Below are 57671 nucleotides of genomic sequence, written 5' to 3' on the forward strand. Positions count from 1 at the left end.
TATAAAATCTTCCTTTATCTCAAACATACCTCTGGCAATTGTCTACACAAGCATCGGCGGTTGGATCTCTCAGCTTTCTCCGGTATATATCGCTGCATTTATCATCGCCTTACTCCCATCCCTGTACCTGTTAAGGAGAAAAGAGATTATTATTAAATGGCAGGAGTTTTTTGCTTCGCCAACGTCGGGTACGGAGCATCGGCATCATGGATTATCAAAACCTCTTACACCAAGTAAAACAACCAGTTCTTGAGCATAAGAGCTGGTTGTTTTAAAATAAAAGTAAGAAAAAGGGGTTAATAGAGGTGATGTATGATATAGAACTCCCGTCGTGCTGGAATTGTGAGCATGAATTTAAACTTCGTGAGCTTGTCTGGAGCTGGAGAATGCGCTGTCCAAGCTGTAAAAAGAAGCAATTTTTAACAAAAGAAAGCCGGTTTAATACATTACTTTTCAGTCCGATTCTAATGATTGTTATTTTCATCATGAATGTATGGAACTTTTCTTGGGTGATTATTATTCCAGTAAGCTTTTGTTTATTCCTTATTTTTATGTTAATTATCCCTTATTTTTACCGTTTTACCGACAAAGAAGCTCCTTTTGTATAGAAAAATAACCAGTCCTGTCCGGGCTGGTTAGTCTTTTGTAATCTCCGTTATAATCAACTCATTAATCGGATGCTTCCACGTAATGGAAGCGTGCGGATAGTGAATTAATATTTCCTGCTCCAGAAAATACAAATCCTCTCTCGTCAATCCCCGAAGCTCTAATGGATTTTTAACGGTAACATGAATATCCACGACTTCAAAAGCATCTTCGGTGGTCCCTAAGTATTTTTCACCGATAAAAAGGCAGCCTTTATAAGTTAATTGGAAATTTTTCTTATTGTTATTTTGTTCATCTAATAAATAAAAACCCTGATTTTCCCGAGAAAGACGCAGCTTTCGCTCAGGATTTTTTAAGTATTGAATCCATGTATAAATTAATAGTGCAATTGCAATCACTAATAATATTCGAAAGAGAATGATGGCCATAATTATCTACTCCTTAGAACGTCCTGTTACCCCTTCATACGGATGAGATTCAAAAAAGTTTCAGAGAAATATTATTTTATTAAAAAAATGTTGAAATTTAATATTTCCTGCCTTTCCTGATTGTCATACTGGGATCTTCTCTGATTTTAAATCCTTATATTATTTTATTGACTTAAACTAATTCGATTAGTTATAATGTTAATAACATTAGTTTAGGTGATTAAATGATAATTAAACGATATCATAATTTATATCAAATTACTTTTCTGCCGTATCTTTTTCCAATTAACTGCTTTGTTGTAGAGCAGGAAGCAGATTTAATCTGTATCGATATGGGAGTGGGGAAGTTTGCTGATACGGTAAAAGAAATGGTTCATCAAACTGGAAAGCCATTGAATACATTAATTTTGACCCATGCACACGGAGATCATGTAAACGGGATACCCTATTTTAAAAAAGTCTTTCCTGAAGTACTGGTGGGAATTTCAAAAAGAGACAGTTATTTATTAAAAAAAGATTTTCGCTTGCAGGAAGACGAGCCGGATAAACCTGTAAAGGGAGGCTTTCCTAAAAACATTATCCCGATTGATTTTACTTTTGAAAGCGGAGAATTCATTGATTCTTTGGAGGTAATTTCGAGTCCGGGGCACACTCCGGGAGCTGTATCTTTTTTTGAACCGCAGCATCGAATGCTTATTGCCGGAGATGCATTCCAAACAAGGGGAGGCCTTGCTGTTTCCGGGGTCTTAAAGTGGCAGTTTCCTTTTCCTAAAATAGCAACTTGGGACAGGAAAATGGCTGTAGAGAGTGCAAAAAAATTACTGGATTTAAATCCCGAATTACTTGCAGTAGGACATGGTAATATGCTCGTCTATCCAAAGGAGCAGATGAAAAAAGCGATAAAAGTTGCAGAAAGAGGCATGGAAAAATGAGAAAAAAGATAACCCAGGAAAGAATCATTGATGCAACGCTAGAAATTGTGGAAGAGAAGGGAATAGCCGGTGTAACCATAAAAAATACAGCCATACAATTAGGCATCAAGCCGCCATCCCTATATAATCATGTGGAAAATTTAGAAGACCTATTAGATATAGCAGCTAATAGGAGTATGCGGAATTTGTATGAGAAACTACTCACAGCCAGTATTGGATTGGAAAAGAAAGAAGCGCTGTGGGCGATTGCGCAGGAGTATCGAAATTTTGCAAAAAACAATCCGGGGCAATATGAATTAGCGCAAAAAGTGAATGTTTGGAATAGCGAGGAAACGAAACAAATATCTGAGCAGATTGTAGCTATCTTTCTAAAAATACTGCAAAAATATACGTTATCCGAAGAGGAAGCGATTCATTTTATTCGGGTATTACGAAGCTATCTGCATGGGTTTACGCTGTTAGAGATAAATGAAGGATTTGGGCTTCCGCAGGAGCTGGAAAAAAGCTTTACAATCGGATTGGAACTGGTTTTGACAAATTTGGAAAGCCGTTCAAATCAAGATGGTCAATGGGAATAAAAAGATTTTCTAAAAGGTCTGTGATAAAATGGAAGAGAACATGGAAGAGGAGGCGTTACGTTGGATTGGAATCAGCTATTTGATATGCAGAAGCAACTAGATACATATATTGAAAATAATCATGATTTGTCAAATGTAAATTTATTTCGTGAAAAGCATCTTGCCTTGCTGGTAGAGCTTGGAGAGCTTGCAAATGAGACAAGATGCTTTAAATTTTGGAGTACCAAACCAAGAAATAGCGGGCAGGTTATTTTAGAAGAATACGTAGATGTTCTGCATTTTTTAATGTCCATTGGTATAGAAAAGGATCTTATTTATCAACCAGCGGATAAAACACAATTGGAAGAGGACATTACCGAATCAGAATGTTTTTATCACGTATATGAGAAGGCGATTACCTACCGGGAAAACCCGGTAAATGAAAATTATCAGCAGCTGTTCAGCTGGAGTCTGCGATTAGGAAATCAGCTTGGGTTTACGGATGAGGATATCCAGCAGGCTTATTGGGAGAAAAATAAAATTAATTATGAGCGTCAGGATCAAGGTTATTAAATCTTTTCCATACGTTGGGGAAGAGTAAGCTTATAGCAAATGATTGAAAGCGGCGAGTCCTCGTGTTGTATTTGTTGTTGATGAATGCAAAACAAAGGAAATTTGAAGCTTTATTACACCAGGCAAGCCAATTTTCTTTAAAGGAGAGATTTTGAATATGGCAAAATTAGACAACACCTTAACAATGCTTAAAGATTTAACGGACGCAAAGGGAATACCAGGAAATGAAAAAGAAGTGCGTGACGTATTTGAAAGCTATATCAAGCCCTTTGCGGATGAGCTGACAACAGACAATTTAGGCAGTGCCATCGCAGTGAAAACCGGAGATGAAAATGGACCGAAAATTATGGTTGCAGGGCATTTGGACGAAATTGGCCTGATGGTTACACGCATTGATGAAAATGGCTTTTTATATTTCCAGACAGCTGGCGGCTGGTGGAATCAGGTTATGCTGGCACAGCGCGTAACGATTATGGGTTCGGATGGAGATGTGACAGGGGTTATCGGTTCCAAGCCTCCGCATGTACTTAGTCCGGAAGCCAGAAAGAAACCATATGAAATAAAAGATATGTTTATCGACATTGGTGCTACTAGTAAAGAAGAAGCAGAATCGTTCGGTGTAAAACCTGGAGATTCGATTGTTCCTTATTTTGAATTTACCCAATTAAAAAATGAAAAATTATTGATGGCAAAAGCTTGGGACAACCGTATCGGTTTAGCAATTGCCATTGATGTATTAAGGGCATTAAAAGATGAAGCACATCCTAATACCGTCTATGGAGTCGGTACGATTCAAGAAGAGGTCGGTCTGCGCGGGGCAAAAACATCCGCCCATCTGATCCAGCCGGATATTGGTTTCGGTGTCGACGTCGGCATTGCAGGAGACACACCGGGGATTGCGAAACAAGAAGCGGACAGCAAGCTTGGCGAAGGACCGCAAATTGTGCTGTATGATGCTTCCATGATTTCACATAAAGGACTTCGTGATTTGGTTGTGGATACAGCAGAGGAGAATAATATTCCTTACCAATTTACCTCGATGTCTGGCGGAGGTACAGATTCAGGCTCCATCCACTTAACGGGCAATGGTGTTCCATCTCTGTCTGTTACAGTAGCAACCCGCTATATTCATTCCCATGCAGGGATTCTTCATCGGGATGACTATGAAAATGCGGTGAAATTGCTGACAGCTGTCATAAAGAAATTAGACCGGGAAACGGTAGATGCTTTAATTAAAGCTTAATAATGATAAAAAAATCGTGCCTTTAATCAATTTAAAAGGTACGATTTTTTATCAAAGAGGGTGCTATAAGATGCCCATTATTGACAGATAGAAAAAGCTATGGTAAATTATATTTAATTAAAAAATATTTAATTAAAAAATATTTAATTAAATATAAAAGGAGTTTTTACAATGAATCCAATCCGTGGAATGCACCACGTTACAGCAATTACAAGCAGCGCAGAAAAAAACTATGAGTTTTTCACTTATGTACTCGGTATGCGATTAGTAAAGAAAACAGTCAATCAAGACGATATCCAAACGTATCACTTATTCTTTGCGGACGATGAAGGCAGCGCCGGAACAGATATGACATTTTTTGACTTTCCAGGTATCCCGAAAGGTTCTCATGGAACAAATGAAATCTATAAAACATCTTTACGTGTTCCAAGTGATGCGGCGCTCGAATACTGGGTGAAACGTTTTGATCGCCTGGGAATTGCACATACAGGAATCAAACAGCAATTTGATGTAAAAACATTATCCTTCGCTGATTTTGATGATCAACAATATCAGCTCGTTTCAGATGAGAATAATAATGGAAGAGCATCCGGTACACCATGGAAAAATGGCCCAATACCAATAGAATTTGGAATTACTGGACTTGGCCCTGTTGTGGTACGTGTGGCAGATTTCAACTTTTTCAAGCAAGTGCTGGAAAAAGTATTTATGTACAAGGAGATTGCAGACGAGGGAGCATTCCATCTATTTGAAGTGGACGAAGGAGGAAACGGCGCCCGAATCATTGTAGAGCATAATGAAGAATTGCCTCCTGCAAGACAGGGCTATGGTACCGTGCATCACGCCGCATTATGTGTGGACGAACGGGAAGATTTAGATACATGGCAGCAAAGAATAGAGCAATTTGGTTTTAATACTTCGGGATTTGTGGAACGCTTCTATTTTGGTTCCCTATATACGCCAGTTGCGCCGCAGGTATTATTTGAAATAGCCACAGCCGGTCCTGGTTTTATGGAGGATGAGCCGTATGAAACAGTGGGAGAGAAATTAGCCTTGCCGCCATTTCTTGAGCCGCAGCGTGAACAGATTGAAAGTCAGGTAAGAGAAATCGATACGGTCCGCAGTACAAAAACCATTGAAAAAGAATATGAATAAAATAAAAAGATTCGTTTATCTATCCATTGATAAACGAATCTTTTTTTGTACAATTTAAGAAATATATCTTAAATTAACGTTAAATCTATTTTTAAGAACGGTATGTACCCATTACTTTAGATACATAAGCTGTTGTTTCCTTAAACGGCGGAATACCCTGATGTTTATCTACGTTGCCCGGTCCGGCGTTATACGCAGCCAAAGCTAATTCTATATTTCCGTTATACCGGTTAAGCATCTGACTTAAGTATTTTGTGCCGCCTTCAATATTTTGGCGGGGATCATACGAATTCGTAACACCTAAACCTGAAGCTGTTCCCGGCATTAATTGCATTAAACCTTGCGCGCCGGCATGGCTTCTGGCGTTCGGATTAAAATTAGATTCCTGCTGAATAACAGCATTGATTAATCGTTCACTTACATTATATTTGTTTGCCATTTCCTGAACGATACCTTGATAATTTGATGCCTTCCCACTGACAGGCTGACTTGCAGCTGGCTGTGCAGAAGAAGCCATTTGTGCCATAGGAGAAGAAACAACTTCAGGATTTTGAATATTCGATCCAAAATCCTGTGCTGTTCGTTCTTCTGCCTCCCGGATTCGTTCTAAAAGCAGCTGCTGAAAAGACTTTCCGCCGAAGCCTGTATTTTCTTCCACATTTCCTGCTTCTGGAGCAGAACCTAGCATGCCTAAAGGGTTTGTAAGTTGATTCGTATTGATTTCCATTCGCATTCACCGTCCGTATTTTACTGAAAAATAGATTCTTTATCCTGCGTAATCACGATATAAAATGAATAATTATTACTAAAAATTTTTAGTTTCACGCACATTAACTAATTCTATTTTATCTGTTTTACAATTTTTAAGCAATATTATATAGAAATTATTTTCATGTTTGTTTCTCGCAATAAATTTTCGTAGAATGGATCATTTCCAATACACACGACAGCGTCACAGATACTTTGAATTTCATCCATATCATGAGAGGTATACATAATCATTTTATGGTCAACCGTCGCTCTTTGTTTCAGATAACCAGCTATTTCTTTTTTGGATCGTAAATCAATACCCACGGTCGGCTCATCCAGCAGCAGCAATTCCGGATTATGGATCAGACTGATAGCCATGTTTAATTTACGTTTCATTCCGCCGGATAATGTATGAACAGGTTCATTCCATTTAAATAGCTCCATATCCTCGCAAAGCTTTTTTAATTCTTCTTTTGAGCGATGGACCCATGAAAGTTTTTCGAAAAACATCATGTTTTCCTTCACAGTCATGTCTTCCCACAAAGCAATATCTTGAGGGACAAATCCTACAATTCTGCGAAGCTGTTTTCGATTTTTTCCGTATGTCCATTCACCTAAACGTATACTGCCTGAATTTGCTTTTGAAATTGTTGCTAAAATACGGAGCAGAGAGGACTTTCCCGCGCCATTTTCTCCAACCAAACCGATGATTTCGCCGGATTCTACCTGGAAGGATACATTTTCAAGCACCTTCTTTTTTCCGAATGATTTAGATACTTTTTCAATTTCCAGCTGCATTGCCAAAAACTCCTTTCACATACCAGACGATGAGACAAATTGGTGCAATAAATGTCCAGCCGCTCCATATCTCTTCATAAACAATCTGTCTTAACGGGTTTGCATATGCAACCCAAGGGAAATGTTTATAAACCCCATCCATGGGTAATATAATTCCGCTGATGATTATCGTTACTAAAATAATCAAAACAGCAGTTATATAATAGGGGAGCAGCTTTTTAAAAGCTAATCCTGTCAAAAAAACAAGCATACAAACCGTTACACGAAAACTGACTAGATAAACTAATTGCGATATACTAAAGCCTTCGTCATATAAAATATGGAAAATGCCCCATGTCAGCATATCTAATACAAATAACCCCATACTGTAAAGAAGGAGGTTGGACAGCAAATAGGTTGGAAAAGAAAAACGATTAAATATGAAACGGATGCGGGTTGTTGCATTTTTTTCTTTTATCAGCCAATCAAATAAAAAGAAGGTAGATAAAAGTGAAAAAACGGACCATAAGCCCCATGGGTTTTGGAATAAAGAAAACCCTTCATCGGTTTCAGTGTCTTCTCCAAGCAAAGTGAAATTAGTGAAAATCAGATTCTCACTTTCTTCAATAGAATAAATTTCATTCATTATTTCATCAAAAGAGAGAATGGATGAACTGTTTAAAGCCTCCCCTAAATCCATAATGGTATATGCTGTTTTGGCTTTTCCGCTATCCTCTTGAACAAAGGAAGCAATCATTTCTACAACCGGTGTATAACCCATAGATAAATCTGTCTGGTAACTTGTAATCAGCCGGTTGCGCTGACCAGCCTGAATAGCATCTTCATATCCTTCTTCAATAATAAATGCACTATCCAGCTCATGCGTCGCTACCATTTGTCTTGCTTCTGTTTCATTCTCTATGTCTACTACACGAATGAGATCGGAGGAATCGAGCTTTTCTCTTAACTGCATTGCCATCTCTGTTTCTTCCTCCAGTATAACTCCAACTGGAATCGAGCTTTGGTTTTGAATAAGCTCTGTACCAGAAAGAAGCAGCCAGGTGAAAAGGATAGGTGAGATTGCCCAAAATAATATAGATACAAGCTGCTTTTTCAAATGCAGCCAACGTGTCGTCAGAATATCCATCATATGCTTCTGCGCTCCTTCCAGCTTAAAAGTCCCAGCAGTATAAATAACAAAACTCCAATTAGCAGAAGGCTGGAAGTATATTCGGCATAATGTCTCCCGTTAAGTACAATTTCCTGAAGCCAGTAAAGACTGTTATAAGCATAAGAGTAGGGAAGATAATCCTGAACTCCTAATGGAAAGTATAGCGTCGGAATCAGTGCGCCGCTAAATATTATCAAAATGGATGTAAATAATATCTGTGTGAGCAGTCTTAATTTTAAAGAAGAAATAAGCACTTCAAAAATGGCCAAACAGATAATAAACCCAACTTGATACAAAATAATAAGTATGAAAGAGCGAACAATATTTTCTTGATTCAGCTCTATATTTAAAAAAGAAAGTAATGCCCAAAAGGACAGACAGGCTAACATAAGGGAGAGTACGAGCGTAACCATTATCTTAGCGAGCATTTGCCTGAGCTGTGTAGCTCCATACAAACGAATACGCTGACTAATCAATGCCGGATTTTCTTTTGTGAAAAAATAATATAACGAAAAGAGCCAGAGACTGCTGATAATAAACCAGCCTCCCAAGCTAAAATAAGCAACAGGGGAGGAACTTGCCTGATTGGACAAGGTTCGTTCCCTTATGACCTGGTCTCTGCCGACAGTATACATTAAAAACTCTTGGAACTGCTCGAAAACAAAGTCATTTCTTTCTTCATCGTCCATTTCAAATTGTTTTGCATAATAATTGATTGCCAGAATATTAGCTTGCGAGGAACGAATGTGACGGACAACGCTCTGCAGCGTTTCATTCATCATGTAGCTTTCCAGCAGCTGTTTTTTATTGCCGACGATGGGAACTTCCACAGAGTATCCTTGATATAAATCCTGAATAAAGCCTTCCGGAAAAGCGATATATGTACTTAAATTGTTTAATTCAATCTGTTCAATAGCTTCTTCCTCGGATAATTGATTGACTTCTAAAAAATCAATAAAGCCTGAGGACTGTTCTAATAATTGCACCATCATTTCTGTTTCTGTTGAATTATCTAAATCAACTAAACCTAATTGGATGGCTTCATTTTCATCCTGGGAAAAAAAACTGACAACAATCACCATCATAAGCCCCGCCAACGCAAGCGGAAATATGAAAAGAAGAGGAAGTGAATACCACTTCCTCTTAAGCTGCCGTATATGATTTTTGATAAAAAGCCCAGTTTGCTTTAGAAAAATCATGATCATGCACACTCTTTTCTTTCTAATTCAGTCTTTCAAATGCTGGCTTAGAGGCCAAACTGCATTAACCATTGTTCAAGCTGACTGCTGAAGTCACCTTCGAAGTATTGCTGCAGTTCTTCGGCAGACATGGCGCCGAGGTCAACGACATTTGATGTATCAACACCTTCTACCGCATCGATAACTGCACCTTCAGAATTAATGTCCATGGAAACATTTTCAACATATCCAGGGAAATCTAATGCAATATTATTGTTTGAGCTCATTTGGTCGCCATCGTAGGTAGAGTCACCAGTCCAGCCAAGATTTATTGTTTCATTTTCTACTGTGAATTGCAGTTGACGGTCAAAATCACGAGTAGACCCATCTAACGATTCATCGCCAGTATACGTACCAGCGAATTCAACTGGCATGTAGCCATCGTCAAATGAAAAGCTAAAGTTAGCATTATCTGTTACAGAGTCTCCAGTTCCTTGGAAATCTCCATTGAACGCCATCGTTACATCTTCAGATCCATCGCCCATTGTTAATGTATGGTCAAAATAAATCTGATCATCATTAAATAATTGGCCGCCGGATAAATTGAAAGTAACAGGATCTTCGTTTTCAGGTGCTAGACTGATAGAGAAGTCGCGTTGGACAACTTTATCATCAGATACCCAAAGTGTAGATTGGACGCCATCAGGGAATTGGAAGTTTTCTACTGCTTCAATGCCTTGATCCATGGCGCTGTCAAATTCTCCTAATACTTCATCAATCTGCTGTTGGAAGACTTCGGGGTCTTCTAATGGAGTGCTTCCAGCTCTTTCAAGCTGATTGCTTAAAATTTCCTGAAACTGTTCGTCACCTTTCATTTTTTCTAAAACAGAAGTGATTAGAGATTTAAATTGATCTTCAGAAAGATTCATCGTGATTTTCTCAGCGCTGATTGAATCACCATTTACTTCTACGTCTTCATTTTCACTTTCAAATGCATCGTCTGGAAGCTCATCATAAATGAACATGACATATTCATCCTGAAGGTATTCTTTCTCTTCATCTGTTAATAGCTGACCATCATTTTCAAACATCAGCTCTTCAATTCCTAGTTGCTCATTGCCTGTGAATGTGTAAGGATCTATTTCAGCCAATACACTGCCGATATCCTCATCAGAAATCTTAAGTACTTCTTCCAGGAAAGGAAGTTCTGCATACACATCAGAGCCTTCTACATAACCTGCCAGCCCATCGAAGTTCATGCCAGCAACATTTACGGATAATTCCGTAGAAGCCTGATTGTTTTCCATATCTGTCTCTGAATGGAATGCAAGCTCAGCGTTTGAAAGCATCGCTGCAATTTGCGGGTCTATATAGCCTTGATTTTCAAGTCCTTCCAGGTTTAAACCGAGGCTCACGTTTTGGGAAACAGGATTTTCCATGGATTGTTCATACCAATTATATTCATCCTCATATCGTGTTTCCATAAAATCTTGCAGTTGTTCAATTGAATTTTTCTCAGCTTGGAAATAGGTTGCTTTAGGTGTAGATGTTGTTAGGAAAAATGCAGCTGCACCACCGCCGGCGAGGACGATTACAGCAATAATAATAGCAATAATTCCTTTTGAAATTCCTTTTTTCTTTGGTTGTTCCTCATTATTTTCTACCAAAGTTCATGCTCCTTTCTTGAAACTATATTTGCGCAATTTGCACAATTTAGAATGGTCAATAAAAGCTCAGCGTATGTAGTTTAGCCAGGCTGCTGTATCTTTTTCATACTATAAATTATATTCATCAGCTGAGAATTAGAATCAAAAATTTATACGATGAAAAATGACCCTAACCTGTTATAACATTAAAGAAATAAGTAGTCAATCGGTTTCAAGCCTTGGTTCTTAAGACTAAATATCGACTGAGCTTGATTTCCTATTCCCTAAATAGGATAAAAATAAACAGGCTGGAAGCAGTTTTTGTCAAAACATGCTGTCTTTTATTCTACTATTTTCTACGGAACGAAACAGGAAAAGGTTTCAAAGTTTGCTAAATTTGTCGAATTATATGTTTTAAAAATCAAGTGGTGTTCTTGTTTTTTCTCGAAAAAACAAGAAAGTATATAAAAAATGCTGAATATATCCGCTCCAATGGGTTTCATTGAGGGAGTAATCTTCAATGTTGTCAGGTTCATGCGACCGCTACGACGGGTTATGGTGGGGTGAATAATCGCAACCCCAGAAAAACACTACGCTTTCCATAGGCCCCGAGCTCATCTCCTTTAAAGAAGACTTGCTGATTGGCAAGCCGACAGGCGCAGACAGAAGCAAAGTCGCACTTATGCCCTGCGGGTAGAAAAAAAGAAGTACGCTTTTTTTCTGCGGTGTCTTCCCACTGGGACTGCGATTACTCGTCCCACCGAAAACCATTGCGATTACTCGCCCCATCAAAACCGTCACTAGAATTTGCGTTATTTCCTTGTAAAATAGCAAATAAAACATAATTCCACTTAGATGGGAGCGGATGTTGTCGACTCCTGCGTGAAAAGCAACAGGTAGACCTGAGCAGGAAGCGGTTTTCTTACCGTGCGGCTGAACGTTGCTCGCGGAAATCGACTTCCCACAGCGGACATCTCTTTGGCAAGAACACCGATATTTTAAAGACCAAGCGGTATTATTGGTTTTTCTTAATGGATTAAAATTTTTGAAACATCCTAAAAAGCATGCCGGCTTCTCATTCAGAGAGCGGCATGCTTTTTAGGATGACATAATAAAGATATAACTGATGTCAATTAGGATAAATCGCTTTGAATTCCATCCTCTAAGGAAGATATCATTTCCTGTTTTTTACTTTCATCTGAATGATTCCAAATCAATTCAAAAAGAACCCCGAGACCAGGAAGCATTTTTTCTTCTCCATTATTAATGGCATCCACAATGGTTGCTTCTAATTGTTCTTGATTATTATTTGATATGTTAGCGTAAATTGCTTTACGGATATTTAAATCCATTCCTGTTCACTCCTTTAATTGTGATATTAAAAGTAGTTTGACCATAAGTTGTGAATTTATGTATGATGTAGTTAGAATTTAAAATTGGATAGGATGAATAAAGTGATTACATCTGTGAAGAATGAGAAAATAAAGGGTTTAAAAAAGCTGCACCAAAGAAAATATAGAAAGCAAATGAATGCATTCTTGGTTGAAGGGGAGCATTTAATAGAAGAAGCGCTGACGAGCGATTGGGAAGTAAAGGAGCTTATTGTTTCCGAAGAGGTTGCTGTGCCGGATATGGCAAAGCATCTTCCTGTTACTGAGGTCACCAAACAGGTGTTTAAAGAACTTTCTTTTACTGCTTCGCCTCAAGGGATGATGGCTGTCGTTGAAATAAAGAAAGAAGAAGCAGTGAACGGAGAGGTAGTTGTTTTATTGGATGCAGTCCAAGACCCGGGGAATGCAGGGACAATCATACGTACTGCGGACGCTGCGGGTGCAGATGGAATTATCCTTGGCAGCGGTTGTGTCGATTTGTATAATGATAAAGTGATTCGTGCCACACAAGGGTCCATTTTCCATTTACCAATTATACATGCTGATCTGGAAGAGAAGCTGTTGCGGCTGAAAGAAGCTGATTACCGTGTTTGGGCTACAGCATTAGAAAAAGCGGAGAATTACAAAGATCTCCCAATCCCGCAAAAAACAGCGCTTATTTTTGGGAATGAAGGAGCCGGCGTAAAGGAATCCTTGTTGGAAAAAGCGGATGAACGGGTAACCATTCCCATCCTCGGAAAGGCAGAATCATTAAATGTCAGCATCGCAGCAGGCGTGTTGCTATATTATTTAAAGAATTAACCTTGCAATGCAGCGATAATTTTTCTATAATAACTGTAATACATCATAAAGTAAATGATACGTTCTTTTGTTATGAAAAGAACAAACAACTAAACGCAATGAAAGAGCAAGTAACTGCCTGTATAAATGATTTAGGGAGGAGATGCCTTGACTGGAAGCATTTCTATCATGTCGGCAATTACGTTTCACTCTGGAGCGGACACTTGGACCATATCAAAATGTAAAGGTGATTCGGACGCCATCCGTTATGAGGCAAGAGTTGGATTGGATAGGTTTATCCAGTCAACAAGGGTGGTACCGCGACCATATAGCTTCGTCCCTTTTTTGGGAGACGGGGCTTTTTTATGTTTAAAAAAGTCCATCAAACACAGGAAATGATTAAAAGGAGGTATTTCGGACGATGAAAGAAGAATTGCAGGCGATAGAGCAGGAGGCTCTCGCAGCTATTGAAAAGGCAGAAAACAGCCAGGCTGTACAGGAGATGAAAGTGAAATACTTAGGGAAAAAAGGTTCTCTGACGACCGTTCTTCGCGGTATGGGAAAGTTATCGAAGGAAGAACGTCCGGTTATCGGCGAGCTTGCTAATAATGTTCGGGAATCCATTACAGAGGCATTGGATGCTAAAACAGAAAAATTAGAAAGAGAAGCTTTAAATGAGCAGCTGGAAACAGAAACCATCGATGTGACACTGCCTGGAAATCCGGTTCATGTCGGCGGCAGACATTTATTAACAAGCATTATGGAAGAAATTGAGGATTTGTTTATCGGCATGGGCTATGAAGTGAAAGAAGGGCCCGAGGTAGAAACAGATTATTACAATTTTGAGAAATTAAATTTACCGAAAAACCATCCGGCGCGGGATATGCAGGACACCTTCTTTATTACAAATGAATTGCTTTTGCGTACACAGACCTCACCTGTGCAGGCACGTACGATGGAAGCATATCAAGGAAAGCGCCCAATCAAGATGATTTGCCCGGGCAAGGTGTATCGCCGGGATACTGATGATGCGACACATTCTCATCAATTCAGACAAATCGAAGGGTTAGTAGTAGATAAAAATATTACCTTGAGTGATTTAAAAGGTACATTAGATGTGTTTGCGAAAAAAATGTTCGGGAAAGACCGCGAAATCCGTTTGCGTCCATCTTTCTTCCCATTTACAGAGCCCTCTGTTGAAATGGATGTATCCTGTAAGGTTTGTAATGGAAAAGGGTGCTCGGTTTGTAAGCATACCGGCTGGATTGAAATCCTGGGCGGCGGAATGGTCCATCCGCGTGTATTGGAAATGAGCGGTTATGATTCCACTGTTTACAGCGGGTTTGCATTCGGAATGGGACAGGAGCGCATTGCGATGTTGAAATATGGTGTGAACGATATTCGTCATTTCTACACCAATGATGTCCGTTTCTTATCACAATATCATCAAGCGTAAGAGAAGAAGGAGGAGAGTACATGCTTGTTTCTTATAATTGGTTACGAAACTATGTCAATTTAGATCATGTAACACCAGAAGAATTAGCAGAAAAAATAACACGATCTGGGATTGAAGTAGAGGGAGTGGAATATCTGGCCCCTGCTGTAGAAAATATTGTCGTGGGATATGTGAAATCCTGTGAGAAGCATCCGGATGCAGATAAATTAAATCTTTGTCAAGTAGACGTCGGGGAAGAATCCCTGCAAATCGTCTGCGGGGCGCCGAATGTTGGAGAGGGTCAGAAGGTTGCTGTTGCAAAACCTGGGACTAAGCTTCCAAATGGGATGAAAATCAAAAAAGTTAAGCTGCGCGGAGTGGAATCAAATGGGATGATTTGTTCCCTGCAGGAGCTCGGATTGGATGAAAAATACATTCCTACCGACGTCGCAGAAGGGATTTTTGTTTTTCCAGAAGATGCAGAGGTTGGTACACCTGTACAGGAGCTGTTAAATCTAGATGATGCGGTGTTAGATTTAGATGTTTTAGCGAACCGTCCAGATGCATTAAGCATGCTTGGTGTAGCGTATGATGTAGCAGCTGTTTTAGATCAGCCAATCCATTTACCAGATGAAAACCTGAATGCAGATGAATCTATCCAGGCTGAGGATTATATTGATGTGAAAATTGATTCCATTGAAAATAACCCATATTACGGAGCATTTGTTATAAGAGATGTGGAAATTAAGCCGGCGCCACTATGGATGCGGAATTATTTAATGGCATCTGGTATCCGTCCAATCAACAATGTTGTAGATATTACTAATTTTGTATTATTAGAGTACGGACAGCCGTTACACGCGTTTGACTATGACCGGTTTGGCTCCAAAGAGGTCGTTATCCGACAAGGAAAAGAAAACGAGACAATGATTACCTTAGATAATCAGGAACGTCAATTAAATGAGAAGAATCTTGTTATTACGAATGGCAAAGAGCCGGTTGCTTTAGCCGGGGTCATGGGTGGCGCAGATTCTGAGGTGACGGATGAAACCACGAATATCCTGCTGGAGGCTGCTTATTTTGATGCCGCTTCTGTTCGCCATACGGTAAAACAGACCGGCCTGCGCAGTGAATCCAGCACGCGTTTTGAAAAAGGGGTTGACCCAAATCGCGTGAAACGCGCCGGTATCCGGGCATGCAGTCTGCTTCAAAAATATGCTGGCGGAAAAGTAGCAGCTGGTGTTGTAGAAGTAGATGAATTGGATAAATCGGAGAAGTCTGTGACCATTACAACTTCGAAAGTGAACCAGCGATTAGGAATGGAGTTAGATGAAAAAGACGTGACCTCTGTCCTCGCACGGCTGCAATTTGAATTCAGTAAAAATGGAGAAGAAATTGTTGTTCAAGTTCCAACGCGCCGTCTGGATATATCTATTTTTGAAGATATTTTAGAAGAAGTTATTCGTATTTATGGTTATGATCATCTGCCATATACGATTCCGCAAGGCTGGGTACAGGCAGGAGGATTAACAGATGTCCAATTGCTGCAGCGGGAAATCAAAAATTACTTATCCAGCGCCGGATTGATGGAAACATTAACCTACTCCTTAACAAATAAACAGGATGCATCGCGATTCCTGACACCTGATATGGAGGAAGGGACTGCTAATACAGTCGGTTTAGCAATGCCGATGAGTGAGGAGCACAGCCATCTCCGCTTAAGTCTTATTCCAGAGATGCTTCGCGTACTCCAGCATAATGTAGCGAGAACACAAACAGATTTAGCGTATTATGAAATTGGAAAAGTATTCATTTCTGAAGAAGAGCAGATAACCAAACAGCCGATTGAGAATTTGCATGTTGCCGGCGCGTTAACTGGTTTATGGCATAATCACCCATGGCAGCAAGAGAAGAAGCCGGTTGATTTTTATGTAGCAAAAGGAATCGTGGAAGGCTTATTCGCACATTTAGAATTAGATGTTACCTTTGTACAGACTAAAATGGAAGATATGCACCCGGGACGTTGTGCAGAAATCAGATTAAATGGCAAAGGAATCGGCTATGTCGGCCAAATTCATCCGCTTGTTGCCAAAGATTTTGATGTAAAGGAAACCTATGTTTTTGAAATAAATCTGGAATCTGTATTTTCTGTACATCAAGCAACACCTTCCTTTACGGATATTCCGCGTTATCCATCTGTAACAAGAGATATCGCCTTTATCCTGGATAATGATGTTCCTGCTGGAGAGGTTCAGGCAGTGATTAAGGAAACAGGAGCTCCGTTAGTAAAAGAAGTCTCTATATTTGATGTATATCAGGGAGAGCATATGGAAGAGGGCAAAAAATCTGTAGCTTATCGTCTTCTGTATCAGGACCCAAGCCGTACGTTGAAAGATGATGAAGTGGAGACATCTTATCAGGCGGTTGTTGAAAAAGTAAATAATCAATTTGGATCGTATGTCCGTTCCTGATCAAGATATAAAAAGCCGCTGGCACAGATTTTGAAGCTGTGCCAGCGGCTTTTAGCGTAAATAGACTTGATTTATTTATCAGGATTTACCGTCAAAGAAAGCTGCCAATTAACAGGAGTCAGATTTTCCTGCTTTAAAATAGCGTTTGTTTTTGAAAAGTGACGGCACCCGAAGAAACCCCGGTGTGCAGATAAAGGGCTTGGATGTGGCGCTTTTAAAATATAATGCTTATCGGTATCGATCAACTCTATCTTCTTCTGTGCTGCTGCGCCCCATAATAAGAAGACAACCGGGTGATCCTTCTGATTTAAAGCATCAATTACTTGATTCGTGAACCGCTCCCAGCCTTGATTTTTATGAGAATGTGCTTGATGTGCCCGGACAGTCAAAACATTGTTAAGCAAGAGCACCCCTTGATCAGCCCATTCTTTCAGATAACCATGGGAGGGAATCTTGAAATCAACATCAGCTGCCAGCTCCTGATACATATTTTTTAAGGAAGGAGGCACTGGCACACCAGGCTGTACGGAAAAGCTCAGGCCATGTGCCTGATTAGGGCCGTGATAAGGATCCTGACCTAAAATGACGACCTTCACTTCCTGGAAATCTGTAAAGCGAAGAGCATTAAAAATATCGTACATATCCGGATATATCGTGTGAGAACCGTATTCTGTTTTTAGAAATTCCCGCAAGTGTTTATAGTAGTCTTTTTCAAATTCTTGCTCTAAAACTTGTCCCCAATCGTTTTTTAAAGGTATATTCATTGTAGCACCTCATTTAGTGTAAATATTTCTTTGCTTTATTTGTATTGGCAAAATGAAGCTTAGCAACATGTCCCAGCTGCTGTTCGCCATGAGCTTTTATATAATTGGTTGCTGCCTTATCCACTTTACCGGACGCACCTTTTGGTAAGGTAATGCCTGCTTCTTGGGATAATTTATCCATTGCTGTTACGAACCGGGCTCTGGCTAAAATAGAAGCAGCAGCAACATTAATTGAATGGCTTTCTGCTTTTGTAATAAAAGTAGTTTTTTCATGAAGCTTTAATGCTTCTGATTGCAGATAGCGTTTGTAAACGGCAGGCTCACAAAATTGATCAATGACGATTCCATCATAATCTGTACCATCTAATTTTTTAATTAATTTGTCAATGGCATGATGATGCAGCATTGCTTTCATCTTCCCCTGCGACCAGCCTTTAAGCTGCAGGCGATTATATTTCTCATTCTCCAGTTTAAGGATGGTATATGAAATAGGAAGCTGTATGATCTCTTGTGCAATACGGTGGATGGCGTCATCTTTTAAGTGTTTGGAGTCTTCCACACCCAGCTGCTTTAATTGAACTTGCTGCGCTTTGTCTGCAAAAACAGCCGCAACGGTTATCGGTCCAAAATAGTCGCCGGTTCCTGACTCATCGGAACCTATATGACTTTTTTGAAAAATAGCTGTGTCCACACTTGAAGAGGGCTTCGCTTTAGCTGCTTGTGTCGAAGCAGATGCATCCTTCCATTGGGTGCTCTCCTTCTCTGGCTGGCTGCCCTGAAAGAGAACCTTCCCAGAATGATATGCTGTGATGACAGCATAAGGTGTTTTTGCCCGGAAAACAGCCCCCTGCGGTGTTTTTTGTAAGTAAGTATGATAATGCTTTTTCATTTGTTTGATTTTATCAGCAGATGTTGTTAATACTTCTTGGCCCAAAGCTTCATTCCTCCAATCATCGGATACCTAAGACTATAGCAAATATAACGGGATTTTGAAATACTTCTTTTTCCGCAAAGTTCATGTTAATATATACTAGAATCAACGTTACACAGGAGGAAGTTAAAATGACAGACAATGAAAAACAGCGCGTAACAGTTGAAATATACAATCGGACATACCATGTTATCGGAACGGAATCAGAACGCCATGTTCAGCTAGTGGCTAATTTAGTTGATCAAAAAATGAATGAAATTCATGATGCCAATAAACAATTAGATACAGCCAGCTTAGCAGTATTAACGGCTGTGAATACAATGAACGATTATTTAAAACTAAAAGAGGATTATGCAACACTTTTAGGTTCATTACGAAAGAAAGAGGACTAACAAACATGATTAACTTAATTATAATTATTCTTCTATTATTTGGGATTATGATGGGATTAAAAAGAGGATTTGTTCTTCAGCTATTTCATTTAACAGGGTTTATTGTTGCTTTTATTGTAGCAGTAATGTACTATAACCCGGTTGCAGAAAGACTTTCCTTATATATTCCTTATCCAGACCTCTCAGGTGATGGAGCCTGGTCAGCGTTTTTAGAAAACCTGCCAGTCGAATCGGCATTTTATAATGCGATTTCCTTTGCGCTTATCTTTTTTGCGGTGAAATTTATTCTGCAGATTATTGCTTCTATGCTGGATTTTGTGGCGGCAATACCCATCATCAGCTTTATCAATAAAATTTTAGGAGCCGCGCTGGGGTTTGTTGAGATATATCTCATCAGCTTCATTATTTTATATATCCTGGCGTTAACGCCTGTCGGCGGAGTGCAGGAAGCAATCCAAGGTTCTTCTCTGGCAATGCGGATTATTGAACAGACACCATATTTCTCAGATCGTATTTTTGAATTATGGTTTAACTTGACAGAATCTCTGACCAAATAATATAACAGGTCATTAGCAAGTATAGAAAGCAAAACTGACTCAAACTAACATGGATAGCTTGAGTTAGTTTTATCACGGCATGAGTGTCCGTAATTCGCCCTAACTATATATGGAACAATTATTTTAATATGTATGGGCGAAAACGGTCACTTCATCTCCTGATTAACTAACCTTCCGTGGAAAAGGAAAAATCTCCACGGAAGGAAATTTCGTTTTATGTAAATAGTGACAGAATAGGGTGAAAGAAAATGAATAAGAAAGATATCATTCGTTTGCTGGAGAATATAGCTGTTTATATGGAGCTGAAGGGAGAAAATCCATTTAAAATAAGCGCTTATCGAAAGGCTGCGCAAGCGATTGAAACGGATGACCGCAGCTTAAATGAGATAGATGACTTTACAAAGATGAAAGGGATTGGAAAAGGAACTGCAGCAGTAATTACCGAGTTTATCGAAGCTGGACATTCAGAAACCTTAGCGGAATTGGAGAAAGAAGTACCGGCCGGGCTTGTACCGTTATTAGATTTGCCAGGTTTAGGCGGGAAAAAATTATCCAAGCTCTATCAGGAGCTGGGCGTCATAGATGCGGAAACGTTAAAAGAAGCTTGTCTGTCTGGAAAGGTAGAAGAGTTACCTGGATTTGGAAAAAAATCTGTAGAGAAAATCGTTGCAGCAATCGAGGATGCGGGGAAGAGACCGGAACGGCTTCCGGTAGCAATGATGCTTCCGATTGCTGAGAAGATAGAAGCTTACCTGGAGGATATTCCGGGTATTGTCCGTTACTCTCAGGCAGGGAGCATCCGGCGTATGCGTGAAACTGTAAAGGATCTTGATTTTATCATTGCTACGGATGATGCAGGCGAGGTAAAAGAAGCTTTAATCGCACTGCCTTCTGTCAAAAATGTTATTGCAAGCGGAGATACAAAGGTTTCTATCACTTTAGAAGAAGCTTATGATATCAATGTTGATTTTCGTATGGTTTCTGACGGGGAATTTGCTTCTACTTTACATCACTTTACCGGTTCAAAGGATCATAATGTAGCTATGCGGCAATTGGCAAAGTCGCGCGGTGAAAAAATCAGTGAATATGGTGTAGAGGTGGAAGAAACAGGAGAGACGCTCCAGTTTGAAACGGAAGAAGCCTTTTTTAATCATTTTGATCTGCATTTTATTCCTCCGGAGGTTCGTGAAAATACAGGAGAAGTAGACCTGTTTACAGAGGAACAGAAATTAATCCGGCTATCCGATATTCGCGGAGATTTGCATATGCATACCACCTGGAGTGATGGAGCACAGTCTTTAGACGAAATGGCTGAAAAGGTAAAAAGTATGGGCTATTCCTATATGGCGATTACAGACCACTCTAAATACTTGCGCGTAGCAAATGGATTAAATGAAGAACGCCTTCGTAAGCAGCGGCAGGAAATTAATGCATTAAATGAAAAGTACGCTGATTTCCATATCTTTTCGGGTGTGGAAATGGATATCCTGCCAGATGGCAGCTTAGATTTTGAGGACGACTTTCTTAAAGAAATGGACTTTGTTATTGGTGCGATACATTCCAGTTTTCAACAATCGGAAGAGGAAATCATGCACAGGCTGACTAACGCCTTAGAAAATCCATATGTTTCGATTATTGCTCACCCGACAGGAAGACTAATCGGAAGAAGAGATGGATATAAAGTGAACCTGGAAAAATTGATTGAAAAAGCAAAAGAAACAAATACCGCATTAGAAATTAATGCTAATCCCAATCGCTTAGATTTATCCCACGAATCGGCTAAAAAAGCGCAGGAAGCAGGCGTAAATCTTGTCATTGATACTGATGCGCACAACTATCAGATGCTTGAGCATATGCAATATGGCGTAGCTACAGCCCGAAAAGGATGGATCAAACCGTCCACGGTAATCAACACATGGACAAAAGAAGAATTAGCCGCATTCTTTAACCAGGGGAAATAAGTGAGCCAGTGTTCTCATACGGAAACTGGCTCAAAGCATAGATTTTAATTTTTAATAAAAGAGGGGTTAAAATGAACGAACGTGTATTAAAAACGCTTGAATTTCACCGCCTTGTTGAAAAGGTTCGTGATCAAGCAGAAACCTCTATAGGAAAGGATTTAGCATCTAAGATACAACCCAAGTCGACGCTTGATGAAGTGGAGGAACTCCAAGCGCAGACAGACGAAGCCGTTCAAATTTTCCGGCTGAATAAAGTGATTCCTTTAGGTGGTATATCTGATATACGACCGAGTGTGAAACGCAGTGCAATAGGGAGCATTCTTGCGGCGGATGAGGTTTTACGCATTGGGGATACGTTATATGGAGGCAGACAGGCCAAAAGTTTTTTAGAACAGGTCGAGGATGTAGAAATACCAATTCTTCAATCTGCCGCAGCAAATATTATCGCAATCCGGGATTTAGAACAGCATATTAACAGCTGCATCGATGATCATGGCCAGATAATGGATGGTGCTTCATCAGCTTTACGTTCTATCCGCAGCTCTATACGGACATATGAAAGCAGTGTCCGCAGCAAGTTAGAAAGCTATACACGCTCTAACAGTAAAATGCTTTCCGATTCGATTATCACGATTCGGAATGATCGTTATGTTTTGCCGGTAAGACAGGAATACCGTGCTGCCATTGGCGGAATTGTCCATGATCAGTCATCATCCGGTCAGACATTATTTATGGAGCCAAAAGCGGTAGTGGATATGAATAATAAATTACAGGATTTATTTTCTAAAGAAAAACAAGAAATAGAACGGATTTTAAAGGAACTCAGCGGGCACATCGCTTCCTATGAACAAGAGCTTTTAAATAATGTCTATTGGCTTTCGGAAATTGATTTTATCAGCGCCCGGGGAAAACTTGCTCAAAAAATGCATGCGGTAAGACCTAAAATGAATATACATGGTTATATAAAGATGCAGCAGGCAAGACACCCATATATTCCAGATGATCAAGTTGTTCCAAATGATGTGGAAATGGGCCAGGACTATCAGGCAATTGTTATTACAGGACCAAATACAGGCGGAAAGACGGTTACTTTGAAAATGGTTGGGCTTTGTACATTGATGGCTCAATCGGGTTTACAGGTACCCGCACTCGATGGCTGTGAAATGCCGATATTTGATGAGGTTTTCGCTGATATAGGTGATGAACAGTCGATTGAACAAAACCTGAGTACCTTTTCCTCTCATATGACAAACATTGTGGAAATTATGAAGCATGTCACGGATCAGTCGCTGGTTTTATTTGATGAATTAGGCTCTGGTACAGATCCGCAAGAAGGAGCTGCTTTAGCAATGTCGATCCTGGATGAGGTGCTTTCTAAAAATGCAAGTGTTATTGCGACGACCCATTATCCGGAATTAAAAGCTTATGGATATAACCGGACGCAGGTGGTCAATGCTTCTGTAGAATTTAATGTAGAAACATTGCGGCCGACCTACCGGTTACTAATTGGCGTTCCAGGACGAAGCAATGCATTTGACATTTCGAAGCGGCTAGGGCTTGACGGAAATATCATTAATCAAGCGAAGCAGCTGATTGGTGTGGATTCTCATCAAGTAGAAAATATGATTGCTTTCTTAGAACAATCCCATACAGAGGCAGAGCGAGACTATGAAAAAGCGCATCAGGTACTGGAAGAGAGTGAAAAACTGCATCAAGAATTAACAAAAGCAATGAACCGATGGGAAGATAAGAAGCAAAAGATTTATGAAAAAACGGAAGAGAAGGCTGAAAAAGCGTTGCTGAAAGCGCGTCAGGAAGCAGAAGAAATTGTGCAGATGATGCGCAATATGAAAGACCAGTCTGGCATGAAGGAACATGAGTGGATTGAAGCCAGAAAGATGCTTGACGAGGCAATGCCGAATCTAAGCAGGGATAAATCAGCTGTCCAGCCTGAGAAGAAACAAGAGCAGAGCGAGCTGAAGCCGGGAGACGAGATTAAGCTGCTCACCGTAAATCAGCTCGGCGAGGTTGTTGAAAAGGTAAATGACAGGGAATATATGGTGCAGGTCGGCATTATGAAAGTAAAAGTAAAACGGTCTGATTTAGAGCTTGTCAAGAAGAAGAAAAAGAAGCAGGCTGAGCCAGTGGCCACGGTTAGAGGCAATAATCAGCATGTGAAAACAGAATTGGATTTACGCGGCGAACGTTATGAGGACGCGATGCACAAGCTGGAGAAGTATGTGGATGATGTATTGCTATCCGGTTACGCTCAAGCATCTATTATTCATGGGAAAGGGACTGGCGCCTTGCGAAAGGGTGTTCAGGAATTTGTGAAGCGGCATCCGCATATTAAAGGCTCAAGGTCAGGCGAAGCAGGAGAAGGTGGAAGCGGCGTTACAGTTATTCGCTTTGAATAAGTAATCGAATTAAATGTTTTGTAAGATCGGAAAAAGGGATGGATTTAATATTGGCAACAAATCCCTTTTTCCAAATGAAGGAGCGAGAAAAATGGAAGGCTTTTGGGAAAATATTTTAGTAATCACTGCAGCGAGGTATAGTGTATTTATTTTATCCACTCTGCTCTTTTTAGCAATTGCTGAACTGGTAACCTCCTATAAAAACTGGGAGGAAATAAAAAAAGGGAATCTGGCCGTTGCGATGGCTACCGGAGGAAAGCTATTCGGCATAGCCATGATTTTCAGATTCTCCATTGAGCATAACGATAGTTTAATGGTATCGATGGGCTGGGGGATTTTTGGTTTTGTATTATTAATAGCAGGATATTTATTTTTTGAATTTTTAACTCCATTTATGAAAGTGGATGAAGAAATCGGCAACGGCAATAAGGCTGTCGGCTTTATCTCGATGGTCATCTCTGTCGGGTTAGCCTATGTTATCGGAGCAAGCATCGTTGGTTAGGAGGGCAATGAGTGATATTTGAACGTTTAGCAAAAATATTAATGGCAGTTGGAATTATTTTTTTCATCGTAGGATTGGTTTATTTATTTCTCTAAATATTAGATAATATTTTCAAAGTTAGCAATTAACCGTTATAATAGGTATAGACTAAATTGAAGGAGGAATGATTTATGTTGGAAAAAAGGGCTTGGCATGATCGCTACCCTGAGGATTTACCTAAAACACTGGAATATGATAAGTGCGCTCTGTATCAATATTTAATTGATGCGGCGAAGCATCACGGAGAAAAGAAAGCGCTTTATTTCATGGGTAAGGAGATGACTTATAAAGAGCTGTATAAAGAGGCGAAAAAAACAGCGAATTATTTGCAATCTATCGGAATCAGAAAAGGAGACAGGGTTGCTATTTTTTTGCCAAATACTCCTCAATCGGTCATTAGCTACTATGGTATCCTGATGGCAGGAGCAATAGCTGTTCCAACAAATCCGCTTTATACGGAAAGAGAATTGATTTTTCAAATGAATGATGCGCAGGCTAGAGCAATTATTTGTTTAGATATTTTACTTCCGCGTGTAAACAGCGCCCGTTCACATACGACATTAGAGCATGTTATTGTAACCGGCATCAAGGATTATCTTCCTTTCCCTAAAAATATGATTTATCCATTTATACAGAAGCGAGAATACAATTTGGTGGTGAAGGTAGAGCCCAGCAATGATACCCATGTATGGAAAAAGATGATGGAGCACTCGGTTGCTGATTATTTAGAATCCCCTATTAATCCGGAAGAAGACCTTGCACTTTTACAATATACCGGCGGGACAACAGGCAGTCCTAAAGGAGTAATGCTGACGCATTATAATTTAAGTGCCAATGTGCAAATGTGCGAAACATGGCTTTCGCGCAGCGAAGAACAAAAAGGTCAGGATGTAGTTCTAGGTATTCTTCCATTCTTCCATGTATACGGGATGACAGCTGTGATGAACTTTGCGATAAAAAAAGCCTCCAAGATTATTCTGATACCAAAATTTGATGCGGGTGACTTATTAAAAGTAATAGATAAACAGAAACCTAATCTTTTTCCAGGCGCCCCAACGATTTATATCGGTCTGTTAAACCACCCGGAATTAGAGAAATATGATTTATCCTCTATAGATGCGTGTATTAGCGGGTCAGCCCCATTGCCAGTTGAGATTCAGGAGCGCTTTGAAAGAATTACCGGTGGAAAGCTGGTTGAAGGATATGGATTAACAGAAACTTCCCCTGTAACACATGCAAATTTTGTATATGCTGAACGTATTAACGGCAGTATCGGCGTCCCTTGGCCGGATACAGATGCTAAAATTGTTCAAATGGGTGAAGCGGGATTAGAAGAAGTTCCGGTTGGAGAAATCGGCGAAATCGCTGTAAAAGGACCGCAAGTAATGAAAGGGTATTGGAATAATGAAGAAGAGACGGCGAGTACCCTGAAAGATGGCTGGCTTTTGACCGGCGATTTAGGATATGTTGATGAATCCGGGTTTTTCTATGTCGTGGACAGAAAGAAGGATATGATTATTGCAGGCGGTTTTAACATTTATCCAAGAGAAATCGAAGAGGTTTTGTATGAGCATGAAGCTATCCAGGAAGCGGTAGCAGCAGGTATACCGGATCCATACAGAGGAGAGACAGTAAAGGCTTATATTGTGTTGAAAGAGGGAGCGGCTCTTACGGAAGAAGAGTTAAATGAATATGCAAGAAAACATCTCGCAAGCTACAAAGTCCCGAGAATTTATGAATTCCGTGATGAATTGCCAAAAACAGCAGTCGGGAAAATCTTAAGAAGAAAACTGATTGACGAAGAGAAACAGAAACAAGAAGCAGCATCTGTTTGAGCCTCGTGCTCTTTTTTTCTTTTCCAAAGCAGCTTGACAGGTAATTTAATTAAGCAGAGAATCGGAATGTATTTATATTGAAAACGTTTTAAATAAAACAGCTTTTCATTGACATTAAACTTCAAGAATTGTATATTAAAAATATGAATGACCATTCACTCATTTTTAATTATGTAATCAAGGAGTAAATCATGAATAATCAAAAACCAAAATATCATCAAATTATTGAAGCTGCTGTAAAAGTGATTGCCGAAAATGGATACCATGGGTCACAGGTTTCCAAAATAGCAAAGGAAGCGAATGTTGCTGACGGTACCATTTATTTATACTTTAAGAACAAAGAACATATTCTTGTTTCTTTATTCGAAGTGAAAATGGGAGAATTTATCGATCAAATAGCAAAAGCAATCGAAGAAAATGATTCTGCTTCTAATCAGCTGTATACCTTAATAAAAATGCATTTCACGCAGCTGTCTTCAGATTATTATTTAGCTATTGTGACCCAGCTGGAGTTAAGACAATCAAATATTTCTTTAAGACTGCAGATTAATCAAGTTTTGAAGCCTTACTTAACCGTGATTGACGGTATTATTCAAAAAGGAATGGAGCAGCAGCATTTTAGAGAGGATTTGAATATTCCTCTGGTCAGGCAAATGATTTTCGGTACACTTGATGAGATTGTTACGAATTGGGTGATGAAGGAACAGAAATATCATCTTGTTGACATGGCGCCTGAGATTCATAGAATGCTCGTCAGTGCTTTAACTTCAAAATAAACAGATAATGAAATATAAAAAAGAGGTGATTGATTTGTCCGTTTTGGAATTAAAAGTAGAGGAGAAGGTTGCTTATTTAACAATCAAAAGCCCTCCTGCTAATGCATTATCTTCTAAGCTGATCGCAAAATTAGATGAACTGTTAACACAGATTGAACAAGAAGGGGAAGCCAAAGTGGTTGTCCTGCAGGGAGAAGGCAAGTTTTTCTCAGCTGGGGCAGATATTAAAGAATTTACCGCTCTTCAAGAGGCATCAGAGTATGAAACTTTAGCTAAGAACGGCCAGAACATTTTTAACAGGATAGAGCATTTTCCGCTTCCTGTTATTGCATCCATACATGGCGCTGCATTAGGCGGAGGATTAGAGCTCGCAATGGCTTGTCATATAAGGTATGCAACGGCTGATGCCAGAATAGGGCTTCCAGAGATGAATTTAGGCATTATTCCTGGTTTTGCCGGTACACAGCGTTTGCCGCGATATATAGGTAATGCCAGAGCATATGAGATGATTTTAACCGGAGAACCGATTTCCGGAAGGCAGGCGGAAGAATGGGGGCTTGTTAACCGGATTGTGGAAGAAGATGAGCTGGAAAATGAAGTTCGTCAATTAGCCGGAAAAATTGCTGCTAAAAGCAAGCCTGGAATCAATCGGATTATGCAATTGATTCCTTATGCAAATACAAGCCAATTTGCAGAAGGAGCTGACAGGGAAGCGGGCTTGTTTGGTGAAATTTTCGGGTCATATGATGCGAAAGAAGGTGTAAGCGCTTTTAAAGAAAAAAGAGCAGCAAACTTTCAGGATAAATAGATTTTCTGGCGGTTCCCAAATTACTCGAATGATAAGAGGATGAAGTATTATTGACTGCTTTTTAAACATACATTCTAGTTTGTGACAAGGAGGAAAAAGAATATGAATATTTATGTATTATTGAAAAAAACGTTTGATACAGAGGAAAAAATTGCTGTTCAAAATGGGAAAATTGAAGATGATGGTGCAGAATTCATCATTAATCCTTATGATGAATATGCAGTAGAGGAAGCGATTGTACAAAGAGATAAGCATGGCGGAGAGGTCACAGTGGTTACCATTGGTGACGAAGACTCTGAGAAGCAGCTTCGGACAGCTCTTGCTATGGGAGCGGACAAAGCAGTTCTAATTAATACAGAAGAAGATTTGGAAGAAGGAGACCAGTTTACAACTGCCAAAATTTTAGAAGCATTTTTTGAAGACAAGGAAGCTGATTTGATTTTGGCAGGGAATGTTGCTATTGATGAAGCAAGCGGTCAGGTCGGTCCGAGACTTGCCGAGCTTTTGGGAATATCCTGCGTTACAACGATAACGAGCCTGTCTATCGATGGGGATACTGCTTCGATAGAAAAAGACGTTGAAGGAGATGTTGAAATCATCGAAACCAGCCTTCCTGTACTAGTTACTTGTCAACAAGGCTTAAATGACCCGCGTTACCCTTCACTGCCGGGAATTATGAAAGCGAAGAAAAAACCGCTTGAAGAATTAGAAATCGATGATCTGGACCTAGATGAGGATGACGTAGAAGCAAAAACGAAAACAATCGATATTTATCTTCCGCCTGAAAAAGAAGCAGGTAAAGTGTTAGAGGGAGAGGTAGCGGATCAGGTGAAGGAATTGGTATCTTTATTGAAAAATGACAAAAAGGTACTTTAAGAGAAAGTTTGTATGATAATGCAGCTGATAGTGAAAGGGGATAATAATAATGAGCGATAAATTACTAGTGATTGGTGAAGTAAGAGATAATGATATAAGAAATGTTTCCTTTGAGGCAATTGCAGCGGCGAAGCAAATTGATGCGGATGCTGAAATTGTGGGTGTTTTATTCAGTGATAGTGATTTAACCAGTGCAGGTGAAGAACTAATTGCTTATGGGGCGGATAGTGTTGTTACAGTCACGCACGACAATTTGAAAACGTATACATCAGAAGGGTATGGACAGGCGGTTTTAGAAATTATCGATGAATTATCTCCAAAAGGAATTGTCATGGGGCATACCTCTATTGGAAAAGACCTGACACCAAAGGTTGCAAGCAGGCTGTCAGCAGGACTTATCTCTGACGTAGTAGACATTGAAAAAAATGGCGATGACAATGTATTTATTCGTCCTATCTATTCTGGAAAAGCATTTGAAAAGAAGACATTTGCAGATGATTTTATATTTGTAACGATTCGCCCGAATAATATAGCTGCTCTTGAAAAAAATGCTTCAAGATCTGGCGAAGTAAATACCAAGGATATAGATATTAAAGATTTACGTACCATTGTGAAGGATGTTGTCCGAAAAACCTCGGAGGGGGTTGACCTCTCAGAAGCAAATGTTATTGTAGCAGGCGGAAGAGGAGTGAAAAGTGCAGAGGGATTTAAACCGCTTTACGAGCTTGCAGATGTACTGGGAGGTGCTGTAGGTGCATCCAGAGGTGCCTGTGATGCTGACTATTGTGATTATGCGCTGCAAATTGGGCAGACCGGAAAAGTGGTAACTCCTGATTTATATATTGCGGTAGGTATTTCCGGTGCAATTCAGCATTTAGCCGGAATGTCTAATTCCAAAGTAATTGTTGCTATAAATAAAGATGCTGAATCAAATATCTTTAATATTGCTGACTATGGAATTGTTGGTGATTTATTTGAAGTCATCCCGCTGCTTATTGAAGAAATTAAAAAAGTAAAGGCATAAAGGAAATAAAAGGTCTGTGAGAAATGCTGAGACACAGGCCTTTTGAAAGTAATTTTAATCAATTCAAGCAAACTATTAGGAAGTATACTTATACGATGATATACTCATACTAAGCTTATGATAAGCTGCATGATGTTTTAAGGAGGTAAAAATAATGGCAATTAAACATGTAACGGATCAAAACTTTACAGACGAGACATCAAAAGGTCTTGTACTTGCAGACTTTTGGGCTCCATGGTGTGGACCTTGTAAAATGATTGCTCCTGTTTTAGAAGAAATTGATGGAGAAATGGAAGAAAAAGTACAGATCGTCAAATTAGATGTGGATGAAAACCAGGAAACAGCTGGGAAATTTGGTGTAATGAGTATACCGACACTTCTTTTATTCAAAGATGGAGAAGTGGTAGACCAGGTTATTGGTTTCCAACCTAAAGAGGCATTAACAGATTTAATTAATAAACATGCCTGATAAAGTCACGTTTTCGTTCTGTGGTGATACCTTATCACAGAACGGATTCTTTGATTTCTATTAGAAAAAAGAGAATCCCTTTGTCATCAAGCAGATGAAAAGGGATTTTCTGATGTATAAAGGGCTGGTTATAGATGAAAGAAGCAATTGAAAAAAAGTTGGCTATTCTTCCAATGCAGCCTGGCTGTTATTTAATGAAGGATAAGCATGGGACAATTATTTATGTAGGAAAATCTAAAAAGTTAAGAAATCGCGTTCGTTCTTATTTTCGCGGGGCGAATGACAGGAAAACGCAGCGTTTAGTCCAGGATATTGCAGATTTTGAATATATGGTTACGTCATCAGAGATTGAAGCACTTATTTTAGAAATGAATTTAATAAAAAAATATGATCCTAAATATAATGTAATGCTGAAGGATGATAAATCGTATCCTTATTTGAAGATTACATCTGAGCGGCACCCGAGGTTAATTGTCACAAGACAGTTAAAAAAAGATAAAGGAAAATATTTTGGTCCTTATCCTAACGTGATTGCGGCAAGGGAAACCAAAAAGCTTTTAGACCGAATCTATCCGCTCAGGAAATGTAATAATCCTCCCGGCAGACCGTGTCTTTATTATCATATGGGGCAATGCTTAGCCTGTGGTAAAAATCCGCCTTCTAAAGAAACGTATCAGCAAATTGTTCAAGAGATAACCTCCTTTTTACATGGTGGGTTTAAGGATATTCGCAACCGTTTGACAAGAGAAATGACAGAAGCAAGTGAAGTGCTGAATTTTGAAAGAGCAAAAGAACTTCGAGACACTATCCAATACATCGATGCAACGATGGAACAGCAAAAAATGGCTGCTAATGATTTAGTGAACAGGGATGTTTTTGGTTACAGCTATGATAAAGGCTGGATGTGTGTACAGGTTTTCTTTATCCGGCAAGGAAAGCTGATAGAACGCGATGTCAGTATATTCCCATTTTATGATAATGCGGAAGAAGCAATCGTCAGTTTTATTGCACGATTTTATTTGCAGGAAAACCATCTGAAGCCAAAGCAGGTATTAGTTCCGATAGGCATTGATGATGAGATATTGGAAAAATTACTTGAAGTCAATGTCCATACACCGCTTCGTGGCAGAAAAAAAGAAATGGTAGAATTAGCTGAAAAAAATGCAAAAATCGCTTTGAACGAGAAATTTCAATTAATTGAGCGGGATGAGGAAAGAACCTACCAAGCAATGGAGGATTTAGGAGATTACTTAAATATAGAGACACCTCGCCGGATTGAAGCGTTTGATAATTCGAATATTCAAGGAACAGATCCTGTATCGGCAATGATTGTTTTTGAGGATGGAAAACCGAATAAAAAAGAATATCGCAAATATAAAATCAAAGATGTCAAGGGACCAGATGATTATGAAACCATGCGGGAAGTAATACGCAGACGTTATACAAGAGTACTTCGCGAGGAGCTTCCTTTACCTGATTTAATTATTGTTGACGGGGGAAAAGGCCAGATGACATCAGCATCAGATGTGCTGGAAAATGAACTTGGTTTAAGTATTCCGCTTGCTGGACTTGCTAAGGATGACCGGCATAAAACCAGCGAATTATTATATGGGGAACCTCCAGAGGTCATTCCGTTAAAACGCCAATCGCAGGCCTTTTATTTAGTGCAGCGGATACAGGATGAGGTGCACCGCTTTGCCATTACCTTCCACAGGCAATTAAGAGGAAAAGGACTGTTTCAATCCGAGCTTGACCGTATCCCGGGGGTTGGAGAGAAGCGGCGCAAGCTTTTATTGACGCATTTTAAATCAGTAGAAGAAATTAAAAATGCCTCTTTAGAAGATATGCGTAAAATTGGCATACCCAAAAATATAGCTACAGAGGTTATCGGACATTTAAAGAAGCAGGAAGCAGAACAAAACGATCGTGAAATCGAATAAGTTTCGCGATCGTTTTGTTCAGTTTTAAAGATTATTAATCCTGTATATAAACCGTAAATTCAACTTGTTTCAGGCGACGGTGAACAGATTCAAGGCATTCACAATCTACGTCTTCCAGCTGCTGCAGCGCCTCTGCTATTATTCCGGCTTCTAAACGGAAATCGGTCTCCATATTTGATTTTAATTTCGCAACAATTGTATCGGATAGAAGGTAAAAGGTTTTTACGTTCTTTTTATCTTTTACTAAATCCAGGGTCCCTAAACCCATTTTTTCAAAAAATAAACTTAAATCTTCCAGACTGCTGAACTCAAATTTCCGTGCCAGATTTCTGCCTAAAAAATAAAGAAGTGTATCTTTTTCTTCCCCAAAAAGCTCCGGCAGACCAATATAGCGTAAAATATCATATCCCGCGCCGTCACTATATAATTGCTCTAACTCAGTTACATCTAATTTTTGATTGCTGCCATACTTTGACACTATTTTCATCCTTTCCTTCACGTCTCGCTCGTGTTACATGTCTATGGTTATTATGTATTGTTGTCTGTTGATTAGCAAGTATAGGAACTAGATAATTTAACTTTACTTGCGTGTTCATACAGGTCTCAGCCTGAGCAGGAAAAGGGGACTCCTTCACCGCCTGTCGTCCGGTCATTCGGTTATTTTTCCTGTCAGCTATATTTCGAGATTTTTGAACACTGCCATTAAATTAATAGATTATCCAAGAGATTAACATCATCTGGAACCGCAAACGAAGTTAAATATCTCTATTATAATAACATTCTCTGCGACTTTTCTAAATCTTTTTCTTGGTTTTCGTATGGTTTTGTTTCATTTTGATGTAAAAACGGCGATTATCTTATAGAATGATGCAATAATATAATTCAATTTCTCATGTAATAGACTCAACTATAGCACCTAAGAATAAGCATATATATCTTGTTGTTTCAGGATTATCAAGTTCTTCTTTATTGTGCTTGCTTTTTAGTTAAATCTGCTTTTTTGAACTAATGATAGTGCATAGCTCCGCTCCGTCCCCATGGAAAACAAAACAGTCCGCCGCAGCGGTATTTTACACTCCACCTTCTATTCTTTGTCAAGGGTGTTTTCGAAGGAACGGCCAACTCCTGTTTCTATGGAAATGAAGTTTCTTTTTAAGGTGCGAAAGTTGAGTAATAGAGATTTTAATAAATACTTTTCATTTTCTTAAAGAAGCCGGTCGGGAATTCTTGACGCTTTACAATGTAAGAAGTACAATAATAGATGTTATTGTCTGTACTATAAAAATAAATATTTACAATTTTGTAAAGCGCTTTATTTTTATAGTATACATATTATAGGGATTACGTTTCAAAAGGGGGGTAAACATGGCAGAACAACGTGAGTTCTTCTTTAGAAGACTACATTCGCTGCTGGGAGTTGTGCCGATTGGTATTTTCCTAGTACAACATTTATTTATCAATCATCTTGCTGTGTATGGAGAAGAAGTATTTAATACAGCAGCTGGTATTATGCACGAATTACCATTTGTATTGCTGCTGGAGACATTAGTAATCTATCTACCAATTTTGTTCCATGCGATTCTGGGTGTTTATATTGTTTTTACATCTAGATACAGTACACGACGTTATGGATTCTTCCGTAACTGGATGTTCGCACTACAGCGGGTTACTGGAATTATCCTTGTTATCTTCATTGCATGGCACGTATTTGAAACACGCGTTCAGCTTGCTTTAGGAAATGTGGATATCAACTATAGCTTGATGGAAGGCATCCTTTCCAGCACGCCGATGTTTTGGTTCTATGTGGTAGGGGTTCTTTCGGCTGTATTCCACTTCGCAAATGGATTGTGGAGCTTCATGGTAACATGGGGTATTACACAAACACCGAAATCACAGCGCATTTCTACGTATGTGTGTCTGATTGTATTTTTAGCAGTCGGCTATCTAGGTATAAGATCATTACTTGCATTCGCATATGGTGTATAAATAGTAATGGAATGAAAGAAGGAGTGAGCTAACGAATGAGTAAAAAAGTTGCTGTAGTCGGCGGCGGTCTGGCCGGTTTGATGGCTACGATCAAAGCCGCTGAAGCAGGAGTAAATGTAGATTTATTTTCTATCGTACCTGTAAAACGTTCTCACTCTGTATGTGCACAGGGCGGTATCAATGGAGCTGTTAATACAAAGGGAGAAGGGGATTCTCCAGATTTGCATTTTGATGATACAGTTTACGGCGGAGACTTTCTCGCCAATCAGCCGCAGGTAAAAGCAATGTGTGATGCTGCACCAGGTATTATACATATGTTTGACCGTATGGGAGTCATGTTTAACCGTACGCCGGAAGGGCTATTAGATTTCCGACGTTTTGGCGGTACGCAGATGCACCGTACAGCATATGCAGGGGCAACGACAGGACAACAATTATTATATGCATTAGATGAGCAGGTTCGCCGTTATGAGGTGGAAGGACTGGTCACTAAATTTGAAGGCTGGGAATTCCTTGAAGCGGTTATTGATGAAAACGGTGTAGGAAAAGGAATTGTGGCTCAAGATGTGAAAACACATGAAATTAGAGCATTTCGTTCAGATGCAACCATCTTTGCAACTGGAGGACCTGGTATCATTTTCGGGAAATCAACAAATTCCATGATCAATACAGGCTCTGCAGCAAGTAAGCTTTATTTGCAAGGTGCAAAATATGCAAATGGAGAATTTATCCAAATCCATCCGACTGCTATTCCGGGAGATGATAAACTAAGATTAATGAGTGAATCAGCTCGTGGGGAAGGCGGACGAGTTTGGACGTATAAAGATGGAGAACCTTGGTACTTCCTTGAAGAAAAATATCCGGCATATGGTAACCTTGTTCCTCGTGATATCGCAACACGTGAAATTTTTGATGTTTGCGTAAACCAAAAACTTGGTATCAATGGGGAAAACATGGTTTACCTTGATTTATCGCATAAAGATCCAAAAGAGCTTGATGTAAAACTCGGCGGAATTATTGAGATTTATGAGAAATTTGTCGGTGAAGATCCTCGTAAAGTGCCGATGAAAATCTTCCCTGCAGTTCACTATTCCATGGGTGGATTATGGGTTGATGAGAAGCAAATGACAAGCATTCCTGGAATTTTTGCTGCTGGTGAATGTGATTATTCACAGCATGGCGGAAATCGCCTGGGTGCGAATTCCCTGTTATCCGCAATCTATGGCGGTATGGTGGCAGGTCCAAATGCTATTGAATATATTGATGGGCTGGAGGAGCATGTGGAAGAGCTTCCGGATGAACTCTATCAATCTCGTGAAGAAGCAGAACAAAGCGATTTTGAAAAGCTGATGAATATGCAGGGAACAGAAAATGCATATCAAATCCATAAAGAGCTTGGAGACTGGATGACAGATAACGTAACAGTGGTACGTGAAAATGAAAAGCTGTTAAAAACGGATGAGAAAATCGTCGAATTGATGGAGCGCTGGGAAAATATCAATATTAATGATACGACCCGCTGGAGCAACCAAGGAGTTATGTTCACCCGTCAATTAAAGCATATGCTTCAATTAGCACGAGTGATTACCATTGGTGCATATAACCGGAACGAAAGCCGCGGAGCACATTATAAACCGGAGTTTCCGGAAAGAAATGATGAGGAATGGTTAAAAACAACTGTTGCTGAATACAATGCGGAAAAGAATGAGCCTGTATTTAGTTATGAAGATGTAGATATTTCCTTGATTCCCCCTCGGAAACGAGATTATACAACAAAACATTAGAAAGGAGTAAACGAAATGGCTGAACAAAGTAAAGTTACCTTTATTATAACTAGACAAGACGGTCCGGACGCTGCTCCTTATGAGGAAACGTTTGAGATACCTTATAGACAGAATATGAATGTTATTTCTGCTTTAATGGAAATCCGAAAAAATCCTGTGAACAGCAAAGGAGAGCAAACCACACCAGTCATGTGGGACATGAACTGCTTAGAGGAGGTTTGCGGCGCTTGTTCAATGGTTATTAATGGAACAGCAAGGCAGTCCTGTGCGGCATTGGTTGATCAGCTGGAGCAGCCTATCCGTTTAGAGCCGATGGCCACATTCGATGTTGTCCGTGACCTTATCGTCGACCGTGATCGCATGTTTGAAGCTTTAAAACAAGTAAAAGCATGGATTCCAATCGACGGTACGCATGATTTAGGTCCTGGACCGCGCATGCCGGAGAATAAACGCCAATGGGCATATGAGCTGTCTAAATGTATGACATGCGGTGTTTGTCTGGAAGCTTGTCCGAACGTAAATGACAGTTCCAATTTCATTGGTCCTGCTGCTATTTCCCAAGCACGTTTATTTAACGCGCATCCAACTGGTGAAATGAATGCCAGTGACCGTTTAAACGGTTTAATGGAAGACGGCGGAATTGACGGCTGCGGAAATTCTCAAAACTGTGTACAAGTTTGTCCAAAAGGAATTCCTCTGACAACTTCTATCGCAGCAATGAACCGCGCGACCAATATCCAAGCATTTAAAAACTTCTTTGGAAGCGACACAGCACTTTAATAGGTGATGGATAACAAGCGAAAAACCCTAACCACTAATCCGGTCAGGGTTTTTCTTCAACTGAAAATGAAAACGTTTTAATTAAAAGATAGAGATTGATATAAAATTGTACAAGAGAGAGGAAAAAGTTGTATGCCCCGTATTCCTTATATTGAAGATTTTTCGGCATGGGAGAAAGATTTTTCTTTCTATATCCCTATATCTGTCCGATTTTCTGAAACAGATATGTATGGTCATGTGAATAATGTTTCCCCATTTATTTATTTTGAAGAAGCGCGTATTGCCTATTTAAACAGTATCGGTTTTTTATCAAAGGATATGCGTCAAAAAGACGGAATTATTGTTGCTGATTTGCAATGTAATTATCTGAAGGAGCTCTATTTTGGCGATGATATTCGTGTTTATGTAAAAACAGCATCTGTCGGCAATACTTCTTTTGATATTCACTATAAGGTGATGAGAGAAGAGGAGGCCATCCTGACAGCTCGAGGAAGGCTAGTTTATATTGATACAGAAAAGAAAGCCCCAAAAAAGCTGTCTGATGCATTAAAGCAGAAGCTGCTGGAGACATGATCTATATTAATCGCGTTCAAACTAGATGGACACGAAGAGAATGAATAGCCAGGCTGAACGTCTAAATAGAAAAAGCTGGATGGATGATAGTTTTTTATCGTCCATCCAGCTTGCGCATTATTTAGCTCTTCTGTTTTCGCTGCTTTCAAAGAGCTTTCTTAGTTTTTAATTCCTTTCTTCTAGTTAGTAGCTAATTTTTTCTAAATGAATTTAAACTACTACTGAAGCAAGAACTTTTTGAATATCATAAATATTAGTGTCTTTCTTAAATGTTTTAGAAACAAGCGGATTGACTCCGCCTGAAATCCATATTTTAAGTTCCGCATCCATATCAAAATGTCCGGCAGTCTCCACGCTGAAATGGGAGATGCTTTTATACAGTATGGAATGATATTCTGTTTTCTTGCCGGTTAAACCTTGTTTGTCAACCAAAATCAGACGTTTATTGGTGAAAATAAATAAATCACGAATAACTTTAAAAGCTGCGCTTACTTCTTCCCCTTCAATAAATAATTGCTCGTATTCTTTCATGATTTCCTTTTCATCTACGTTTGAAGCATTTCCCATTAAACCATCTAAAATTCCCATCATTTCGTCCCCCAGTTTTATAGTTTATTTATTATACTTTTGTTTCTTCATAGCCATATCTGTAATGTATGTAAAATATTTCTCTAATTCTTTCATTTCATCCGGGCCCATTGCCTCCCATCGATCAATCTCGTGGAATCTCGAACACTCCACCCTATATTCTTTAATCAAACGACTGATTTCCGAGATTGGATTGAATTCATTTTCTAAATTTCTATTATCTGTCCTGCCTAGCAGGTAGTCCACACTTACTTCGAAATAGTCAGCTAATTTAACTACTAAATTATAATCTGGTGTTCTTGTTCCTTTTTCATAAGCAGTATATGCAGGGCGAGTGACACCAATAATAATTGATATTTCTTGTTGGGTATTTTTCTTTTCATTCCTTAATGCTGCTAATCTTTGATTAAGCATTTATTTTTATCCTCCCTATAACTATATTTTACAGTAACAATGTGTTACTTGAAATGGAATGTAACAAATAGCGACTATTCATATAAAAATCTATAAAAAAGTAACAATATGAAACTGTAATCAATTGTAACCTTAATAAGGGAGACATGAAAAACTAAAAAAGTCAAAATACATTTCTTGAAAGCCTGTAGCAGCAAATTTAGATGTTGGATAGGAATAGAAAAGAAATGGTTTAATAAATAGGTGAGATATTCTCTGGAGCTAAAGAAAAATGAAAAAGAAATGCAGAATAAGGAAAGGATATTCCTATTCATATGTAATTTAATTAATTTAAGAAAATTTTTTAGTTATAAAAAAGATAAATACTATCTATTACTATTTGATTATATATGGTAAAATTTACTTATTACATATACAGGGGTGATCAATATGTCAAAAGAAAGAAAGCGTGTTTTGAAAAAATGGCAGTTTTTTCTAATCGCGATAATCGCAGCCGCAGCAATTTTAAGCGGTTGCGGGGATGAAGGAGAGGCAGCAGAAGAACCGGATCAAGATGAAATGAATAATGAGGAGGAGACTAAAGAAGCAGAGGAAGAAGCTGCCGAGGAGGAAGAGTCTGAAGAAGCAGAAGAACTTGCTGAAGCGGAGGAGCTTGAAGAAACGGAAGAAATAGAGGAAGAAACGGTTGAAGCGGAGGAGCCTGAAGAAGCAGAGGAGAATCCGGCTGAAGTGGAGGAATCCGAAGAGGCAGAAGAGGATCTGGCTGAAGTGATAGAACCGGAAGAAGTTGAAGAAGAACTTGTTGAAGAGGAAGCATCTGGAGAAAGCTTCTCTCAACAAAATGCAGTGAGCGCAGCTGGCGATTATTTAAATTTTACAGCTTTTTCAGAAAGCGGTTTGATAGAACAACTGGAATTTGAAGGATTTACAAATGAAGAAGCTGTTTATGCAGTCAATCAATTGGATGCAGATTGGCAAGAACAAGCAGTTTTATCGGCAGAGGATTATATAGCATTTACTAGCTTTTCAGAAAGCGGCTTGGTAGAACAGCTGGAATTTGAAGGATTCAGCAATGAACATGCGGTGAATGCAGTCAGTCAATTAGATGTAAATTGGCAGGAGCAAGCAGTATTAACAGCAGAAGATTATTTGTCTTATTCCAGTTTTTCCAAAAGCGGCTTGATTGATCAGCTCGTGTTTGAAGGGTTCAGCAATGAGCATGCTACGTATGCTGCAGAGCAAGTAGGCTTTTAAAAAGATAAATAGTATAAAAGTCACCCTGAAAATAGGGTGGCTTTTTCTTATATAAAATCTGAAGGGGCAGATTTATTATGCGGCGAGCATTTGATTGTTAAACCTTTCATTACTTTTAAAAATAAAAAGTCTGAGCTCTTTTTTCAAAGCTCAGACTAAAAAGCACCTTCATATAGCCTTAGTTTATACCTGTAAGGAATGACGATAAAGTATACGATTGTATGGTGAGTCCTGCCGTAGCATCTCACCACTGAATGCATGTATTGATTTGAGTTCAAAACAAAAATAGAATAAAAAAGAAAATAAATGTATTTTGATCTCGAACGACATGCTGGTGTATCATTTTTTCTTTTTTGTGTGTTTACAGTTTTAATTCGCCCATGCGAAGCAATTCAACAACAGCCTGTGAACGGCCTTTTACCCCCAGTTTTTGCATCGCGTTTGAAATGTGGTTCCTCACAGTTTTTTCTGAGATGAATAGCTCTTGGGCAATCTCTTTTGTTGTTTTATCTTGTACCAATAGTTCAAACACTTCTTTCTCGCGTTTGGTCAGCAGCTGCTTCGGTTTATACCCATTATCCTTCAAATGTTACCCCCTCCTTGCTTTATAGAACTGCATCATGAAGGGAAATTATTTAGTCGATATAGCTTATGAAGGCTGAAACAAAAGAGTGCGTACATTTTTAAAGGTATTTGCCTTGGACGGCTTTAAAAAAGTTTTCAAGAAGCGATTTTTAGTTTACTATGTAATACAAGCAGCAAGAAAATGACTTCATAACCATTGCTATTTAATTAGTGTTAAAATACCAGGAGCAATTCTTACTTTTAGGGGGTATCAATGTGGAAAAAAATAAAGAATTGGAAAAGAATAAAGATGTAGAAGCAGTGAATAAAATGGAAAAACAATTAAGGTATATTTCTGGCATGATTAAACAAAATGGCAGGAAAATATTACATCATTATCCGATTACTTCGCCGCAGTTTATTGCCTTGCAGTGGCTGCTGGAAGAAGGAGATTTGACCGTTGGCGAATTGTCGAACCGTATTAGCCATGCATTTAGTACGACGACAGACTTAGTTGACCGTTTAGAGAAAAATGAATTAGTAGAGCGTGTCCGCGATACAAATGACCGGCGCGTGGTGCGCATCCATCTTCTGGAAAAAGGGAAGCATATTATTGAAGAAGTAATCCAAAAACGTCAGGAATATTTGCAGGATGTTTTATCTTCATTTTCAGATGAGCAGAAAGAAACGTTGAATGATTTGTTAGGCTTTTTGCATGATGAAATGAAGCAAGTTAATGAGAAGTAGCAATAGCAAAAAGGGAGAGAGCGCTTTGGAACAGCCAATTGGTGTAATAGATTCAGGAGTGGGCGGGTTAACGGTTGTTCATGAACTAATGAGACAGCTGCCTAAAGAGCCGCTTATTTACTTAGGAGATACAGAAAGATGCCCATACGGACCGAGAACGAAAGAAGAGGTAAAACAATTCACATGGGAAATGGTCCGTTTTTTACTTAAAAAAAATATAAAAATGCTTGTGATTGCTTGTAATACGGCAACCGCATTTACAATAGAAGAGTTACAAGAAAAATTGGATATTCCGGTTATTGGCGTTATCAAGCCTGGCGCGAGGGCTGCAATCAAATCTACGGAGAATAATTATATCGGTGTAATTGGAACAGAAGGAACGGTGCAGAGCGGTGCATATAGTTATGCACTACGTCAAATCAAGTCTGATATTGAGGTTATTTCTTTAGCTTGCCCTGCTTTTGTTCCGATGGTGGAAAAAGGGATCCTGGACGGGCCGGAAGCAAAACAAGTAGTGGAAACAACCCTGGTGCCTATTTTAGAGCATGATCAAATGGATACATTGATTTTAGGCTGTACGCATTATCCACTATTAAAGGATACTATTCAAGCGGTGGCAGGAGAGAAAATTACTGTTATTTCTTCCAGTGAAGAAACGGCAAGAGAGACGAGTACAACATTAGATATTCATCAAATTGCGAATGGCGATGACCCGATGCCGCCCCATGAATTTTATGCGACAGGAGATTTGAATATTTTTATCGAAATCACACAGAAGATTTTTAAAGATAGTAATTTTGGTGTGCTGACAATTAAACATGCAGATTTGCGTCATGTTTAATCTCAGTAGCTTTAACTCCTATGCAGATGAGAGTGAATCTTTGCATAGGAGTTTTTTCTCACAGCTGCATATTAACCTGACAACATTGCTGCGATTATTCGCTCCATCGTAAAGAGCCATGCGTCGAAACCTCCACTGATTAAAGTTTCAGTTTATGTGGTCTTTTTTCAGATATAAAATGAAACTTCCTTTATAAACTATCTAAATCATGGTCTATTTCTCGGGGTGGGCTCGTATGATTAATAGTACAAACCATCTTGGGAGGTAGTTGCATGAGTAAAATGATAATCCGATTAATCGTGGCTTTTGGAATATTAGTCTTGTTGGCAGGATGTTTTAAAGGAGAACAGTCATCAAAAGAGGTGGATCCTCCGCAAAATGCAGAAGCAGTAAATGGGGAAGAAACAGCAGATGATGAAGCAGCAAACGAGGAAGATGCTGCAGCTCCTCCTGAGGAAGCAGAAGATACGGTTTCTAGAGAGTTGTATTTAATTGATTCAAACGGGATGGTTGCCTCACAAATGATTGAGCTTCCAATTCCTGAAACAAATCAAGTGGCGCAGCAAGTTATTGAATATATGGTTAAAGGCGGTCCAATCACTCCAATGCTGCCAAACGGCTTCCAAGCTGTGCTTCCGGAGGATACAGAGGTCCTTGGCATTGATCTTCAAGAAGACGGTACAATTGTCGTAGATTTATCCGGAGAATTTTCCGATTATGAAGCAGCATCTGAGCTTCCTATTTTAGAAGCTGTTACACACACGCTGACACAATTTGAGAATGTTAATAAGGTCAAGCTTCGGGTGGATGGAGTCGATTTAAAGGAAATGCCAGTAAATGGTACACCGATCAATAATGGTTATACACGGGCAAAGGGAATCAATTTGACCAATAATGATACATTAGACTATTTTAACAGTAGTCCAGTTACCATGTTTTATCCGGTAGAACAGGAAAATAACCGTTATTATGTTCCTGTTACACAATATGTCGAGATGGATGATGAAAATGATTTAACAGGCGTTGTGAATGAACTGGTAGACGGTCCAGGCTATCAAAATCATGTTGTGAATGTTTTTAGCCCGGAAGCAGCCTTGACAGCAGATCCGGTTATAGAGGAAGGAGTTGTCCATCTGACATTTAATGAAGGTATCCTGATGGATTCCGAGCAAAATATTATCTCAGATGAAGTGATGGAGACTATGGTCAGAACGTTAACGCAGCGGCCAAACATCGATGCGGTAAATGTTCAGGTTGAAAATGTGGATGAAGTATTTAATGAAAATGGAGAGCCTTATTCTGCACCGGTGTCAGCAGATATATATACACCAAGTGAAGAATTATAAAAGGATTGCAATGTGCGATGAAGCATCTGGAGAGCAGTTTACCTGTTCTTGAGGTGCTTTTTTCTTTGAACGGATAATTTGAAGATACATACTTCTTTTAACAGCATTCTCATGTTTCTTTTTTCGAAAATATGATAAGCTATGTAATGTGAAATAAGGAGGAAAATAGATGGAAAGACAGGATAATCGAAAACCAAATGAATTGCGGCCGATAAAAATAACACCGGGCTATATTACACATCCGGAGGGGTCTGTATTAATTGAAATGGGCCAGACAAAGGTTATTTGTAATGCGAGTATTGAAGATAGAGTGCCGCCATTTATGAGAGGCCAGGGAAAAGGATGGATTACAGCGGAATATGCAATGCTGCCGCGTGCAACAGAGCAGCGTAATATTCGTGAATCTTCTAAAGGAAAAGTGAGCGGCAGAACGATGGAGATTCAACGTTTGATTGGACGAGCACTACGTTCAGTTGTTGACCTTTCCAAAATCGGGGAACGGACCATCTGGATTGACTGTGATGTTATTCAAGCGGATGGCGGAACTAGAACAGCTTCCATTACAGGTGCTTATGTCGCTATGGCAATTGCACTTCATCAGCTTGTTGAAAAGAAAGTGCTGAAGGAGCTTCCTTTAACTGATTTTTTAGCGGCAATTTCAGTTGGTGTATTGCCTGAGGGATGTGAGGTACTTGATCTGAATTATCAGGAAGACAGTACAGCGGATGTCGATATGAATATTGTGATGACTGGTAAAGGGGAATTTGTAGAACTGCAGGGAACTGGAGAAGAAGCTACATTTAGTCCAAAGCAATTACAAGCGATGCTCGGTTTAGGTGAGCAAGGTATTCAGGAATTGATCAGCCAGCAGAAAGAAACGCTTGGCTCTATTGCAGATTTGGTTAACCAAGACTGATTTCATTGGGGGAGATACCATGAAGAAGATTATTATTGCAACAAAAAATAAAGGAAAAGTAAAAGAATTTAGAGATTTCTTTGCTCCTCATCATATTGAGGTAGTTTCCCTGCTTGATTTAGACGAGGACATTCCAGATATTGAGGAGACAGGGGAGAGCTTTGTAGAAAATGCAGCTATCAAAGCGGAGCAAATTTCTAATCGTTTCCAAAAGACAGTGCTGGCTGATGATTCAGGGCTGGTTATTGACAGTTTAGAAGGAAGACCCGGAGTGTATTCCGCCCGTTATGCCGGCGAACCGACAGATGATCAAGCGAATATTGATAAGGTTCTGGAGGAAATGAAGGAAATTCCTGAAGGCGAACGCGGAGCCCGCTTTGTCTGTGTCTTAGCAATTGCTCAGCCTGGTCAGGAGCCGTTGTTTGTAACTGGGTATTGTGAAGGTCATATTCAAACGGAACAGAGTGGAAAAAATGGTTTCGGCTACGATCCTATTTTTGTACCGGAGGGTTATGAAAAAACAATGGCAGAGCTGGATCCGGCTGAAAAAAATCAAATCAGCCATCGGAAAATAGCGATGAATCAATTGGAACAAAATATACATTTGCTCTAAGGAATAAAGAGGAGGAGTATAATGACAAGCGTACTGATTACAAGTGACAGTCACGGGTTGACGAAAGAACTGGAAGAAATGACGGAAAAGCATGCTGCAGATTTATACATCCATTGCGGTGATTCGGAGCTGGATTTTGATGCGGCAGAGTTGAGCGCTTTTTATAAAGTTGGAGGAAATTGTGATTTTGATTCGCTTTATCCAGAACAAGAAATGTTAGATTTAAATGGTCTTCGTTTCTTTGTAACGCATGGTCATCTTCACCAAGTGAAAGGAAGCTTGACCAACCTATCCTATGCAGCAGAAGAGTATGCTGCAAATGTCGTATGCTTTGGTCATACCCATATTGCCGGTGCTCAAAAAATGGGGAATCAATTATTTATCAATCCAGGGAGTATTCGTATGCCTAGAAATCGTGTGGAAAAAACATACGCTGTTTTAAGCTGGGAAAATACAGATGAAGTGCAGGTAGACTTCTACACTTTAAAAGATGGAAAAATAGAAGATATGAGCTATCGTACTTCTTTGTAAAACGAAACTTCATACATTGATAATGTTATGGACGACTCTCCGTGATAAATAAGATAAAAGCAGTTCATATTTTTCTGAAAAGAGAATGTGAACTGCTTTTATTGCTTTCACTAGAGAATTTTCAAGCTGTTTTTCCCTTGTGTACCGAGGGTTTTCGTCATTTTTATGAAGCCGAGAAATAAAAATTAAAAATCTGTTGACAAAAACTTCTATCCCACATATAATATTACTTGTCCGTTAAAAACGGTGCACATCATTTCATACATAAAACACGGTAATTGCGGGTGTAGTTTAATGGTAAAACCTCAGCCTTCCAAGCTGATGACGAGGGTTCGATTCCCTTCACCCGCTCCATCATGTCCCAGTAGCTCAGCAGGATAGAGCAACAGCCTTCTAAGCTGTGGGTCGCAGGTTCGAATCCTGCCTGGGACGTAAACAGTTTAAAAAGCTCAAAACCTCAATTAATAAGGTTTTGAGCTTTTTTGGTTTCTAGAAAAAGATAATTGGCTCTATATTAAAAACTGGGCTTGCAGGGATATGAATAAATTCAGTTAAGAAAGAAACTAGCTGACGTTATTTTTCGGGTGCAGCAGCTTACATCTATATCACGAATGATTTATAATGCATAGATTTTGATGAAGTGCCTAAAATGAATTTAACTATCTTTTGCAAATTAATATAGACCCGCTGCTTTTTTAAGGGTAACATGATAATGAGACAGGAAGGTTAAACCTGCTGCAGATATAATCTGAAAAAAATAGTTTAAATAGTGCAGGATAGGGTATAACAGATTTGAAGAAAATTTTTGGAAACCCAGAATAGAGGTGAACAAATGAAAGATAGTGCTAAAGTGATATTATTTCCGAATACGAAAAAACAATTGGAAGAAGAAGGTTTGCATGCATTAAAGGAAAAAAGGTACAAAGAGGCATTAGATAAATTAAACAGTCTGATTGCATATCATGAAGGAAGCCATGAAATATACATTGGTAAATTAATGTGTTTGATGGAATTAGGAAAGTATAAGGATGCAGAGCAGCTCAGTGAAGAACTGCTGGCCAGAAAAGACGCACATTATTATCATTACTTCCATATTTATTTAACCATTCTTTTTCAAACAAGCCAGTATCAGCATTTGATGGATTTGTTAGAAATAGAATTTGAGCATAATATGATTCCTGACATGCTTCAAGAGCCTTTTCAGCAGTTATATGAAATGAGCGGCAATATGAAGATTGGGATCGATGAAGATAATGCCGTCAGTTTTATGAAAGAACTTAAGGAAGCTGTAAGGGATGATGATTATCTGAAGCAATGGAATATCATTGATAACCTTCGGCGGATACAGGCAAATCCGGAGGAAGAAAATATCAGACTGCTTGAAAATCCTCAAGTGCATCCTGTTATTAAAACTGCTTTATTAGAATGGTTCAAAGAAACAGGCGTAGAAAGATCTGTCTACATACATAAATTTGAGGCAATGATGGTTACTCAGCCGACGGAATTGATCCAGATATCTGAAGAGAAAAGCTATATAGCTATAACGGAAGAATTAGAAAAAAGGGCAGAAGCCAATCCATCTCTATTAAATTTGATTGAGCAGCTTGTATATCGATACTTTTACGTGACTTATCCATTTACACCGAAAGAGAGTGATATGTTTTCTTTTGCAGAAGCCGTCTATATTCTTGGAAATGACTATTTACAGCTGGATTTGCAGCTGGACGAATTGAATGAAACTGCCCAATCATGGATAGAGTCTATAAAAATTTGTAACTCGCTTTATTTAAGTATCATTGAAGAGTAGGTAGTAAAATGCTTGAAACACAAAAGATATGTGTTATAATGAGGTGGTTGTAAATTAGGAAAAATGATTGATCAAATGAATAATGAAATGCAATGATAGATTTGATTTTGGAGGGAATAATAATGACAACAAAATGGGAAAAACAAGAAGGTAATAAAGGAGTATTAACGTTTGAAGTATCTGTTGAAGACTTTGATCAAGCGTTAGACCAAGCGTTCAAAAAGGTATCGAAGGATGTTCAGATTCCTGGTTTCCGTAAAGGGAAAATTCCACGCAGTATTTTTGAAAAACGCTTTGGCGTAGAATCTCTATATCAGGACGCAGTAGATATTGTACTTCCTAGTGCTTATTCTAAAGCAGTTGATGAAGCTGAGATTTTCCCAATTGCACAGCCTTCTATCGACATTGATCAGATTGAAAAAGGACAACCGCTTGTTTTCACTGCGGAAGTAGAAGTGAAACCAGAGGTGAAACTTGGTGAATATAAAGGTTTAGAAGTGGAAGAAAAATCTGTAGAAGTAACTGATGAAGATGTAGAACAGGAAATCGAAAATCTTCGTGAACGCCAAGCAGAATTAGTTGTAAAAGAAGATAGCGAAATCGAAGACGGCGATACTGCTGTTATCGATTTTGAAGGATTCAAAGATGGCGTTGCTTTTGAAGGCGGACAAGGTGAAAATCATTCACTGGAAATTGGTTCCGGACAATTTATCCCTGGCTTTGAAGAACAATTGATTGGTAAAAAAGCTGGTGATGAAACAGAAGTAGAAATCACTTTCCCTGAAGAGTACCATGCGGAAGATTTAGCTGGTCAGGACGCAGTCTTTAAAGTGAAAATTCATGAAGTAAAAGCAAAAGAATTACCAGAACTGGATGATGAATTTGCAAAAGATGTTGATGAAGAAGTAGAAACACTTGATGAATTGAAAGCAAAAAAACGTGAAGAACTGGAAACAAACAAAAAACAACAAGCTGAAAATGAACAGCGTGAAGAATTACTTCAACAAGCTTCAGATAATATCGAGGTAGAGATTCCAGAAGCAATGGTAGACACAGAAGTAAATCAGATGGTTCGCGAATTTGAACAACAGCTTCAAATGCAAGGCATGACATTAGAAATGTACAGCCAATTCTCAGGACAAGATGAGAATGCTTTGAAAGAACAAATGCGTGAAGATGCTGAAAAGCGTGTAAAAACTAACTTGACGTTAGAAGCAATTGCTGAAGCTGAAAATCTTGAAGCTACAGAAGAGGATATCGATGCAGAGCTTGAAAAAATGGGCTCTATGTACGGAGTTGAGAAAGAACAGCTTCTACAAATGCTTGGCGGTTCCACAGAAACATTAGAAAATGATTTAAAAATGCGTGCTGCAATTGAATTCTTAGCTGAAAACAGCAAAACAAAATAATTTTTATAAACAAGTGAAAAAAGAGGATAAATAAGACAAGGTGCGCCGAGAGACGTGCCTTGTCTTTCCTGTTAATTAGGACAGTGTCGAATAAATGAAGATTTTGTCAAAAGCGGTATTTGTTCCAGGATATAAAGTATACTATACAGATGGAATTGCAAATAGTTGACATTTAAAAGAATTGATTCATACTGTATAGACACACTTATCATAGGATTATCTTTAGAAAATATAAAAAGTATATTGTTTTGTATTTCTATTTGTATCTGATATGATGAATTATAAAGCTGACTGCTAATCCGATACGGCACATGTAGGAGTGAATGAATATGTTGAATTTAGAAGCCGGGATGGGACAATCAAATTGCTCTTTTTGTGGGAAGAACGAAAAAGAAGTTCAGAAATTAGTAGCTGGCCCTGGCGTTTATATATGTAACGAATGTGTTAGGAAAGTCTCAGAGATTGTTGAGGAAGGCGGCGAAAAGTAATGTTTAAATTTAATGAAGAAAAAGGACAATTAAAATGTTCTTTTTGTGGCAAAGGCCAAGAACAAGTACGAAAGCTGGTAGCTGGTCCCGGTGTTTATATATGTGATGAATGTATTGAATTATGCACAGAAATCGTTGAGGAAGAGCTTGGCACCGAGGAAGGCATGGAAATGAATGAGATTCCAAAGCCAAAAGAAATCTGTGATACACTTGATGATTACGTAATTGGTCAAGATAAAGCCAAAAGAAATCTTTCTGTAGCAGTATATAACCATTACAAACGTGTTAATTCCGGCATGCATAATGGGGATGTAGAAATCTCTAAAAGTAATATTGCCATGATTGGGCCTACAGGAAGCGGTAAAACACTCTTAGCTCAAACATTAGCAAGAATTATTAATGTACCATTTGCAATGGCTGATGCAACATCATTAACAGAAGCAGGATATGTAGGAGAGGATGTAGAAAATATTCTTCTCAAACTGATCCAAGCTGCTGATTATGATGTAGAAAAAGCAGAAAAAGGAATCATTTATATTGATGAGATTGACAAAGTAGCAAGAAAATCTGAAAATCCATCGATTACAAGAGATGTTTCCGGAGAAGGCGTACAGCAGGCGCTTCTAAAAATCTTAGAAGGAACAGTAGCAAGCGTACCTCCTCAAGGTGGAAGGAAGCATCCGCATCAAGAATTTATCCAAATCGATACAACCAATATTTTATTTATTGTCGGCGGTGCATTTGACGGTATTGATCAAGTAATCAAGCGTCGTATAGGTAAAAAAGTAATTGGTTTTGGTGCAAATGAAGAGCAGGAAGAATTGGATACAGCACAATTGCTGTCTAAAGTTCTTCCGGAAGATTTATTACGCTATGGTTTAATCCCAGAATTTATTGGACGTATTCCGGTAATTGGCAGTCTTACTCCGCTGGATGAAGATGCCCTGATTGAAATTTTGACTAAACCAAAGAATGCACTTGTTAAACAGTATCAAAAGCTGTTTGAAATTGATAATGTCGAGCTTGAATTTGAACAGGATGCGCTTATCGAAATTGCTAAGAAAGCTATTGAACGGAAGACTGGTGCACGCGGACTTCGTTCTATCATAGAAGGAATCATTGTAGATGTTATGTTCGACCTTCCTTCTAGAGAAGACGTAGAAAAATGCATCATTACAAAGGACACTGTTATCCAGGAAGATGGAAGTCCAAAACTTGTTTTCCAGGACGGTACCGTTCAAGAAGGAAATGAGAAGTTACCAAAGGAAAGTGCATAAGCATAAACGGGTGAGGAATGCAGATTCTGGTCAGAATCTGCATTCTTCCTCTTTTCTGCTGGTATAGGACGTGCTTTCAGTAAAATCTTCTTTTATCACGATGCCCGATTGGCGAAACTCCTGATGAATAAATGTTTCGTTTTATAAAATGACTATAATAATCATAGATACCTGAATACTTGTTTATAATAAAAGAAGGTATGATGGTGTTTACATTTTGTTGATTTTTTTTTACACTTAGAAAGAGCCTTACAGAGAAAATACATAAAAAATGAAAATAGGGGGTGAATGTATGACAGCAAACTATTTAAAAATGCCGCTGCTGCCTCTGCGGGGGTTGATTGTGTTTCCGTCGATGGTATTACACCTTGATGTAGGAAGGGATAAGTCTATTGCTTCTTTGGAACAAGCTATGTTAGCTGATCAATACATATTTTTAGCTTCACAGAAAAAAATGAATTCAGATGATCCGAGTTCTGCTGACATCTACAATATTGGAACCGTTGCAAAAATTAAACAGATTACGAAGCTGCCGAATGGAACACAACGAGTACTTGTAGAAGGGTTCTATCGGGCGGAGGTTATTCGTTATCTGGAAGAAGAAGAAAACTTTATTGTAGAGGCAGAAGAAAAAGAGGAGATTGTTGGAGACAGCTATGAAACTGAAGCTTTAATGCGTACGCTGCTTGAACAATTCCAACAGTACATAAAGGTTTCACGTAAATTAACGGATGAAACATTTGAAACCGTTGGCGATATTGATCATCCGGGCCGCTTAGCGGATATGATTACCTCACATCTTTCTTTAAAGCTGGATGACAAGCAGGAGATATTAGAATGCTTTGATGTCACGGAAAGAATACATAAGCTTCTGGATATTATTGCGGATGAGCGGAAGATTTTATCCATTGAAAAGAAAATCGGTCAAAAGATTAAAACTTCCATGGAAAAAACTCAGAAAGAATATTATTTAAGAGAGCAATTAAAGGTGATACAAAAAGAATTGGGAGACCGTGACGGCAGAACTGGCGAATTGGAACAGCTCAGAACAAAAATTGAACAGTCTGATATGCCTGAAAGAATTACCACCGTTGCGATGAAGGAATTAGGACGTTACGAAAAGGTCCCGCAGTCATCTGCTGAAAGCTCTGTCATCCGAAATTATATTGAGTGGCTTGTTGCGCTTCCATGGCAAACCAAAACAGAAGATAATATTCAAATGAAGAAAGCTGAAAAAGTGTTAAATGCAGATCACTATGGATTAGAAAAGGTGAAGGAACGCATTTTAGAATACTTAGCTGTTCAAAAGCTTACTAATACGATAAAGGGGCCGATTTTATGTCTGGTCGGACCGCCTGGAGTCGGGAAGACTTCTCTAGCGAAGTCGATTGCCAACGCAATCGACCGGAATTTTGTCCGTATTTCTTTAGGCGGCATTCGGGATGAAGCGGAAATTCGCGGACATCGCCGAACTTATATCGGCGCCATGCCGGGAAGAATTATGCAAGGAATGCGGCGGGCTGAAACGGTTAATCCGGTATTTTTATTAGATGAAATTGAGAAAATGTCCAATGATTTTCGGGGCGATCCTTCTTCAGCTATGCTGGAGGTACTGGATCCAGAACAAAATCATAACTTTAGTGATCATTACATTGAAGAGACCTATGATTTATCTAATGTATTGTTTATTGCTACTGCAAATAACATCAACAGTATTCCAGAGCCGTTATTGGATCGGATGGAATTAATCTCTATCCCGGGGTATACAGAGGTTGAAAAGCTGCATATCGCGAAACGTCACCTTATACCAAAACAAATTAAAGAAAATGGACTGACTAAAAGTAAAATACAAATTCGTGAGTCTTCTATCATGAAATTAATCCGCACATATACGAGGGAGGCAGGCGTCCGCGGTTTAGAAAGACAAATTGCGACGCTTTGCCGGAAAGCGGCTAAAGAGCTTGTCTCTGATGAAAGCAAGGACAGGATTATTATAACCGATCGCATTGTAGAAGAATATCTGGGCAAGCCGGCATACCGATATGGATTGATTGAAGAGGAAAATCAGGTTGGAGCGGCAACAGGGCTTGCATATACAACAGCTGGCGGAGATATTTTATCGATAGAGGTAACGCATTATCCGGGGAAAGGGAGCCTAAAGCTGACTGGTAAACTTGGCGGCGTTATGCAGGAATCGGCGCAAGCCGCGTTTAGCTATGTGCGTTCTCGTACAGAACAGTTGAATATAGAACCCGATTTTTATGAAAAATACGATATTCATATCCATGTTCCTGCCGGTGCAACACCTAAAGATGGTCCGTCAGCCGGAATTACCATTGCAACAGCCCTCGTATCTTCCTTGACAGGGCGTCCTATCAAAAGAGAAGTAGGAATGACCGGTGAAATTACACTTCGCGGGCGTGTCTTGCCTATTGGCGGATTAAAAGAAAAAGCATTAAGTGCACATCGCGCCGGATTGACGACGATTATTCTTCCGGAAGATAATGAAAAAGATATAGAAGACATTCCAGAAAGTGTCCGTGAGGGGCTTCAGTTTATCCCGGTGAAGCATTTAGATGAAGTATTAGAAATCGCGTTGGTAAAGGAGGATGAACCAAATGAAAGTTAATCAAGCAGAAATTGTAATCAGTGCTGTCAGTGAGAAGCAATATCCGCAGGAGCAATATCCTGAGTTTGCGCTGGCTGGCCGTTCAAATGTCGGAAAATCTTCCTTAATCAACAAGCTGATTAACCGGAAAAACTTGGCAAGGACTTCTTCCAAGCCGGGAAAAACACAAACGTTAAATTTCTATCTGATAAATGAATCTCTTTATTTTGTCGATGTTCCGGGTTATGGATATGCACAGGTATCTAAGAAAGAACGGGCAAAATGGGGCGGCATGATGGAAGAGTATTTTAAAAACAGAGAACCGCTACGGGCTGTTATTTTAATTACTGATTTACGCCATGAACCGACGACTGATGATGTTCAGATGTATGATTATTTGAAGTTTTTTGAGCTTCCGGTCATCGTAATCGGGACAAAGCTGGATAAAATCCCAAAAACAAAGAAGGACAAGCATATTAAGCGATCTAAGAAGGTTTTAGAAATAGATCCAGATGATATTTTTATTCCTTTTTCCGCAGAAACCGGCGAAGGCAAGGATGCGGTTTGGGGAGCGATAAAATCTTTTATCGCAGAGGAGCGTCCGTAAAACTTCCGCCTGAGTGAAGTTTTCTTATAAGAGAAGATAAAATAAGGATACAGCCAGAAATTAAAATTTCTGGCTGTATCCTTATTTGCGTTTGAGCATAAACATACCTAAGAGAATAAGCAGAATCGGCCAAAATCGTTCTAAGAGCGAAACAATCGGTTCAAGCCAGCTGGTGTATATAGAAAGCTGTTCCGAAAAAAGAAATAGCAGGCCTAATAAAATAGAGAAAAGACCTAAGAAAAATCCTTTTTTTGTTTTGGTATAACGGATAATAAAGGCAAGTCCTATAATAATGAAATAAACAGACCAGTCATCGATCCAAAAAGAGTAATGTTTGACTCCATGAAGATGAATGCCGATTCCAAAAAGTAATGTACCTATAAATAAATTCTGGTATGTTTTTGTTGTATAGCTATGAATGATGATACCAATTCCAATTACAATCAGGAAAGATTGCCATGAATAAAGGTCAACAAAAAAAGGAATCCGAAGCTCCCGCAGTAAAAGAAAAATACCGATTCCGATACATAAATAAGCAAGCAGTGAATGCTTTCTTTTCATCGAAAAACCTCCCAAATGTCTCTGTTTCTGTGCTGCAAATGATGATACCTGCTGTAACAGACACCCCCTTAAAAAGCAAGTACATTGTCTCTTAAAGTGAGTTCCTTGCTATAATGGGTCAGTTATGTTACATTACAGTCGGAATAAGTTGTTGCAGCGGTCGTTTTTATTTAGCTGGAATGAATCATTTTATCATACATATCTTTATGTTACGTACGAATTGTTTCAGATTCTGTTCACATTTTAGCACGAAAAGCACTTCATGACATGTTATAATGATTATTAGATAATAATCATAAAAAGTTTGAATCATTTAATCATAATGGGGGTAGTACGGTGCATATTTTAAAGGTTGGTTTTAATTACAAAACAACCCCTGTAGAAATTAGGGAAAAGTTTACATTTAATGAAGAAAAATTGTCAGAAGCAATGATTGTATTGAAGGAACAGAAGAGTATTCTGGAAAATGTAATTGTTTCAACATGTAATCGGACGGAAGTATACGCAGTTGTTGATCAGCTTCATACTGGCAGATATTATATTAAACAATTTTTAGCAGATTGGTTTGGAGAAGAAAAAGAAACCTTTTCAACTTACTTGCACATTACGGAGGATGATGGTGCAATGGAGCATTTGTTTCGCGTGACGACTGGACTCGATTCCATGGTTCTTGGCGAAACACAGATTCTTGGCCAGCTGAAGCAGGCTTTTTCAAAAGGACAACTGGCAAATACAACGGGTACCATTTTTAATGAACTGTTTAAGCAGGCCATTACATTCGGGAAACGGATGCATAAAGAGACAGGTATCGGTGAACATGCTGTCTCCATCAGCTATGCAGCTGTGGAATTAGCAAAAGAAAAGTTCGGAGACTTGAGTAATAAGCATGTAGCTATTTTAGGCGCCGGTAAAATGGGCGAATTAGCAGCGAAAAACATTCAAGGTGCTGGAGTAAAGGATATCACTGTCATTAATCGCACACAGGAGAAAGCAAAAATGATGGCAGAGAAATTTGAAGCTAAGGTTGCCGGGATGGATGAACTATCTGTTGTATTAGAAGAAGCGGATATCCTGATTAGTTCTACCGGTTCAGAGTCTGTTGTTTTATCAAAAGAAGATATTGAAAAGGTACAAAGTAAACGGCAGGATAAAGAACTATTCTTAGTAGATATTGCGGTTCCCCGGGATATTGATCCGGAAATTGCTGAAGTTAATCAAGTTGCTTTATTTGATATTGATCACCTGCAGAATATTGTGGATGAACATCTGGAGTCTCGAAAAGCAGCAGCAGAACAAATTGAAATATCCTTAGAGGAAGAAATTGTCCAATTCAAGGAATGGATGAAAACATTAGGTGTTATCCCGGTTATATCTGCTCTAAGACAAAAAGCGCTATCTATCCAATCCGAAACAATGCAAAGTATTGAACGGAAAATTCCAAGCTTAACGGATCGCGAGAAAAAAGTGCTTAATAAGCATACGAAAAGTATTATAAATCAGTTACTGAAAGAGCCGATTACGCAGGCGAAAGAATTGGCAGGTGCTGAGCAGGCAGATGAGGCGTTGCAATTATTTATTGATATTTTTGGGATTGAGAATGAGGTAAGAGAAGAATTTGCGAAACAGCTGAAAAAGAATGATGCATTCACCAAATTTACGCAAGAGGAAGCCTCCTCATTCAAGGTTATTGAACGAGTAACCACTGCCTAAGCAGGATGGATTCATTCTGTTTACATCATTCACATCCAACCAGAAGGTCATTTCATTTACTTTCTGGTTGCTTTTTATTGTAGAAGAAACCTGGAAAAGTCGAGGAGGACACATCATGCGAAAAATAATTGTTGGTTCGAGAAAAAGTAATTTAGCCATGACACAAACGAAATGGGTTATTGATCAGCTGAAAAAAGCTGGTGTAGAAAATGAATTTGAGATTAAAAAGATTGTTACAAAGGGAGACCAAATCCTGGATGTAACCCTATCGAAAGTTGGTGGAAAAGGTCTGTTTGTAAAAGAAATTGAAAAAGCGATGTTTGACAAAGAAATTGATTTTGCCGTACACAGTATGAAGGATATGCCTTCTTCTCTTCCAGAAGGGCTGGAGATTTCCTCTATTCCTGACAGAGAAGACCACCGCGATGCTTATATTGCGAAAAATAATATCAAATTAGCAGACCTGAAAGAAGGCTCGATTATCGGCACAAGCAGCTTACGCAGAGGGGCACAAATTCTTGCAGCCAGACCAGATTTAGAGATTAAATGGATTCGTGGAAATGTGGAAACACGTATCCGAAAATTAAATGAGGAAGACTACGATGCCATTATCTTAGCTGTATCCGGTTTGAAGCGGGTTGGTTTAAGTGAGAATCTGATTACAGAATACCTGGATCCGGAAATCTGTGTACCTGCTGTAGGACAGGGTTCGCTTGCCATTGAAAGCCGTGAAGATGATACAGAATTAAAAGAAATCGTTCAAAGGATCCATAATGAATATACAGCCAAAACAGTATTAGCGGAACGTACTTTCCTGCATTTATTAGAGGGAGGGTGTCAAGTTCCAATCGGCGGCTATGCTTATTTAGATGGCGAAGAAATCGTCTTAACTGCTTTAGTAGGAACCCCTGACGGAAAAACAATCCTGAAAGAAGTCGTCCGCGGTAATGACTCTGTTCAAGTTGGTAAGCAGGCGGCTGAAATATTAATAAATCAGGGAGCTAAAGATATCGTTGACCGTGTCAAAGAGGAGATGGAATAATCATGGGAAAGCCGCTTCACGGGGAGCGCATATTGATTACGAGAGAAGAGACAAAAGCTGCTGAAATGGCTGACAAAGTCACGAAGCTGGGCGGTAGTCCAGTTATTGTCCCAATGATTGAAATAAATTTTCCAGAAAAACTTGAGGATACTGCTATACTGGAACGCCTCTCGGATTTCAGCTGGGTATTCATGACAAGCGCTAACGGTGTGGATGGTTTTTTTCAGCTGCTCCGTAAACAGCAGATAACGTTTCCGGAAGGATTGAAGATAGGAATCGTCGGCAAGAAAACAGAAAAGGTATTGCATCGATATGGTTATGCTGCTTCCTTTGTTCCGGAAACCTTTGATGCGCAGGCGATGGCAGAAGCGTTTATCTCTTTTTACACATCGGATAAGCCGGTGCTGCTGATACGGGGTAATTTATCAAGGCCGACGCTTCCAGAAAAGCTAAAAGAAGCCCAGATTGCTTATGAAGCATTGGAAGTGTATGAGACAACGTATTGTGTGGAATCAAAACAGAAGTTGAATCAAGAGCTTCCAACTGTTGATTATATAACGTTTACAAGCCCATCAACAGCAGAGGCGTTTGTACAATTAGCGGAATGTATACCGAATAATGCAACCTATATTTGTATCGGTAATACGACGGAAGATAAGGCAAGGGAATTAGGGATTCCTGATGTATATACGTCCATACCATATACAACAGATGCGATGTTGGATTTAATTTCAACGATTGCAAACGAAAGGAAGATAAATCATGAGTGAATTCACATTTGACAGACATCGGCGTTTGCGTTCATCCGTTTCGATGCGCGCACTCGTTCAAGAAACACACT

General features: G+C 39.1%; 57 protein-coding genes and 2 tRNA genes (2 of these 59 cut by a window edge). 45 read left to right on the forward strand and 14 right to left on the reverse strand.

The genetic code is table 11. From position 1 onward, the window contains the following. Nucleotides 1–253: the final stretch of a TVP38/TMEM64 family protein gene (locus ACZSMY_RS03330; RefSeq protein WP_042534491.1), read on the forward strand. Its footprint begins 386 nt before the window's first position; the window shows 253 of its 639 coding nt (coding positions 387–639); its start codon lies off the left edge, out of view; it ends in the stop codon at nt 251–253. A gap of 55 nt (nt 254–308) precedes the next feature. After that, nucleotides 309–608 carry a TIGR04104 family putative zinc finger protein gene (locus ACZSMY_RS03335; protein WP_052485083.1) on the forward strand — a complete coding sequence of 100 codons (300 nt, stop codon included), beginning with the start codon at nt 309–311 and terminating at the stop codon, nt 606–608. A gap of 27 nt (nt 609–635) precedes the next feature. On the opposite strand, the gene ACZSMY_RS03340 is transcribed toward ACZSMY_RS03335, so the two are convergent. Beyond that, on the reverse strand, nt 636–1034 hold the full coding sequence (locus tag ACZSMY_RS03340) for a sigma-w pathway protein ysdB (RefSeq protein ID WP_193064816.1): 399 nt from the start codon (nt 1032–1034) through the stop codon (nt 636–638). A gap of 224 nt (nt 1035–1258) precedes the next feature. On the opposite strand from ACZSMY_RS03340, the gene ACZSMY_RS03345 reads away from it, so the two are divergent. From ACZSMY_RS03345 to ACZSMY_RS03365, 5 genes are all read left to right on the forward strand, one after another. Next, nucleotides 1259–1966, forward strand: coding sequence for an MBL fold metallo-hydrolase (locus ACZSMY_RS03345; RefSeq protein ID WP_193064815.1), 708 nt, complete (start codon nt 1259–1261; stop codon nt 1964–1966). Further along, entirely contained in the window at nt 1963–2544 is a 582-nt protein-coding gene (locus ACZSMY_RS03350; RefSeq protein ID WP_042534485.1) for a TetR/AcrR family transcriptional regulator, read from the forward strand. Before ACZSMY_RS03345 ends, ACZSMY_RS03350 begins: the two co-directional genes overlap by 4 nt. A gap of 60 nt (nt 2545–2604) precedes the next feature. Then, the gene (locus ACZSMY_RS03355) at nt 2605–3096 is read left to right on the forward strand and encodes a dUTP diphosphatase (protein WP_042534483.1); all 492 of its coding nucleotides are present in this window, start codon (nt 2605–2607) and stop codon (nt 3094–3096) included. A gap of 157 nt (nt 3097–3253) precedes the next feature. After that, entirely contained in the window at nt 3254–4339 is a 1086-nt protein-coding gene (locus tag ACZSMY_RS03360; protein ID WP_193064813.1) for a M42 family metallopeptidase, read from the forward strand. A gap of 171 nt (nt 4340–4510) precedes the next feature. After that, nucleotides 4511–5494 carry a ring-cleaving dioxygenase gene (locus ACZSMY_RS03365; protein WP_042534480.1) on the forward strand — a complete coding sequence of 328 codons (984 nt, stop codon included), beginning with the start codon at nt 4511–4513 and terminating at the stop codon, nt 5492–5494. Between the two features lie 91 nt (nt 5495–5585). Here the strand turns inward: ACZSMY_RS03365 and ACZSMY_RS03370 are convergent, their stop codons facing one another. From ACZSMY_RS03370 to sspI, 6 genes are all read right to left on the reverse strand, one after another. Then, nucleotides 5586–6221, reverse strand: coding sequence for a lytic transglycosylase domain-containing protein (locus ACZSMY_RS03370; RefSeq protein ID WP_226895115.1), 636 nt, complete (start codon nt 6219–6221; stop codon nt 5586–5588). A gap of 146 nt (nt 6222–6367) precedes the next feature. After that, the gene (locus ACZSMY_RS03375; protein ID WP_193064810.1) at nt 6368–7042 is read right to left on the reverse strand and encodes an ABC transporter ATP-binding protein; all 675 of its coding nucleotides are present in this window, start codon (nt 7040–7042) and stop codon (nt 6368–6370) included. Next, nucleotides 7026–8171 carry an ABC transporter permease gene (locus ACZSMY_RS03380; RefSeq protein ID WP_042534476.1) on the reverse strand — a complete coding sequence of 382 codons (1146 nt, stop codon included), beginning with the start codon at nt 8169–8171 and terminating at the stop codon, nt 7026–7028. Before ACZSMY_RS03380 ends, ACZSMY_RS03375 begins: the two co-directional genes overlap by 17 nt. Next, nucleotides 8168–9397, reverse strand: a complete 1230-nt coding sequence (locus ACZSMY_RS03385) for an ABC transporter permease (RefSeq protein WP_306432727.1) — start codon at nt 9395–9397, stop codon at nt 8168–8170. The genes ACZSMY_RS03380 and ACZSMY_RS03385 overlap by 4 nt, the downstream gene beginning before the upstream one ends. Nucleotides 9398–9438: 41 nt before the next feature. Next, entirely contained in the window at nt 9439–11037 is a 1599-nt protein-coding gene (locus ACZSMY_RS03390; protein ID WP_193064809.1) for a DUF6583 family protein, read from the reverse strand. 1112 nt (nt 11038–12149) lie between these two features. Beyond that, the gene (gene sspI, locus ACZSMY_RS03395) at nt 12150–12368 is read right to left on the reverse strand and encodes a small acid-soluble spore protein SspI (protein WP_042534468.1); all 219 of its coding nucleotides are present in this window, start codon (nt 12366–12368) and stop codon (nt 12150–12152) included. Nucleotides 12369–12461: 93 nt separating this feature from the next. On the opposite strand from sspI, the gene ACZSMY_RS03400 reads away from it, so the two are divergent. From ACZSMY_RS03400 to pheT, 3 genes are all read left to right on the forward strand, one after another. After that, nucleotides 12462–13208, forward strand: coding sequence for a TrmH family RNA methyltransferase (locus ACZSMY_RS03400; protein ID WP_306432728.1), 747 nt, complete (start codon nt 12462–12464; stop codon nt 13206–13208). A gap of 400 nt (nt 13209–13608) precedes the next feature. Further along, entirely contained in the window at nt 13609–14643 is a 1035-nt protein-coding gene (gene pheS / locus ACZSMY_RS03405) for a phenylalanine--tRNA ligase subunit alpha (RefSeq protein WP_332093736.1), read from the forward strand. Nucleotides 14644–14663: 20 nt separating this feature from the next. Further along, complete coding sequence (gene pheT / locus ACZSMY_RS03410; RefSeq protein WP_193062353.1) at nt 14664–17093, forward strand: phenylalanine--tRNA ligase subunit beta; 2430 nt, start codon at nt 14664–14666, stop codon at nt 17091–17093. 71 nt (nt 17094–17164) lie between these two features. On the opposite strand, the gene ACZSMY_RS03415 is transcribed toward pheT, so the two are convergent. Both ACZSMY_RS03415 and rnhC read right to left on the reverse strand, forming a co-directional pair. Beyond that, nucleotides 17165–17857, reverse strand: a complete 693-nt coding sequence (locus tag ACZSMY_RS03415; protein ID WP_042534457.1) for a uracil-DNA glycosylase — start codon at nt 17855–17857, stop codon at nt 17165–17167. 13 nt (nt 17858–17870) lie between these two features. Continuing rightward, a complete protein-coding gene (gene rnhC, locus ACZSMY_RS03420) occupies nt 17871–18791 on the reverse strand; it encodes a ribonuclease HIII (RefSeq protein ID WP_465147458.1) in 921 nt (306 codons plus the stop codon). Between the two features lie 128 nt (nt 18792–18919). Between rnhC and zapA the strand changes: the two genes are divergently transcribed. The 12 genes from zapA to uvrC all read left to right on the forward strand — a co-directional run bounded on the left by zapA (nt 18920) and on the right by uvrC (nt 32384). Then, a complete protein-coding gene (gene zapA, locus ACZSMY_RS03425; protein ID WP_042534454.1) occupies nt 18920–19180 on the forward strand; it encodes a cell division protein ZapA in 261 nt (86 codons plus the stop codon). A gap of 5 nt (nt 19181–19185) precedes the next feature. Next, nucleotides 19186–19737, forward strand: coding sequence for a CvpA family protein (locus ACZSMY_RS03430; protein WP_042534452.1), 552 nt, complete (start codon nt 19186–19188; stop codon nt 19735–19737). A gap of 248 nt (nt 19738–19985) precedes the next feature. Then, a complete protein-coding gene (gene polX / locus ACZSMY_RS03435; RefSeq protein ID WP_465147459.1) occupies nt 19986–21698 on the forward strand; it encodes a DNA polymerase/3'-5' exonuclease PolX in 1713 nt (570 codons plus the stop codon). A 71-nt stretch (nt 21699–21769) separates the two neighbouring features. After that, nucleotides 21770–24115 carry an endonuclease MutS2 gene (locus tag ACZSMY_RS03440; protein WP_193062351.1) on the forward strand — a complete coding sequence of 782 codons (2346 nt, stop codon included), beginning with the start codon at nt 21770–21772 and terminating at the stop codon, nt 24113–24115. 91 nt (nt 24116–24206) lie between these two features. After that, complete coding sequence (locus ACZSMY_RS03445; protein WP_042534446.1) at nt 24207–24617, forward strand: DUF350 domain-containing protein; 411 nt, start codon at nt 24207–24209, stop codon at nt 24615–24617. Nucleotides 24618–24787: 170 nt separating this feature from the next. Continuing rightward, entirely contained in the window at nt 24788–26491 is a 1704-nt protein-coding gene (locus ACZSMY_RS03450; RefSeq protein WP_193062349.1) for a long-chain-fatty-acid--CoA ligase, read from the forward strand. Between the two features lie 191 nt (nt 26492–26682). Next, nucleotides 26683–27267 (forward strand): TetR/AcrR family transcriptional regulator, encoded by a 585-nt coding sequence (locus ACZSMY_RS03455; RefSeq protein WP_042534442.1) that lies wholly within the window; start codon nt 26683–26685, stop codon nt 27265–27267. Nucleotides 27268–27301: 34 nt separating this feature from the next. Then, nucleotides 27302–28075 carry an enoyl-CoA hydratase gene (locus ACZSMY_RS03460; RefSeq protein ID WP_193062347.1) on the forward strand — a complete coding sequence of 258 codons (774 nt, stop codon included), beginning with the start codon at nt 27302–27304 and terminating at the stop codon, nt 28073–28075. Between the two features lie 102 nt (nt 28076–28177). Continuing rightward, entirely contained in the window at nt 28178–28951 is a 774-nt protein-coding gene (locus ACZSMY_RS03465) for an electron transfer flavoprotein subunit beta/FixA family protein (RefSeq protein ID WP_042534438.1), read from the forward strand. Nucleotides 28952–29000: 49 nt separating this feature from the next. After that, a complete protein-coding gene (locus ACZSMY_RS03470; RefSeq protein ID WP_465147460.1) occupies nt 29001–29975 on the forward strand; it encodes an electron transfer flavoprotein subunit alpha/FixB family protein in 975 nt (324 codons plus the stop codon). A gap of 154 nt (nt 29976–30129) precedes the next feature. Next, nucleotides 30130–30444, forward strand: a complete 315-nt coding sequence (gene trxA / locus ACZSMY_RS03475) for a thioredoxin (protein WP_042534434.1) — start codon at nt 30130–30132, stop codon at nt 30442–30444. A 134-nt stretch (nt 30445–30578) separates the two neighbouring features. Continuing rightward, a complete protein-coding gene (uvrC, locus tag ACZSMY_RS03480; protein WP_256704762.1) occupies nt 30579–32384 on the forward strand; it encodes an excinuclease ABC subunit UvrC in 1806 nt (601 codons plus the stop codon). Between the two features lie 34 nt (nt 32385–32418). On the opposite strand, the gene ACZSMY_RS03485 is transcribed toward uvrC, so the two are convergent. Further along, complete coding sequence (locus tag ACZSMY_RS03485) at nt 32419–32862, reverse strand: DUF2507 domain-containing protein (protein ID WP_244882405.1); 444 nt, start codon at nt 32860–32862, stop codon at nt 32419–32421. Nucleotides 32863–33749: 887 nt separating this feature from the next. On the opposite strand from ACZSMY_RS03485, the gene ACZSMY_RS03490 reads away from it, so the two are divergent. The 4 genes from ACZSMY_RS03490 (at nt 33750) to ACZSMY_RS03505 (ending at nt 37507) form a co-directional block, all read left to right on the forward strand. Continuing rightward, entirely contained in the window at nt 33750–34370 is a 621-nt protein-coding gene (locus ACZSMY_RS03490) for a succinate dehydrogenase cytochrome b558 subunit (RefSeq protein WP_042534431.1), read from the forward strand. 35 nt (nt 34371–34405) lie between these two features. Further along, a complete protein-coding gene (gene sdhA / locus ACZSMY_RS03495; RefSeq protein WP_042534430.1) occupies nt 34406–36154 on the forward strand; it encodes a succinate dehydrogenase flavoprotein subunit in 1749 nt (582 codons plus the stop codon). 15 nt (nt 36155–36169) lie between these two features. Further along, nucleotides 36170–36934: a succinate dehydrogenase iron-sulfur subunit gene (gene sdhB / locus ACZSMY_RS03500; protein WP_042534429.1), complete on the forward strand. Its 765-nt coding sequence runs from the start codon at nt 36170–36172 to the stop codon at nt 36932–36934. A 132-nt stretch (nt 36935–37066) separates the two neighbouring features. Then, nucleotides 37067–37507 carry an acyl-CoA thioesterase gene (locus ACZSMY_RS03505; protein WP_042534428.1) on the forward strand — a complete coding sequence of 147 codons (441 nt, stop codon included), beginning with the start codon at nt 37067–37069 and terminating at the stop codon, nt 37505–37507. Between the two features lie 210 nt (nt 37508–37717). Here ACZSMY_RS03505 and ACZSMY_RS03510 read toward each other — a convergent pair whose 3' ends face one another. Beyond that, on the reverse strand, nt 37718–38095 hold the full coding sequence (locus tag ACZSMY_RS03510) for a PH domain-containing protein (protein ID WP_193062402.1): 378 nt from the start codon (nt 38093–38095) through the stop codon (nt 37718–37720). Nucleotides 38096–38119: 24 nt separating this feature from the next. Beyond that, nucleotides 38120–38509 carry a helix-turn-helix domain-containing protein gene (locus tag ACZSMY_RS03515; RefSeq protein ID WP_193062341.1) on the reverse strand — a complete coding sequence of 130 codons (390 nt, stop codon included), beginning with the start codon at nt 38507–38509 and terminating at the stop codon, nt 38120–38122. A gap of 429 nt (nt 38510–38938) precedes the next feature. On the opposite strand from ACZSMY_RS03515, the gene ACZSMY_RS03520 reads away from it, so the two are divergent. Further along, complete coding sequence (locus ACZSMY_RS03520; protein ID WP_052485081.1) at nt 38939–39763, forward strand: Ltp family lipoprotein; 825 nt, start codon at nt 38939–38941, stop codon at nt 39761–39763. A 361-nt stretch (nt 39764–40124) separates the two neighbouring features. Here ACZSMY_RS03520 and ACZSMY_RS03525 read toward each other — a convergent pair whose 3' ends face one another. Continuing rightward, nucleotides 40125–40349: a helix-turn-helix domain-containing protein gene (locus tag ACZSMY_RS03525; RefSeq protein ID WP_040981732.1), complete on the reverse strand. Its 225-nt coding sequence runs from the start codon at nt 40347–40349 to the stop codon at nt 40125–40127. A gap of 308 nt (nt 40350–40657) precedes the next feature. On the opposite strand from ACZSMY_RS03525, the gene ACZSMY_RS03530 reads away from it, so the two are divergent. From ACZSMY_RS03530 to yihA, 14 genes are all read left to right on the forward strand, one after another. Continuing rightward, a complete protein-coding gene (locus tag ACZSMY_RS03530) occupies nt 40658–41074 on the forward strand; it encodes a MarR family winged helix-turn-helix transcriptional regulator (RefSeq protein WP_175297093.1) in 417 nt (138 codons plus the stop codon). 25 nt (nt 41075–41099) lie between these two features. Beyond that, entirely contained in the window at nt 41100–41915 is an 816-nt protein-coding gene (racE, locus tag ACZSMY_RS03535; RefSeq protein WP_042534426.1) for a glutamate racemase, read from the forward strand. A gap of 272 nt (nt 41916–42187) precedes the next feature. Continuing rightward, a complete protein-coding gene (locus ACZSMY_RS03540; RefSeq protein ID WP_042534425.1) occupies nt 42188–43261 on the forward strand; it encodes a GerMN domain-containing protein in 1074 nt (357 codons plus the stop codon). Between the two features lie 169 nt (nt 43262–43430). Next, complete coding sequence (gene rph, locus ACZSMY_RS03545) at nt 43431–44177, forward strand: ribonuclease PH (RefSeq protein WP_042534424.1); 747 nt, start codon at nt 43431–43433, stop codon at nt 44175–44177. Between the two features lie 19 nt (nt 44178–44196). Then, nucleotides 44197–44790 carry an XTP/dITP diphosphatase gene (locus ACZSMY_RS03550; protein ID WP_465147461.1) on the forward strand — a complete coding sequence of 198 codons (594 nt, stop codon included), beginning with the start codon at nt 44197–44199 and terminating at the stop codon, nt 44788–44790. Between the two features lie 21 nt (nt 44791–44811). Continuing rightward, entirely contained in the window at nt 44812–45321 is a 510-nt protein-coding gene (locus ACZSMY_RS03555; protein WP_042534422.1) for a metallophosphoesterase, read from the forward strand. A gap of 280 nt (nt 45322–45601) precedes the next feature. Further along, nucleotides 45602–45675, forward strand: a tRNA-Gly gene (locus ACZSMY_RS03560). Nucleotides 45676–45679: 4 nt separating this feature from the next. Further along, nucleotides 45680–45753, forward strand: a tRNA-Arg gene (locus ACZSMY_RS03565). A 400-nt stretch (nt 45754–46153) separates the two neighbouring features. Beyond that, nucleotides 46154–47128, forward strand: a complete 975-nt coding sequence (locus tag ACZSMY_RS03570; RefSeq protein ID WP_042534421.1) for a tetratricopeptide repeat protein — start codon at nt 46154–46156, stop codon at nt 47126–47128. Between the two features lie 122 nt (nt 47129–47250). After that, nucleotides 47251–48537, forward strand: a complete 1287-nt coding sequence (gene tig / locus ACZSMY_RS03575; protein ID WP_042534420.1) for a trigger factor — start codon at nt 47251–47253, stop codon at nt 48535–48537. Nucleotides 48538–48866: 329 nt separating this feature from the next. Continuing rightward, nucleotides 48867–49025, forward strand: coding sequence for a ClpX C4-type zinc finger protein (locus ACZSMY_RS03580; RefSeq protein WP_139089140.1), 159 nt, complete (start codon nt 48867–48869; stop codon nt 49023–49025). After that, a complete protein-coding gene (gene clpX, locus ACZSMY_RS03585; protein ID WP_042534419.1) occupies nt 49025–50302 on the forward strand; it encodes an ATP-dependent protease ATP-binding subunit ClpX in 1278 nt (425 codons plus the stop codon). The genes ACZSMY_RS03580 and clpX overlap by 1 nt, the downstream gene beginning before the upstream one ends. Nucleotides 50303–50594: 292 nt before the next feature. Then, nucleotides 50595–52931 (forward strand): endopeptidase La, encoded by a 2337-nt coding sequence (gene lon / locus ACZSMY_RS03590; RefSeq protein WP_042534418.1) that lies wholly within the window; start codon nt 50595–50597, stop codon nt 52929–52931. Next, nucleotides 52921–53517 (forward strand): ribosome biogenesis GTP-binding protein YihA/YsxC, encoded by a 597-nt coding sequence (gene yihA / locus ACZSMY_RS03595; RefSeq protein WP_042534417.1) that lies wholly within the window; start codon nt 52921–52923, stop codon nt 53515–53517. Before lon ends, yihA begins: the two co-directional genes overlap by 11 nt. Before the next feature lie 81 nt (nt 53518–53598). Here yihA and ACZSMY_RS03600 read toward each other — a convergent pair whose 3' ends face one another. Next, the gene (locus ACZSMY_RS03600; protein WP_332093734.1) at nt 53599–54078 is read right to left on the reverse strand and encodes a LiaF transmembrane domain-containing protein; all 480 of its coding nucleotides are present in this window, start codon (nt 54076–54078) and stop codon (nt 53599–53601) included. Between the two features lie 336 nt (nt 54079–54414). Between ACZSMY_RS03600 and hemA the strand changes: the two genes are divergently transcribed. The 4 genes from hemA to hemB form a co-directional block, all read left to right on the forward strand. After that, a complete protein-coding gene (gene hemA / locus ACZSMY_RS03605) occupies nt 54415–55788 on the forward strand; it encodes a glutamyl-tRNA reductase (protein WP_042534415.1) in 1374 nt (457 codons plus the stop codon). A 115-nt stretch (nt 55789–55903) separates the two neighbouring features. Further along, nucleotides 55904–56830 (forward strand): hydroxymethylbilane synthase, encoded by a 927-nt coding sequence (gene hemC / locus ACZSMY_RS03610; RefSeq protein WP_042534414.1) that lies wholly within the window; start codon nt 55904–55906, stop codon nt 56828–56830. Between the two features lie 2 nt (nt 56831–56832). After that, nucleotides 56833–57600, forward strand: coding sequence for a uroporphyrinogen-III synthase (locus tag ACZSMY_RS03615; RefSeq protein WP_042534413.1), 768 nt, complete (start codon nt 56833–56835; stop codon nt 57598–57600). After that, nucleotides 57593–57671, forward strand: partial view of a porphobilinogen synthase gene (gene hemB / locus ACZSMY_RS03620; RefSeq protein WP_465147462.1) — the 5' end (the start) only. 905 nt of this gene lie beyond the right edge of the window; the window shows 79 of its 984 coding nt (coding positions 1–79); it begins with the start codon at nt 57593–57595; its stop codon lies beyond the right edge, outside the window. Before ACZSMY_RS03615 ends, hemB begins: the two co-directional genes overlap by 8 nt.

The sequence above is a fragment of the Oceanobacillus sp. B139/18 genome (assembly GCF_055524595.1).

Bases quoted from the DNA above. Each gene is read 5' to 3' on its own strand.
- ACZSMY_RS03380 (WP_042534476.1), bottom strand. From the start codon at position 8,171: ATGATGGATATTCTGACGACACGTTGGCTGCATTTGAAAAAGCAGCTT.
- ACZSMY_RS03570 (WP_042534421.1), top strand. From the start codon at position 46,154: ATGAAAGATAGTGCTAAAGTGATATTATTTCCGAATACGAAAAAACAA.
- ACZSMY_RS03600 (WP_332093734.1), bottom strand. From the start codon at position 54,078: ATGAAAAGAAAGCATTCACTGCTTGCTTATTTATGTATCGGAATCGGT.
- ACZSMY_RS03455 (WP_042534442.1), top strand. From the start codon at position 26,683: ATGAATAATCAAAAACCAAAATATCATCAAATTATTGAAGCTGCTGTA.
- ACZSMY_RS03490 (WP_042534431.1), top strand. From the start codon at position 33,750: ATGGCAGAACAACGTGAGTTCTTCTTTAGAAGACTACATTCGCTGCTG.
- ACZSMY_RS03465 (WP_042534438.1), top strand. From the start codon at position 28,178: ATGAATATTTATGTATTATTGAAAAAAACGTTTGATACAGAGGAAAAA.
- ACZSMY_RS03360 (WP_193064813.1), top strand. From the start codon at position 3,254: ATGGCAAAATTAGACAACACCTTAACAATGCTTAAAGATTTAACGGAC.
- ACZSMY_RS03430 (WP_042534452.1), top strand. From the start codon at position 19,186: ATGATTAACTTAATTATAATTATTCTTCTATTATTTGGGATTATGATG.
- sdhA (WP_042534430.1), top strand. From the start codon at position 34,406: ATGAGTAAAAAAGTTGCTGTAGTCGGCGGCGGTCTGGCCGGTTTGATG.
- ACZSMY_RS03400 (WP_306432728.1), top strand. From the start codon at position 12,462: ATGAATAAAGTGATTACATCTGTGAAGAATGAGAAAATAAAGGGTTTA.
- ACZSMY_RS03510 (WP_193062402.1), bottom strand. From the start codon at position 38,095: ATGGGAATTTTAGATGGTTTAATGGGAAATGCTTCAAACGTAGATGAA.
- ACZSMY_RS03345 (WP_193064815.1), top strand. From the start codon at position 1,259: ATGATAATTAAACGATATCATAATTTATATCAAATTACTTTTCTGCCG.
- ACZSMY_RS03550 (WP_465147461.1), top strand. From the start codon at position 44,197: ATGAAGAAGATTATTATTGCAACAAAAAATAAAGGAAAAGTAAAAGAA.
- ACZSMY_RS03350 (WP_042534485.1), top strand. From the start codon at position 1,963: ATGAGAAAAAAGATAACCCAGGAAAGAATCATTGATGCAACGCTAGAA.
- ACZSMY_RS03515 (WP_193062341.1), bottom strand. From the start codon at position 38,509: ATGCTTAATCAAAGATTAGCAGCATTAAGGAATGAAAAGAAAAATACC.
- ACZSMY_RS03335 (WP_052485083.1), top strand. From the start codon at position 309: ATGTATGATATAGAACTCCCGTCGTGCTGGAATTGTGAGCATGAATTT.
- ACZSMY_RS03375 (WP_193064810.1), bottom strand. From the start codon at position 7,042: ATGCAGCTGGAAATTGAAAAAGTATCTAAATCATTCGGAAAAAAGAAG.
- pheT (WP_193062353.1), top strand. From the start codon at position 14,664: ATGCTTGTTTCTTATAATTGGTTACGAAACTATGTCAATTTAGATCAT.
- ACZSMY_RS03365 (WP_042534480.1), top strand. From the start codon at position 4,511: ATGAATCCAATCCGTGGAATGCACCACGTTACAGCAATTACAAGCAGC.
- sdhB (WP_042534429.1), top strand. From the start codon at position 36,170: ATGGCTGAACAAAGTAAAGTTACCTTTATTATAACTAGACAAGACGGT.
- ACZSMY_RS03505 (WP_042534428.1), top strand. From the start codon at position 37,067: ATGCCCCGTATTCCTTATATTGAAGATTTTTCGGCATGGGAGAAAGAT.
- pheS (WP_332093736.1), top strand. From the start codon at position 13,609: ATGAAAGAAGAATTGCAGGCGATAGAGCAGGAGGCTCTCGCAGCTATT.
- clpX (WP_042534419.1), top strand. From the start codon at position 49,025: ATGTTTAAATTTAATGAAGAAAAAGGACAATTAAAATGTTCTTTTTGT.
- tig (WP_042534420.1), top strand. From the start codon at position 47,251: ATGACAACAAAATGGGAAAAACAAGAAGGTAATAAAGGAGTATTAACG.
- ACZSMY_RS03450 (WP_193062349.1), top strand. From the start codon at position 24,788: ATGTTGGAAAAAAGGGCTTGGCATGATCGCTACCCTGAGGATTTACCT.
- trxA (WP_042534434.1), top strand. From the start codon at position 30,130: ATGGCAATTAAACATGTAACGGATCAAAACTTTACAGACGAGACATCA.
- ACZSMY_RS03445 (WP_042534446.1), top strand. From the start codon at position 24,207: ATGGAAGGCTTTTGGGAAAATATTTTAGTAATCACTGCAGCGAGGTAT.
- yihA (WP_042534417.1), top strand. From the start codon at position 52,921: ATGAAAGTTAATCAAGCAGAAATTGTAATCAGTGCTGTCAGTGAGAAG.
- ACZSMY_RS03540 (WP_042534425.1), top strand. From the start codon at position 42,188: ATGAGTAAAATGATAATCCGATTAATCGTGGCTTTTGGAATATTAGTC.
- ACZSMY_RS03520 (WP_052485081.1), top strand. From the start codon at position 38,939: ATGTCAAAAGAAAGAAAGCGTGTTTTGAAAAAATGGCAGTTTTTTCTA.
- zapA (WP_042534454.1), top strand. From the start codon at position 18,920: ATGACAGACAATGAAAAACAGCGCGTAACAGTTGAAATATACAATCGG.
- ACZSMY_RS03580 (WP_139089140.1), top strand. From the start codon at position 48,867: ATGTTGAATTTAGAAGCCGGGATGGGACAATCAAATTGCTCTTTTTGT.
- ACZSMY_RS03385 (WP_306432727.1), bottom strand. From the start codon at position 9,397: ATGATCATGATTTTTCTAAAGCAAACTGGGCTTTTTATCAAAAATCAT.
- hemC (WP_042534414.1), top strand. From the start codon at position 55,904: ATGCGAAAAATAATTGTTGGTTCGAGAAAAAGTAATTTAGCCATGACA.
- ACZSMY_RS03440 (WP_193062351.1), top strand. From the start codon at position 21,770: ATGAACGAACGTGTATTAAAAACGCTTGAATTTCACCGCCTTGTTGAA.
- ACZSMY_RS03615 (WP_042534413.1), top strand. From the start codon at position 56,833: ATGGGAAAGCCGCTTCACGGGGAGCGCATATTGATTACGAGAGAAGAG.
- ACZSMY_RS03340 (WP_193064816.1), bottom strand. From the start codon at position 1,034: ATGGCCATCATTCTCTTTCGAATATTATTAGTGATTGCAATTGCACTA.
- ACZSMY_RS03415 (WP_042534457.1), bottom strand. From the start codon at position 17,857: ATGAATATACCTTTAAAAAACGATTGGGGACAAGTTTTAGAGCAAGAA.
- lon (WP_042534418.1), top strand. From the start codon at position 50,595: ATGACAGCAAACTATTTAAAAATGCCGCTGCTGCCTCTGCGGGGGTTG.
- ACZSMY_RS03470 (WP_465147460.1), top strand. From the start codon at position 29,001: ATGAGCGATAAATTACTAGTGATTGGTGAAGTAAGAGATAATGATATA.
- sspI (WP_042534468.1), bottom strand. From the start codon at position 12,368: ATGGATTTAAATATCCGTAAAGCAATTTACGCTAACATATCAAATAAT.
- rph (WP_042534424.1), top strand. From the start codon at position 43,431: ATGGAAAGACAGGATAATCGAAAACCAAATGAATTGCGGCCGATAAAA.
- ACZSMY_RS03555 (WP_042534422.1), top strand. From the start codon at position 44,812: ATGACAAGCGTACTGATTACAAGTGACAGTCACGGGTTGACGAAAGAA.
- ACZSMY_RS03530 (WP_175297093.1), top strand. From the start codon at position 40,658: ATGGAAAAACAATTAAGGTATATTTCTGGCATGATTAAACAAAATGGC.
- polX (WP_465147459.1), top strand. From the start codon at position 19,986: ATGAATAAGAAAGATATCATTCGTTTGCTGGAGAATATAGCTGTTTAT.
- uvrC (WP_256704762.1), top strand. From the start codon at position 30,579: ATGAAAGAAGCAATTGAAAAAAAGTTGGCTATTCTTCCAATGCAGCCT.
- ACZSMY_RS03370 (WP_226895115.1), bottom strand. From the start codon at position 6,221: ATGGAAATCAATACGAATCAACTTACAAACCCTTTAGGCATGCTAGGT.